Here is a 57,671-nt window from a genome sequence, read left to right as displayed (position 1 = left end):
GGGGGCATGGACCATTACTCCAGAATTGGCTGATGGCGAACACAGCCTGACCGTAGTGGCTAAGGATGCTGGCAAACATGAAAGCCCAGTCTCAGCGCCATTCATTGTGAAAGTTGAAGCGGGCGCAGTAGTGATGGCCGAAGGCCCAACTGCAGAGTCGCAGCCGTCTGAGGATGCGACTGCAAATACCAATAATTTTGGTACTCATGGTAATGCTATTGAAAAATATACCAATAAAAGCTTTATCGAGATATCACCTAAAGTCGAACCTTTCGCACAGGTTCAAATTACGCTGAACAATGAAGTGTATCTTGTTACCGCAGATAAGGATGGCAATTTACATTTCAAGTCTGATGAACTGCCAGATGGGACCTACTACTATCAAACGCGTGTTCGCGATAGCGCTAATAACTGGGGTCCCGCTACCTCAATCATTCTGCATGTCGAAGCAGGCGCTCCGGAAGCACCACAGATCCTGCGCGTCATTGACGACGAAGGTAATGTTGATCACTTAACTTCGGGTCAATACACCGATGATAAAAACCCAACGCTGTCAGGCGTGGCTAAACCGGGATCGCTGGTCTTCATTTACGGCGTTGATTCAGCACCGATCGGCAGCGTGACCGCTGGCGGTGATGGACGTTGGACCTTCACACCGGAACTGACCACGGATGATACCTATATCTTCAACGTAGCGTATCAGGATCGCTACGGTCGTATGAGTCCGAAATCAGACAACTTCATCCTGAAACTGGATGCTACTGCACCTGAAGCGCCTTCACTGGAAGGTGTTTATGATGACGTAGGCCGCGTAACCGGTCAGCTGAAATCAGGCGATACCACTGACGACACCACTCTGTCGCTGTCGGGTAAAGCGGATGCCGGCTCCATTGTACGTATCTGGGATGGCGAAAAATTAGTTGCAACCGTTATTGCCAACTCACGTGGTCAATGGTCTTACGAACTGGATGTGGCCGAAGGCAAACATGCGCTGCGCGTAGATTCAGCCTCCAAAGGTGGTGCAGCTTCAGAGAAATCAGAAGAATTCATCGTGATTGTTGATACAAAGACTCTGCCTCCGGCACAGATTGAAGAGATCGTCGCCAACAACGGTGCAGAAGAGCGTCCGCTGCTGAGCGGTGATGCTACCAACGATGACACCCCAGTGCTGCGCGGTTCAGGTGAAGAGGGTGAAATTGTTTATGTTTATGATAAAGACAAAGTCATTGGTTCTGCTGCCGTAGGCAAAGATGGCAAATGGGAAATCGAGCTTGATCCACTTAAAGAAGGTTCTCATGAGCTGAAGATCAAAGTCGAAGATCCAAAAACCGGCAAAAGTTCAGACTTCTCAGATCCGGTCACCATCGTGGTGGATTTAACTGCACCTGAAAAACCGGTCGCTCCGGGCATTATCGACAACACCGGTGATGAGCAGGGCGTCATCCAGCCAGGCACGCCAACTGACGAAACCCAGCCGGAGTTCACCGGTGGCGGTGCAACGCCGGGTGACGTTGTAGAAATCATCATCATTGATAAAGACGGCAAAGAGCAGGTCATTGGTAGCGGCGTCGTTGACGAGAAAGGTGATTGGACAGTCACCCCAACCGATCCAATCGGTGATGGTGATTACGACGTGGTGGTTGAAATTACCGATCCGGCGGGCAACACCTCCGATCGTTCCGATCCAATTGAACTGATTATCGATACCAAAGTGCCGGACGAAATCACGGACTTCGAATTGTGGGATGACGTGGGCGTCATCACTGGTCAGATCCTTGATGGCGGCATCACTGATGACAAATCACCAACCGTACGCGGTACCGGTGAAAACGGTTCTAAAGTCATTATCTATGATGGCGAAAAACAGATCGGTTCAGCAACCGTAGTTGATGGTAAATGGAGTATTGATCTGCCTGCCCTGACGGAAGGTGCGCATAATATCCGCGTTCAACCTGTCAGCGCTTCAGGTGTGAAAGGCCCTATCAATGACGGCATCAACTTTGATGTGGATCTGACCGCACCACAGGCTGGTACTTACACCGGTGGTTCATTCCTTGATGTAGAAGGTTTTACCCGCCCGATCGGGTCGGATATCAACGGTCGGGTCATGAAGCTGAACGGTACCGGTAAAGAAGATGGCACCGTGGTAGTGGTCTATGGCGATGCGGCGCGTACCGAAATCATCGGCAGCGCGGTGGTGACCAACGGTAAATGGACGCTGGATACCAATGAACTGGCTGAAGGCAGCTACCATATCTCCTTCGGTTTCCGTGATGCAGCGGGCAATGAAGTAGCCGGTGCAGAATCGTTCGACGTTAACGTTGACGTTACGCCACCAGAACCTATCGATCCAGGCGACCTGTTCCCAGACTCATTCAACGAAGCGCTGATGAGCATGTCACTGACGGATATTCTGTCCATGAGCGATGACTCGTTATTCATCGACAACGGTAAAACGCAGTTGATGATTTCGGATTCTGCGCAGGAAGTGACCTTGCAAGACATCCTGCCGGAAGGTGAAGACGTGAATAACTGGAGCCAGGCAAATGGCACCGTAACCGTGGCAGGCGTTGAATATAACGTTTACCAGAACAACGGTGGCGATGCTGAAGTGATGGTTCCACAGCACCTGCTGCAGGAACAACAGCACTAATTTCTGATTAGCTGCGAAACAAAAGCCCCGATCGAAAGACCGGGGCTTTTTTATGCATGATGATGAACGAGAAAAAATCGGCTTACTTAGCCGCTTCCAGCACCAGGATCTTCACATCGACCACTTCATCTTTAATCAACGCGCGATGCGCATCCATGTGTGGCATCTGCTGATGCTGCTCCAGATGACGCAGTGATTCCCACAGCTCCAGCATGAAAATGGAATCGGGTGAATTCTGTTTCCACGGCACTTGCGCCTGATGATCAACTAATGCGTCATATTGATGACAGCCATCTTCTTCCAGCACGGTAGGAATCAGCTGGTTAATCGCATCCAAAACCACCTGGCGACGGCCCGGTTTGACACAAATCTCTGCAACGACGGTTAACATAGTGCTTCCTCTTTTCCCTGGGTGCTTACAGTTAAGCAAAGATCTGGCTGAGATGAGTCCGATAACGTTCGATATCGCGCGGTACGTCCGGCATTTTAATCACATCGTTACAGATAAAGGTCGGCAAACCTTCCATACCGAGGAACTGGTTGGCCTTGTGGAAGTGCAGATACAAACCGTCCACGCCCACGCCTTCAAAGAATTGCTCAGGATCGTTAAAGGCTTCCAGCGGCGCGTTCCAGGTCAATGACAGCATGTATTTCTTACCCTGAATCAGGCCGCCGGAGCCGTATTTTTTACCGGCATCGCTGCGTGTGCGGCCATCGCTGGCATACAGTGAACCGTGACCTTCGGTGAAGACATCATCGATATACTTTTTTACTGTCCACGGCTCGCCCATCCACCAGCCGGGCATTTGATAGATCACCACATCGCTGTCGAGGTATTTCTGCACTTCTTCTGCCACGTTGTAGTCGCTGTCGGCAATCGTTACCTGTACCTGATGACCAAGATCGCGCAACTGGCTGGCTGCGACGTCAGTTAAGGTATGGTTCAGTTCGCCTTTCGAATGGGCGAAGGTTTTGCCACCATCGATAATTAAAAAGTTCATGTCATCCGCTCCGTTTCTCGTTGATGCCGCACACTCTACGCGCGCGCAGCAGCGAGAAAAATGCGTGATCGATCACAACACTTTTGCTAATAAAGCAATAATACGCAGGGTTATGAAACAATCCGTGAGCAAACCAACATCAACTCCCATAAAAGAAGAAAACATGAAAACCGCGATACTGAGTGCATTACTTATGGTGACGGGCGCTGTTCAGGCGCAATCCCACCTCGATGACATCCGCGCAAGCAAAACCTTAAAAGTCTGTACCACCGGTGATTACAAGCCATATAGCTATTTGCGCAGCGATGGCCAATACGAAGGATTGGATATCAGCATGGCGCAATCGCTGGCGGCAAGTCTGGGCGCAAAAGTGCAGTGGGTGCCAACCACATGGAAAACCCTGAGCGATGATTTTGTGGCCAAGCAGTGTGATATCGCATTGGGCGGCGTATCAGTCACCCTCAAGCGTCAGCAGATCGCCTGGTTTGCCCAGCCGCTCGGCATCGATGGAAAAATTCCACTGGTGCGCTGTGCTGATAAAGCGAAATATCAGACGGTTGAACAGATTAACAAGGCGAGCGTGAGCGTGATCGAACCGGCAGGCGGCACCAACGAAGCCTTCGTGCACAGCCATCTGCCGCAGGCAACGCTGCAACTGGCTGACAACGTGGGGATTTTCCAGCAGTTAGTGGATAACAAAGCGGACGTAATGATCACCGATGCGTCTGAAGCGCTGTTCCAGCAGCAGCATTATCCCACGCTGTGCGCCATCAATCCGGACAAACCGATGCAGTACGGCGAGAAGGCTTACATGATCCCGCGCGATGATATGAGCTGGAAGTTGTATGTCGATCAGTGGCTGCATCTCAGCACCGCCACCGGCGAATACGCCCAGATTACGAAGAAATGGTTAGGCGCGAAGTAGCGACGCCATTCCTGGCGATCTGAGTTTCTGGTGCGCCATAACGCGCACCAGATAACAGAACTCAACGATACAAACTCGCCTTACCCAACCCGCCAAACAGATTCATTTTGTAGCGAATGACTTCCTTCGCCGCCGCAATGGCATCGGGATAAATCACATTCGGATCCCACCAGGTTTCGCGTGCCAGAATCTCGCGCAGCTTAGCGAAATAGGCGAACTTCATGTCGCTGGAAATATTGATTTTGCCCACGCCCAGCGTCACCGCTTCCGCGATCTCGGCATCCGGATTTGCTGAACCGCCGTGCAGCACCAGCGGAATAGTGGTGCGCTGCGCAATGTCTCTGAGGATATGCATCTGCAGCTCAGGCTTCATATCTTTGGGGTAGATGCCGTGCGCGGTGCCAATCGCTACCGCCAGCGTATCCACACCGGTGCGCTGCACGAAATCCTCTGCCTGCGCCGGTTCGGTGTAGATCACTTTACTCACGCCGCCTTCCACTGAAGTGCCGGTATCGCCGATGGTGCCGAGTTCACCTTCCACCGAAACGCCCACCGCATGTGCCAGTTTCACCACTTCTTTGGTCAGCGTCACGTTCTCTTCATAAGGCAGCAATGAACCATCGATCATCACTGAGGTAAAGCCGCATTGAATAGCGCGCAGCACCTGAGCAATGGACGCACCGTGATCGAGGTGGATGGTGAACGGCACTTTGCTTTTCAGCGTGCGCTCGCGCACATAGCCAAAGAACTCATCAGTGACAAATTCCAGCTCGCTTGGATGGATGGAAATGATCGCCGGCGTATGGGTAGCTTCAGCTTCTTCAACTACCGCGCGGATAAAGCAGCTGTCGGCCACATTAAAAGCGCCAATCGCGTAACGGTGTTCACGAGTCGGTGCCAACATCTCTTTCATTGAAATCAACATGTTAATATTTCCTCAGCGTGATGTTTACCGGAGCCGACGCATGCGCCGACCCGATAGTGGATATGAATGTGAAATTGATAATGCGACCTTGTGTCGCCATTCATGGCGAACACCAACCAACCTGATGACTAAACCTTGCCCGCCGATCCCGACCAGCTTAGGTACTCAGCCACCACTTCGCGGCAGGCGGACTCCATCAGCCCAAGCACATCGGCTAACTCAGCGTGAGGATGCTGCTTCAAGGCCTGTTCCACCGCCATTTTTCCGGCATCAAACACCGCCGCGCCGACGTTGATCTTAGCAACGCCAAACTCACTGACGCGGCGAATATCCTCAGCGGGCGTGCCCGATCCGCCGTGCAGCGCCAGCGGTCGCGAAGAAACCGCCTGCAACTCCTGCAAGCGCTGAAAGTCGATCTTTGGCTTCACACCCGCCGGATAAAGCCCGTGCGCGGTGCCAACCGAGATCGCCAGCAGGTCGATATCGGTCTGTTCGATAAACGGCAGCACATCGGCCACCTGCGTCATCTTCACTGAGGCATCAGCCAGTTCGTAGGTTGGCGCATCGGCGATATGTCCTAGCTCGCCCTCGACGCACACGCCGGCGGTATGCGCCATTTTCACCACGGCGGCGGTCTGGCGAATGTTCTCGGCCAGCGGCTCCGAGGAGGCGTCAATCATTAAGCCGGTAAAACCGGCGCGAAACGCCTGACCAATCAGCGGAAAGGCTTTGCCGTGATCGAGTGCCAGCGCCACCGGCACGCTGGCGGTCTCGGCCAGCGCACGCACTAACGGCACCGCGACAGCGGGCGGGAAGTGCGCGCTGTGTCCCTGATAAACATTGAGGATCAGCGGAGCGCGCTGCTGCTCGGCGGCCTGAATGGCGGCGCGCGCGGTTTCAAGGTTGAAGCAGTTGATCGCTAACACCGCATAGCGCTGTTGGGCGGCGGCCTGAATCAGGTCGTTCATCATGGCAAACATGGTGGCTCCTTATTCCAGAGTGAATTTGATCTCTTCATCGCGGACGCCGGGGGCTTCCACGTCATCGAACTCTTCATCCGCCTGCGTCACCGGCTTTTTCAATACCGACAGCATCACGCCGCACACCGTGGTGCCGATGCCGAGTGCCAAACAGAACAGCCAGGGTTTAGTGAACAGCGGCACCACAAACATGCCGCCGTGCGGCACCGGTGCGCCGACGCCCCACATCATAATCAGCCCACCGGCGATGGCGGAGGCCACCACGCAGCTGCCGACCACGCGGAACAGGTCGCGCGCTGCAATCGGAATCACGCCTTCGGTAATCATGCAGATGCCCATCGGGAAGGCGGCTTTTAGCGCCTCTTTTTCCGCTTTGGTATATTTGTTGCGGCTCAGCAGATAAGAGAGCGTGATGCCGAACGGCGGAATCATTGAGCCGACAAACTTCACCGCTTCCGGTCCGTAAATGCCATCAACCAGCATGCCGTCGGCGAACAGCGACATGGTTTTATTCACCGGACCGCCGAAGTCGAAGGTGGCCATCGCGCCGAGGATCGCGCCCATCACAAATTTCGAACCGCCTTGCATCGACTCCAGCAGGGCAATCAGCGCCTTCTGCAGCCAGACAATCGGCTGGCCGATAAAGGTCATCATCAGCAGCCCGGCGATGATGGTGCTCAGCACCGGCAGCACCATAATCGGCATCAAGCCCTGCATCGATTTCGGCAACTTAATGGTGCGGCGCAGCAGCAGCACGGTGTAACCGACCAGAAAACCGCCGAAGATGCCGCCGATAAAGCCGGTACCGATCTGCCCGCAGATAAAACCGACGATCAGGCCAGGCGCGAAGCCGGGACGATCGGCAATCGAGTAAGCAATCGCCGCGCTGATCAACGGCACAATCAGCCCCATGCCCCAACCGCCGATCTGATTCAACATCCACGCGAGGGTGCCGGTCTGTTTACCGACATCTGGCCCGCCGATCACCTGGCCGAGCGCGATGCAGATCCCGGCGGCGACGATCAGCGGGATCATCCACGAGATCCCGGTAAGCAAATGCCCTTTGATCTCCTGGCCGTACTGACGTTTGTTGTCACTCATGATGGATCTCCTCAGGCGCGCGCCAGTGAATCCGCCACTTTTTCGAGGAATTTCACCGGTGATTTGATCACTACTTCGGTTTTCACTCGCACAATGGGTTTGCCCTGAAAGCGCTCCTCGCCTTTGATCTTCACGTCAACGGCGAGGATCACCACGTCCGCAGCGGCGATATCTTGCTGCGTCAGCGCCGTTTCGGTGCCGATGGTGCCCTGAGTTTCAACGTGGATGGTGTGGCCCAGCGCGTGGGCCCCTTTAATCAGTTTTTCGCGCGCAATGTAGGTATGCGCGATGCCTGCCGTGCAGGCCGCTACACAGACGATATTCATGTGTCACCTCAGAGAGTTAGGGTGTTAACAGAGGTCGGTTTCGGCGTACTGACTAAACAGCCGGATGATATTGCTGGCATCGTTTTCCACCAGCAGTTGGGCTATCACCTCATCATCGGCCAGCGCACTGGCCACCTGCGACAACAGGCGAATATGGGTGGTGTTCTGATCTTCCAGTCGCACCGCGAACAGGATGATGCAGCGCACCTGGCTGCCATCGAGCGTTTCCCACGGAATGTCGTGTTGGGTGCGGCCGATGGCGAGCGTGGTTTGTTTCACCGCGGCGGATTTACCGTGCGGGATGGCGATATGATTTTCGAAACCGGTGGAACCTTCAGCTTCCCGCAGCCAGACGTCTTCGATAAAGGCGGCGCGGTCGCTGATGGCGCCGTCGTGGTAGAGCAAATCGGTGAGCTCATGAATCGCTTGCTCTTTGGTGGTGGCGGTCAGCGCCAGGTTAACGCGGCGCGGCGTCAGAATGCGCGAAATATCCATGTTCAATCCTCATTCAATTAATGTTCAGCCAAAGCGCAGGAGGCGCCGTCGGGCAGCTGGCTGCCAATCATGGCGTCAGTCACCCGCCGAATATCGTCATCGTTAAAAAAGGCACTGACATACACCGCCGGAACCGCTCCGGCGTTGAGGTGAATAGTGGTAATCACCAAATCCACCGTTTCTCGCTGGCAAAACTCCGCGTGATTACTGGCGGAAACCACGCCGACAATCTCCCAATCCGGGAAGGCGCGCAGGATGCGACTCTTCAAAAGATGCGAGGTTCCCACGCCGCTGGAGCACACCACCAGAATGCGTTTGTGGGCGATTTGTCGCTCCAGCGCGGCCTGGAAATGCACGCACAGATAACCTATTTCGTCATCCGCCACCGATGAAAGTCCCTGGCTGCGCGCGGTTAATTGCATCGCCTGTTGCGTTAATGAAAATATTTCCTTCATCTCCTGCTGAATATCCTCCAGCAGCGGATTACGAATGTGAATATGATATTTGAGTCGATTTAATAATGGCTTTATATGAACTAATAACCCTTCAAATAATAATCGGTCCTGCGCTAAGTCCTGCTGAATAAATGACGCGAAGCGATCGATTAATTCACAGGTTATTTTCACTGATTCAGCGGTGGAAAATTGATTATGCAGCGGGGCATTATCTCCACGTTCTTCCACCACAATGCCGGACGAGACAATATATTGATAAATAAAACCCACTTCATCGGCGGGCAATGCGCAGCACATGCGCTGTTCAATCTGCACCACCATATTTTGGGCAATCTTCAGAATGCGCTGGTCAAGATCCTGCGCGCTGGTCAGGGTTTCCAGCGCCAGCGCGTTACCTTGCGCCATGCGATGCATCATGATCAGAATATGGGTGCAGAGATTGAGGTACCACGCGTCGCCCAACGGATAACTCAGTTGCTGCTCCATTTGCTGCAGCAGCGCCTGCACAAAAGCCACATCCTCGTCGCCAAAATAGTGCACCAGCGCTTGCTGGCTGCCGGGATCGAGGCGTGGTAGCAGCGGCGTGCCGGCGACGTTCTGCTGCATCACATCATTAATTAGCGACACCATCGCCTGGCGCAGCGTCTGCTCATTGCCTTCTATGTGGGTGCCGCCGGGGCCGCGCTGCAGCACCAAACCCAGCGGCTGCAGCCACTCTTCGATCACTTTCAGGTCATTCACGATCGACGCATGACTGATAAAGTAGCGTTCCGACAATTTACTGATTGAAGTCGCGCGTGGCGCATCACTCAGCAGCTGCGAGGCAATCTTCACCCGTCGGCTATTGTGGCTCAGCGCATCCGAACTGCTTTCGTCGCCGTTAAGCTGCTGCTCCAGTTGCAGACGCTGCTGCAGATCGTCCACCCGCAGACGTATGCCGCGTCCCGGCATTTTTTCCAGCTGCAGCGACCAGTCGCGAAGCCAACTCTCCAGCCACTGCAAATCGCGCTGGATGGTTTTCTCCGACACGCCAAGCTGTAAAGCTAATTCTTTTGTCGGCTGCGGTGCGGCATGATGCAGCAGCAATTTTACTAATCGGTGTTGTCGCGAAGTCAGTATTTGCATTCGTTCACCCTTATTTTGGCAAAACGTTTATGGCTAATTGGTGGTTATATTTATTCCATGCCAGAAATCAGACGCGCAAAAATGTGGGGCTTGTGGAGTATGAATTTAGGAGAGTAATCACTAAGCAACAATACTAAATGTTGTCCCGGCTTGCGGACACTATTAATACGCTAAATGCCTCGCGATATTAATTGCGAAGTTGCTCACAGATTATTGCCGATATTCACTGTGACATGGCTCCCATTCCGTTTTAATTTTCCAACCAATATCACGCTATTTAATGCAAGACGATTCTGTTTGCTGAACGGGCTTCTCTGTGACTAAACCGCACGAATAAGGTAATATCCTCGCCAAATGACCGCCGGATGTCCCGCCGTTGCGGGCCACGAAGTGAGGATGCGAGCTGAATGAGCGAATTGACGCAGGATGGTGCAGAGCGTCTTGCCCTGCACACGTTTACCGAAAACGCGTACCTGAACTACTCCATGTACGTGATCATGGACCGCGCGCTGCCGTACATCGGCGATGGCCTCAAGCCAGTGCAGCGCCGTATTGTGTATGCCATGTCGGAATTGGGTCTCAATTCCAATGCCAAATTCAAAAAATCGGCGCGTACCGTTGGTGACGTGCTGGGTAAATACCATCCGCACGGCGACAGCGCCTGCTATGAAGCGATGGTGTTGATGGCGCAGCCGTTCTCCTACCGCTATCCGCTGGTGGATGGCCAGGGAAACTGGGGTGCGCCGGACGATCCGAAATCCTTCGCCGCGATGCGTTACACCGAATCGCGCCTGTCTAAATACGCTGAAATCCTGCTGGGTGAACTCGGTCAGGGCACGTCCGATTACATCCCGAACTTCGACGGCACCCTGCAGGAGCCGAAGATGTTGCCGGCGCGTCTGCCCAACATTCTGCTCAACGGCACCACCGGCATCGCCGTGGGGATGGCGACCGACATTCCGCCGCATAACCTGCGCGAAGTAGCGGAAGCAGCGGTCAAGCTGATCGACAACCCGAAAACCACGCTGAATGAGCTGCTGGATATTGTGCAAGGTCCGGATTACCCGACCGAAGCGGAGATCATCACGCCACGCAGCGAAATCCGTAAGATTTATCAGAGCGGTCGCGGTTCGATTCGCCAGCGTGCGGTGTGGAAAAAAGAAGATGGGGATGTGGTGATCACCGCGTTGCCGCATCAGGTGTCGGGCGCACGCGTGCTGGAGCAGATCGCTAACCAGATGCGCAATAAAAAGCTGCCGATGGTGGAAGATCTGCGTGATGAGTCCAACCACGAAAACCCGACGCGTTTAGTGATTGTGCCGCGCTCCAATCGCGTGGATCTCGAGCAAGTGATGAATCACCTGTTTGCCACCACCGATCTGGAAAAAAGCTACCGCGTTAACCTGAATATGATCGGACTGGATAACCGTCCGGCGGTGAAAAACCTGCTGGAAATCCTCTCTGAATGGCTGGTGTATCGCCGCGATACCGTGACGCGCCGCCTCAACTATCGTTTAGATCGCGTGCTGCGTCGCCTGCATATTCTTGAAGGTATGCTGGTGGCGTTCCTCAATATTGATGAAGTGATCCACATCATCCGTACCGAGGATGAGCCGAAGCCGGTGCTGATGTCGCGTTTTGACATCAGCGAAACCCAGGCCGAAGCGATTCTCGAACTGAAACTGCGCCATCTCGCCAAACTGGAAGAGATGAAGATTCGCGGTGAGCAGGCGGAGCTGGAAAAAGAGCGCGATCAGCTGCAGGCGATTCTGGCGTCCGAGCGCAAGATGAGCAATTTGCTGAAGAAAGAGCTGCTGGCCGATAGCCAAACCTACGGCGACGATCGCCGTTCGCCGCTGCACGAGCGCGAAGAAGCCAAAGCGCTGAGCGAAACCGAGCTGGTGAGCGCTGAGCCGGTGACCATCGTGCTGTCGCAGATGGGCTGGGTGCGCAGCGCCAAAGGCCACGATATCGATCCGGCGGGCTTAAGCTACAAAGCGGGCGACAGCTATCTGGCCGCCGCACGCGGCAAGAGCAATCAGCCGGTGGCCTTTATCGACTCCACCGGACGCAGCTACACGCTGGATCCGACCTCATTGCCGTCCGCGCGCGGACAGGGCGAGCCGCTCACCGGCAAACTGACGCCACCGCCGGGCGCGGTGATTGAGCAGGTGCTGATGGAGCCCGACGATCAGAAGCTGTTGATGGCCTCTGACGCCGGTTACGGTTTCATCTGTACCTTTGCCGATCTGGTGTCGCGCAACCGTGCCGGTAAAGCGCTGCTGACGCTGCCGGAAAACGCCAAAGTGATGACGCCAATGGCGGTGCATTCCGGCGATGATATGCTGCTGGCAATTACCCAGGCCGGACGCATGTTGATGTTCCCGGTTGGCGATCTGCCGCAGATGTCGAAAGGCAAAGGCAACAAGATCATTTTGATTCCTGCAGCGGAAGCCGCGGCGGGCACCGACAAACTACAATGGTTGCTGATTCTGCCGCCGGGCGCGTCAATCACCGTATATGTCGGTAAACGTAAGCTGATCATGCGTGATGAAGATCTGCAGAAAGTGCGTGCCGAGCGCGGTCGTCGCGGCAGCGTGGCGCGTGGCCTGCAACGCATCGATAGCGTAGAAGTGAATGCACCAGCGCGTCCGAAAGCCGACGCGAGTGAAGAGTAACGCTGTAATTCAGGCGATGGAATGCCCCATTTGAGGAATCTATGTTACTAATTTTACGAGCAATTATTGTTATTGTTTATTCGATTCTGGTCAGTATTGTTGGCTGTATCTGGTGTCTGTTTTCACCGCGTAATCCGCGTCACGTCGCAACCTTCGGCCATCTGCTCGGTCGTCTGTCGACGGTGTTTGGTCTCAAAGTGGAACTGCGTAAACCGGCGGAAGCCGCGCATTACGGTAACGCGATCTATATCGCCAACCACCAGAACAACTACGACATGATCACGGCGGCCAAAATCGTGCAGCCGACCACGGTGACCGTGGGCAAGAAAAGCCTGCTGTGGATTCCGTTCTTTGGCCAGCTCTACTGGCTGACCGGTAACCTGCTGATTGACCGTGATAACCGCTCCAAAGCGCACGGCACCATCGGTGAGTTGGTGGAACAGTTCAACAAAAAGCGCATTTCGTTCTGGATGTTCCCGGAAGGGACGCGCAGCCGCGGTCGTGGTTTGCTGCCGTTCAAAACCGGTGCGTTTCATGCAGCGGTAGCAGCCGGTGTGCCAATCATCCCGATTGTGGTTTCCAACACCCACGACAAGATCAAGCTGAACCGCTGGAACAACGGTTTGGTGATTGTGGAGATGTTGCCGCCGGTCGATACCTCGCAGTTTGCCACCACCTCGGTGCGTAAGCTCGCCACGCACTGCCGTGAATTAATGTCGACTAAACTGGAAGAATTGAACGCCGAAGTCGCCGAACGCGAAAAAAACGGTAAACTCTGAGCAGCCAAAATGGGGCAGGTGATCATCTGCCCCGTTCTCAAGCCACACAGCAACTCATCATTAATTAGAACAACATGGACACGGCGTCCTCACGCCACGCTCAAAAGGTCTGAAGTTTTATGTCTTGCAGCAGACGTCAGTTTATTCAGCTCTCTGCCGGTGTCGCACTGGCTTCCGGTGCTATGCCTTTCGCCGCCCGCGCCGCCGCGCCATTGGGCGATACGCCACTTCCTATTCCACCGCTGATTGAATCCCGTCGCGGTCAGCCGCTGTTTCTCACCTTGCAGCGCAGCCATTGGTCGTTCAGCGGCAACAGCAACAAAGTGCCGGTGTGGGGCTTTAACGGCATGTATCTCGGCCCAACGGTGCGCGTTTATAGCGGCGACGATGTGAAGCTGATTTACAGCAACCGCCTCAACGAACCGGTATCGATGACCGTCAGCGGTTTGCAGGTGCCGGGCGCGTTAATGGGCGGTGCGCCGCGCATGATGTCGGCCGGAGCTGATTGGGCGCCGGTGCTGCCGATTCGTCAGGGCGCGGGCACATTGTGGTATCACGCCAATACGCCAAATCGCATGGCGCCGCACGTCTACAACGGACTCGCCGGCATGTGGCTGGTGGAAGATGACGTCAGTAAATCGCTGCCGCTGCCGAAGCATTATGGCGTCGATGATTTCCCGCTGATTATTCAGGACAAGCGCCTCGATAACTTCGCCACGCCGGTTTATAACCCGCCCTCCAGCGGCGGTTTTATGGGCGACGTGCTGCTGGTGAACGGCGTGCAAAATCCCTATGTCGAAGTGTCGCGCGGCTGGGTGCGTTTGCGTTTGCTGAACGGCTCGAACGCGCGCCGCTTCGATCTCACCTTCTCCGATAATCGTCCCTTTACGGTGATCGCCAGCGATCAGGGCTTCCTGCCTGCGCCGGTGGCGGTGCAGCTGCTGACGCTGGCTCCCGGCGAACGTCGTGAAGTGCTGGTGGATATGTCGCAGGGCGATGAAGTCTCGATCATGGCCGGAACGGCGGCGGGTTTGATGGATCGCCTGCGCGGATTGTTTGAGCCGTCATCGATTCTGACCAATACGCTGGTGCTGAGCTTACGCCCAACCGGCTTGTTGCCGCTGGTGACTGACAATCTGCCGATGCGTTTGCTGGCGGATCAGATTCTTGATGGCGTGGCGGTGCGTACGCGCGAATTCCGCATTGGTGACAGCGAGCCGGGCATTAACGGCGTGTTGTGGGACATGAACCGCATTGATACCACCGTGCAGCAGGGCACCTTTGAGCGCTGGATTATCCACGCCGATCGCCCGCAATCGCTGCATATTCAGGGCGTGATGTTCCTGATTAAGAACGTCAATGGCGCGCAGCCGATGGGCGAAGATCGCGGCTGGAAAGATACCGTTTGGGTGGATGGCAGCGTGGAACTGCTGGTGAGCTTCCCGCAGAGTTCGTCGGATCACTTCCCGTTTGTCTATTACAGCCAGACGTTAGAGATGGCGGATCGCGGGACGGCGGGGCAGTTATTGGTGAATTCAGCGTCTTAATGCCCTCACACCAGCCCTCTCCCGCAAGTGGGCGAGGGAGCAGATCGAGCAAAACGCACCTTACGGTTCCCTCTCCCGCCTGCGGGAGAGGGTTAGGGTGAGGGAAAAGCGCGCCATACTACCCGTTAAACGCCTCCGGATCCGGTCCCAAACGGTTACCGCTATCCAGCTTACTGATCTCACTCACTTCAGTTTTATCCAACCTAAAATCAAACACCTGGAAATTCTCACGAATGCGTTCCGGGGTAATCGACTTCGGAATCACCACCAGGCCGCTATCCAGATGCCAGCGAATTACGATTTGTGCCGGCGTCTTGCTATATTTTTTCGCCAACTCGCGGATAATCTCCTGATCAAACACGCCTTTACCGCCTTGCGCCAGCGGGCTCCAGGATTCGGTTTGAATCTGGTGCAGCGCATTCCACGCATGCAGCGTGCGCTGTTGCAGCATCGGATGAAGCTCGATCTGGTTCACCACCGGCGATACGCCGGTTTCATCGATCAAACGCTTCAGGTGTGCCTCGTGGAAGTTACAAACGCCGATACTCTTGGTTAAGCCCTGTTGCTGCAGCTCAATCAAACCTTTCCAGGCTTCAACGTAGTTATCTTTTTCCGGGCACGGCCAGTGCATGAGATACAAATCCACCTGCTCTAACTGCAACTTCTTCAGGCTGGTTTCCATTGCCTGTTGCCAGTTGGTCTGGTCGTCGTTCCACAGCTTGGTGGTGATAAAAATCTCATCGCGCGCCACGTCGGTCTCTTGCAGCGCTTGCCCAACCGCTTCCTCATTTTTGTAGATAGCGGCGGTATCTATGGAGCGATAGCCAACTTTCAGGGCTTCCAGGATGGCGTTGCGCGCATCCTCAATGCTCGCTTGCCACACGCCGAGGCCAAGCTGCGGCATCATGTTGCCGTCGCGCAATTTAATAATGGGTTGATCTGCCATAATTGCTCCTTATCTGTTGCAGGGACTTACCGTAGAAAAGATGTGCTTAAGTCTAGTCAACAAACCTCACCTCAGGATCATTGTGGCAAGCGGGCGGCACTTTTGCCTGATGGATTTCTGCAAGAATCTTGCCTGATTCTCCAGAATGATGGAGCTTTGCACAGCCTTACGGCAAACTGAATTTTTAGCTGCCTGAGAGAGATGCATGCCAAACGACGCCCTTTGCCGCCAGCTAGCGCAGCGCGTAGTTGCGCTGATGAGTGACCTGCATAAGCCGCTGTGCGCGGTAGAAAATGTCAAATTGATCTATGCCTGCGAAACCTTGCCGCGTACGCCGATGATGTATCAACCCGGCATCGTGATTCTGTTTCAGGGGCGTAAAACCGGCTATCTCGGCAGCACCGTTTTCCACTACGACGCCACCAAATATCTGATGCTCACCGTACCGCTGCCGGTGGAGTGCGAAACCGAAGCCACGCTGGCGGAGCCGCTGGCCGGCATGTGTTTGAGCGTGGATGTCGCCAGCCTGCAGGATTTGCTGATGGATATCGGCGATGACGAGCAGTTCCAGCCGCAGGCACAAACCTCCGGCATCCATTCGGCGTTCATGAGCGAAGAGATGCTGTGTGCGGCCGAACGCTTGCTGGATGTGATGAATAACCCGCGCGACGCCCGCGTGCTGGGGCCGCAGCTGGTGCGCGAGATCATCTATTACGTGTTAACCGGACCGATTGGCGGCGCGTTGCTGTCGCTGGTCAATCGTCAGACGCAGTTCAGCCAGATTGCGCGCGCGCTGCGTCGCATCGAAAACCACTTCGCGGAGAGTTTGAGCGTCGACATGCTGGCCGCTGAAGTGAACATGAGCGTTTCGGCGTTTCATCATAACTTCAAAGCGGTGACGCAAACCTCGCCGCTGCAATACCTTAAGCGCTATCGCCTGCATCAGGCGCGCCTGATGATGCTGCAGGATGGCATGAAAGCCAGCGCGGCGGCGGTGCGCGTCGGTTATGAAAGTCCATCGCAGTTTTCGCGTGAGTTTAAGCGCTATTTCGGCGTGACGCCGGGAGAAGAGGCGAGCCGCGTGCGTCAAACCTTACCGTTTGACGCCGCGTCGTAATCAGGAGAGTTTCTGGCGGCGTTTTTTCCAGATCACCACAATGCTGCCTGCCAGGCCGATAAACAGCAGCGCGATCGGCAGAATCATCAGGATCGCCATCACCTGATCTTCATGGCGCTTGATAAAGGGCACATGGCTGATGCCGTAGCCCAGCGTCACCACAATCCCAACCCACAACAAGCCGCTCAGCCAGTTAAACAGCTGGAATCGGCCATTGTTTAAGCCGGAAATCCCGGCCATGGTCGGCAGTAAGGTGCGCACAAAGGCCAGGAAGCGGCCAACCAGCAGCGCCATCAAACCGTGGCGGTTAAACATATTCCACGCGCGCTGATGATATTGCGCGGGCAGATGCAGCAACCAGCTTTTCACCAGTTTGGTGTTGCCGAGCCAGCGTCCTTGCAGATAGCTGAGCCAGCAGCCAAGGCTGGCCGCCGTGGTCAGAATCACAATGGTCGGCACGAAGTCCATCACACCTTTGGCGACCATCGCGCCCGCCAGTAACAGCAGGCTATCGCCCGGCAGGAATGACGCGGGCAGCAAACCGTTTTCCAGAAACAGCGTTAAAAACATCACGCCGTAGACAATCCAAACCACATCCGGATTGCCGAGCGCGGCAAAATCCTGATGCCAAAGCGCCTGGACAATCTCATGTAAAACACCCATCAGCTATTCCATCGAGTCACAAGGAGTCTAATTTTAACCTTCTGTGGCATTGCATACGTTGATCTCTCATCGCCGCCACAGCGTGGTTTATCTTCTGTTTAACTTCTTAAACGTGCAAAACCGGCTTTAAGATCATCCAGCAAGTCATCGACATGTTCGAGGCCGATATGCAGACGCACCAGCGTGCCGTCAAAATCCACGCCGCCCGCCGGACGAATCGCCGCCAGCTCTTCAGGCTGGTTCGCCAAAATCAGGGATTCATAGCCGCCCCACGAATACGCCATGCTGAAATGGTGGAAGTGATCGAGGTAATTTGCCAGCTGCTCACGGCTCAGTTTTTCATGCAGGATGAACGAGAACAAACCGCTGCTGCCGCTGAAATCGCGCTGCCAGAATGCGTGGCCTTTACACTGCGCCAGCGCCGGATGATTAACGCGCGCCACTTCCGGCTGCGTGGCCAGCCATTCCGCCACCTGCAATCCGCTCTCTTCGTGCTGACGCAGACGTGTGCCCAGCGTACGAATGCCGCGGCTCGCCATATAAGCGGTATCGGCATCGACCATTTGGCCCATCAGATAGGAGTTCTCGCGCAGCTGCGGCCAGCAACGCTCATTTGCTACCGCCGTGCCAATCATCGCGTCGCTGTGACCAATGATGTATTTGGTGCCGGCCTGAATCGAAATATCGATGCCATGCTCCAGCGCGTTAAACAACACGCCCGCCGCCCAGGTGTTATCGATCATGATGATCGCCTCCGGCGCTTTGGCGCGCACGGCGGCAACAATCGCGGGAATATCCTGCACTTCCATGGTGATCGACGCCGGTGATTCCAGGAACACCACGCGCGTATTCGGCTGCACCAGTTCGCCAATTTCGCTGCCGATGCAGTGATCGAAATAGGTGGTGGTGACGTTCAGCTTACTGAGAATTTTCGAGCAGAAATCCTGTGTCGGTTCATAGACCGCGCCGCTCACCAGAATATGGTCGCCGGCTTCGACAAAGGACAAAATGGCATTAGAGACCGCCGCCGCGCCGCACGGATAGAGCGCGCAACCTGCGCCGCCTTCCAGCTCGGTCATGGCGTCTTGCAGCGAGAAATGGGTGAGGGTGCCGCGACGACCATAAAACAGCTCGCCTGACGCGCGGCCAGCGGTAGCACGTTTCTTGTCGGCGACCGTGTCAAAAACCAGGGATGAAGCGCGCTGAATTACGCTGTTAACTGAGCCTTGCGTGTAACGTTTACTGCGTCCCGCGCTGACAAGCGTGGTGTCTATTTTTTTCGTTGCCATCACTGCCTTTCCTGACATTTCCCACAAAACATTCACGTTACCACGAATCAGTGTAGCGGGTTGAGCCTGATTGCGGATTATCAGAGTGAGGCCAGTATTGCGCATAACATCCGCTAACTTGCGGAAATGGCGGGCATCTTTGCTTTGTAAATAGTAATGAGAACCACTATCACTTCGGTGGTGTTTTTTGCTATGATCCGCGCTTCAATCGTGAACTGTGCAACAGAAGTTGGAGATGCAGCGTGGTAGCCAGTGATTTGATGCAAACGGATCTTTCCGTTTGGGGCATGTATCAGCATGCCGATATCGTGGTAAAGATTGTGATGATTGGCCTGTTACTGGCTTCGGTTGTCACCTGGGCAATTTTCTTCGGTAAGTTTGCTGAGCTGAGCGGGGCGAAACGTCGCCTGAAACGCGAGCAGCAAGCGCTGGGCGAAGCCCGCTCATTAAACGATGCTTACCGTGCTGCTGAAAACTTCAAAAGTAACAGCCACAGCGCTGTGCTGCTTAACGACGCGCAGAATGAGCTGGAGCTCTCCGCTGGTACTGAAGATCTGGATGGCATCAAAGAGCGCACCAGCTTCCGTCTCGAACGCCGCGTGGCTGCATTTAGCCGTCATGCCGGTCGCGGTAATGGATTCCTCGCCACCATCGGTTCCGTTGCGCCGTTTATCGGTCTGTTCGGTACCGTTTGGGGCATCATGAACAGCTTCATCGGCATAGCGAAAACGCAAACCACTAACCTCGCAGTCGTCGCGCCGGGCATCGCCGAAGCGCTGCTGGCTACCGCGATTGGTCTGGTGGCGGCAATCCCCGCCGTGGTTATCTACAACGTCTTCGCGCGTATGATTGCCAGCTACAAAGCGTCGCTGGGCGATGTCGCCGCGCAGGTGATGTTGCTGCAGAGCCGCGATCTGGATCTCGGCAACGTGGATACCGCGAAAGAAGCCAACCGTCCAGCGGCGGCACAGAAACTGCGCGTAGGATAAGTATTATGGCGATGCGTTTAAACGATGACTCCGTCGGCGATGGCGAAATGCACGAAATCAACGTGACGCCGTTTATCGACGTCATGTTAGTTCTGCTGATCATCTTTATGGTCGCCGCGCCATTAGCTACCGTCGATGTGCGCGTTAACCTGCCAGCATCGACCAGCGCGCCGCAGCCGCGTCCGGAAAAACCGGTTTATCTCTCCATCAAGGAAGATAAGCAGATCTTCATCGGAAACGATGCGGTCACCAAAGAGACGCTGGTGAATGCGCTGACGGCACAAACCGAAGGCAAGAAAGACACCACCATCTTCTTCCAGGCGGATAAATCGGTGGATTACGCCACCCTAATGGAAGTGATGGATCAGCTGCGTGAAGCCGGTTATCTGAAGATTGGTTTGATGGGCATGGAAACGGTGAAGAAGTAACGTCACTCCACTTAGCCTTGCCGTAAAGGTCGCTCCCGTAGCGGCCTTTTTTAATGCCTGCACGCAATTTGTTAATTTATTGTTACTATTGGTCGTATTTTTGTAAACTGCAATGGTGAAGAAGATCACGTTTATTCCTGGCCCGGCACGCTACAACGGAAGAAAAACCAGGAAGGACAATATGAGCGCGAGTCACTCTTTACAAAAGTCGCCGCAAAGCGGTGCCAAAACCATCTTTAGCGTTACCAGCGGTAACTTCCTTGAGATGTACGATTTCATGGTGTTTGGCTATTACGCCACGGCGATCGCCAAAACCTTTTTTCCCGGCGATGATCCCTTTGCCTCTCTCATGCTGACGCTGATGACCTTCGGTGCAGGCTTCCTGATGCGCCCGCTCGGCGCGATTATTCTTGGTGCTTACATCGACCATCATGGCCGTCGTAAAGGCTTGCTGTTAACGCTCGGCTTGATGGCGATTGGGACCTTAACCATCGCGCTGGTGCCCGGATACGCCACGCTCGGTGCCGCCGCACCGATCCTGATTTTGCTCGGTCGTTTATTACAGGGCTTCTCGGCGGGCGTTGAGCTGGGCGGCGTATCGGTGTATCTGGCGGAAGTGGCGCCGAAAGGGCGCAAAGGCTTCTATGTCAGCTGGCAATCGGGCAGCCAGCAGGTTGCGGTGATCTTCGCCGCGCTGCTCGGTTTGGGCCTGAACCATCTGCTGGCGAAAGACGCCGTCACCGAATGGGGCTGGCGTATTCCGTTTGTGGTGGGATGTATGATCGTGCCGTTCCTGTTCTATATCCGCCGCATGCTGGAAGAGACCGAAGCCTTCAGCCAGCGTAAACATCATCCCTCAATGCGTCAGATTATGCGTTCGGTCGGGCAGAACTGGGCGCTGGTGCTGGCAGGGATGTTGATGGTGGTTACCACCACCGTGATGTTCTACATGATCACCGCCTTTACCCCGACGTTCGGCAAAACCGTGCTGATGATGAGTGACAAACAGAGCTTCCTGGTGACGCTGTTTGTCGGCATCTCCAACCTGTTTTGGCTGCCGGTGATGGGTTCGCTGTCGGATCGCATCGGTCGTCGTCCGCTGCTGATTGTCTGCACCCTCTTGATGATTTTAACTACCTGGCCGGTGCTGCATTGGCTGGTGGGAGCGCCGACCTTCTCCCATCTGGTTGAGGCCGAGCTGTGGCTGTCGTTCCTTTATGCCAGTTATAACGGCGCGATGGTGGTGTATCTGGCTGAGATCATGCCGGCAGAAGTGCGCGCTTCGGGTTTCTCACTGGCCTACAGCCTGGCAACCGCGCTGTTTGGCGGCTTTACGCCAGCGGTGTCGAGCTATCTGATTCATGCGACAGGCGATAAAGCGATGCCGGGCGTGTGGCTCTCTTTTGCGGCGGTGTGCGGATTGGTCGGCACGCTGCTGATTGGCCGCATGGTGAAGCAGTATCAAGCGCAACATCGTTCCCCTCACCCTAACCCTCTCCCGCAAGCGGGAGAGGGAATGTTTAGGTAAAAACTTAACTCACAAACCTCTCGATCAGCCCCTTCTCCCGCCTGCGGGAGAAGGCTGGGATGAGGGACTGCGCGCACCCCGCTAAAACGACACATCCACCACCACGCTATCGGTATAATTCCCCGCCGCGGGCGTATTCTGCGTGGTCAAAATCTGCGCCGTATAGGTAAAGTTGCGCGTCACGGTATCCGCATTCAACGATGTCGAGGTGGTGCTGCTCCAGCGATCGGTGCCGGTCGGTCCCCAGCGCGATGTGGTGGTGGTGCCTTTGTAGATGTCATACGCCAGCCGGTTAGTTCCGCTCGCCATCTGCCGCGTGGTGCCGCTGTAGTAACTGCCGTTGCTCAAGCCCACGGTATAAGTGCTGCCCTTCGAACACACCACGTTAATCGTCTGCTGCACCGTTGAGAAACTGCCCACCAAAGGCGCGCTGCCAAAACTGACGTTGGGCGCAGTGATGGTGGTGCAATCGTTGGTCACCACCAGATTCACGGTAATCGGCATCGCCGTACCCGTGCTGCTCTGTACCGTTCCCACACACAATCCTCCCACGTTTAACCCGGCGCACACCGTATAACTCACGGTAATGGTAATGGTGGTGGTATAGGTGCCGGCGGCGATCACCTGGCCGGGTACGGTGCGGAAGTAGAGCGGAATATTGAAGTTAAGGGTGTTTCCCAACGCCAGCAGCGAGGCGGAACTCCAGCGATAGCTGCCGCCCTGCTGTAATTCGGTGGCGCAGGCGCTGTCGATACACAGCTGAATCGGAATGTTATCGGTGCCGCCGCTGGCGGTTTTCAACACGGCACGCGTGCCGCTGAGGTTTGAGGCGGTGGTAAAGGCATAGGTGATGTTATCGGAGCCCAGCAGCGAAAGCGTACCCGAACCGCAGTTGACGTTAGTGGTGCTTGAGGTGTTATTCACCGTTGAAGCGACGGAAAACGTGGTAACCGATCCGAACGTGGCGGTGGGGGCCGATAAGCTACACAACGCATAGCTGGTGCCCGGCAGTAAAAACAGCGCCAGCAGGAGCAGAAGCTTTCTCATGGTGAAATCCCTGACGGTGAATGATCCGCGCTGCTCACCGCAGAGCCTTGCGGTGGCGGTGGCAGCGGGCAGGTAAGCGGTCCGTAAGTTTCCAGCGCTTTTGGCTGCCCGTCGGCGATAGCCAGTTGCGTATCGCAGCTGCGTCCATCCGGCGTCACCACATGAATCGGGTTATTGGCATCGAGATCCTCCATCCACACAATGCCGTCCCAGCCGACATATTCGGTGGCCTGATTCGGACGCAGCACCTGGCTGGAAATCGGCAGCGGCTGATGATTGCTGTCATGCAGTACCACGCTGGCGGCGCGCAGACGCTCGACCGGGAAATTGAGCAGATAGCCGCTCTTACGCTTCACCGCAAAGCGTTGTTCAACCTTCGGCGCGGTGCGATCGGCGGGCAGGTCCAGCGTATCGATGTCGTATTTGGCGCCGTAATAGCTGCTGATCGATGGCACCAGCAGATAGCCTTGTTTATCGGTGCGGCCCATGGTCTGGTTCTCATAACGCACCGTTACGTCGGGATAATCAGTTTTCACCACCACAAAGGCATCGTTGATGTCATTGGCAGCGAACACGCGGTTATCCATCAATACCACCGAGCCGGTAAAATCGGCCCATTGCGTGGTGTTGTCGTTATCGCCGTAGAAACCGGCTGAGGTATCAATTTTGTTATTGCGATAACGCAGACTGGCCTGACGATAATCGCCACTGTCGCTGCCCTGATTAGCCCAGGCCGCATCCCAGGAGAAGCCACCGTCGGTTGGCATCGCGCGCGACACATACAGACGCTGGCTGTTATTGCCCTCCTGATCGCGTTCCGTGCTTACCGAGGCGCTGCTCTGTTCGCCGAAAGGGATGATCAGCGAAATGGCGCCGCTCCAGTTGCCCTGATCCTGATCGCGGCTGGCGGAGATATACAGGCTGCTGTTGCCCCACAGATTTTTACTCCACGACAGATTCAGTAAACGCGTGCGGTCACCGTTGCCGCCGGAGATATCAAAATAAGCCAGGCCAAGGCTGCCGTAGTCACTTAGCGACACGCTGGCGGTGTATTGCGCGCTGCGTCGCGCCAGCGAGTAACTGGTGTTCGCGCTGTCGCCACGGCTGCCGACCAGCGCGAGATTCCCGAAATCGACGCTGCGAATGATGTGCTGGGTTCCCAGGCTGAACCAACTATTGTTGTACTGATAGCCCCAGCTGTATTGCGTGCCGGGATTACCGTCCATCTGGCTCTGCGCCAGCGCGCCATTCACCACGCCTAAACTGCCGAGCTTCACCAATCCACCCGCGCCGCCCATCGCCACGCTGTCGCTGCCTTCCGCATGGCTCTCCAGCGTCAGCCAGTCGTTCAGCCCGTAGCGATAGGAGCCGCTGGCCGCCGCCGCACCGTAATCAAAATTGTTGATGCCGTAGTTTTCGCGAATGGCACCGGCGGAGAATGAATAATCGGATAACCCGGTTTTCAGCAAGCTGCTGGAGACGTAAAACGGCAGTGTGGTGGTGACTTGTCGGCCCACCGCATCGGTGGTGGTGATCACTGCATCGCCGGCGCCGTTAACGAAAGGGACATTGGTGAGCGACCACGGGCCCGGTTGCACGTCGGCCTGGGTGCTGCGATAGCCATTGATAAACAGATCGACCGAAGAGGGCACCGCCGCCTGGCCGGAAAAGGCGGGCAGCGGATAGGTCACCAGATCCGGCCGTACGCTGAAGTCGCGGCCAATCTGCACGCCACCCAGCCGCACGCTGTTGCTCCAGCTCAGCGCATCAGTAACCAAATCCCCGGCGCGCCAACTGATCGCTGCGTTCTCGTTTTCATTACTGAACCACGTATCGTAGCGGATATAGCCTTCCTGCTGACCGGCAACGCCACCTTCCAGTTGCTGCACGTAAACGCCGTTGGTAGAAAACTGGCCAGCCGGGCCAAACAAGCGCAGTTCGTTCCAGCTGGAGAGGCGCGAACCGGCGTTATCGGTACGGGTGGCGTAAAAGTCATAGTTGAGCAGCGCGCCATTGCTGGCGCGACCGGGAAAGCGCGGTGCATGCTGTAACTGGCCAATGGTTTGACCCGGCAGCCAGGCGGGTGGCACCGTCAATAACAGGCGCTGGCGTCGTTCGTCATACTCCACTTTCGCTCCGCTGAGTTGATTGACATCGATCTGCTGGCCTTGCAGTTTCTCGGCCGGAATACCGGCGCGTTGCAAATCGCCGCGTCGCAACCAGAAATCACCATTCTTACGTTCAACCGGCACGATGTCGCCACGTTCGCCCTGATTCACCACCAGTTCCAGCATGTATTGCTGACCGCTGGCGTTATTCTCCAGCGCAGGCGGCGGTGGCAGTTCGGAGAAGGTCTCCGCGCTGCTACTCATCGGACTGATACAAAGCACGCTGGCGACGGCCAGCGCGCAGGGATGCGGCGTAAACTTCATCAACGCGCGGCCGCGCTGCTCCAGTGACCTTTATTCATTTCGGCCGACAGCTCACCGCTCACGCTGCGGGTTAACGGCCAGCGATGGCTGCTGTTGGCCAGCACATAGCCAAACAAGCCGTTGCCCATTTTGCGTCCGCCAATGGTGACGTTACTTAAGCGCGCGTGGCCATTACCGCGATTAGTCAGCTCCAGCCAGCGTTTGCCGCCGCTGTTCACTTCCTGCCAGCTCAGCTGCGGTTTTGCCGTGTCGCGCGTCACGCCGCTGCCGTAGATGAACAGCGGCACCGAATAGCGCATCTGGAAAGTGAGTCCGGCCTGATTTTCGCCTGGCGTGCGCGGTGTAGGGATCTCATCCAGCACCACGCGAAAGGCCACTTCACGTCCGGCTTCAGGTGGCGTTTGCTTAATTAAACGCACCAGTTGCTTCTGTCCTGGCTCGAGGCGCACCATCGGCGGGCTCGCCACCACTTGCTGCTGGGTTTGATACTGCTCCTGGCCGTTAACCTGCTGCCAACTGAAGATGCGCACCTGCATCATGGTGGTGGCATTGCCGCGATTCTCCAGCCACAGCTCGCTGGCTTTATCTTCCGGATCAATCGCCGGATCGATCGGCCACACCATCAGCGAATTGGCGGCATGCACCGCAGGCGTTAGGGCCAAAGATAACAACAGGATCAGGGCGCGCAGGTTAATCATCATTCCTCCTTTTAAGTGACGCCATCACCAACTCAGCGTGACGGTTAAAGTGTCGGTATAGGTCCCGGCGCGCGTGGGGCCGGGCAGCGTTAATAAGCCGTAAATCGGCAACGTGATGTTGTTGGCATTGCTGTAGCTCAGCGCCATCGGGCTATTCACCGGAATTGCCGTGGTGTGTGCCGCATTGGTATACAGGCTGTACGCCACGGTATTGGTGTTACTGGTGTGTTTGAGATTGCGCGTGGAGGTGTAATGACTGCCGCCGTTGATGCTCATACTCACGGCGGTGCCTGGCGTGCAGGCGAGCGTGATAGTGGTGCTTTGCACATAGCTGGCGCTGACGCTGCTTGCGGCCACACCAGATTGGGTACCAAAATTAAGCGTGCCAAATACCCCGGTATTGGTTCCGGAGACAACACAGCCTGCCACTACTGATGCTGAAACCTGAAACGTTGCGGTCGGCAACCCCCAGGCGGAGACGCTCCCTATCAGCAGGGCAAGGCCGCCTGCACTGTGCACCCACCGTTGCACCACGGCCTCCCTGATTATCCTTTCCCTCAGTAATTCACCGCCACGTTGATGGTGTCGGTGTAGGTCCCTGCCGGAATCAAGGGGTTAAACCCGCCGCCCACAACCTGACCATAAATGGCGTAGTTGGTCCCGAGTGTAGGATCGGTGGTACCACTGGCAGCGATATTGGTGTTGTTGGCGATGGCGGTAGTGAATGCGGCGTCGCTATACAGCGTATAGGCAATGCCTTGCGTATTGTTGGAGCCGAGGATCAGGTAGCGTGGCTGGCCACTCACCGTGCCGTAAACGGTCGCCGGTGCAGCGTTGCTGCTGGTGACCTGCACGTTGAAAGTTTGTCCGGTGGTGCAGCGAACAAAGATGCCGTTACCTGCTGCGCCAACCAGGGTGGCATTGAGCGTATCAAAAGTGGCTGCGCTGCTACCAAAGTTCAGGGTACCGAAGTTCACTCCCGTCGTGGCCGATTGACCGTTCACCAAACAACCGGTGGTCAGCGTCAACGTCGCATTGATGGTTCCCGTTGTGGTGGCGGCAAAAACAGCATGAGGTGCCAGTGCGGCGCTTAGGCTAGACGCCACAAGAAAAAGCTTGAGTTTCATAATCATTCCTTACTGATTATCCAAGGTCAGTGCTTTTTCACCTGGTCATACATTTATGGAAATACATCCGAAATCAAACAAGAGCCGCAATGGACTCGACAGCGTAAGCGCCTGCCGCCTAAGAAAATTCCTGGATGGCGGATTAATGATTTATATCAGTTTTCTTTACTATAGATCAGCAAATTGGCCCCTGTATGCAGATGGTTCAATTTTTCCCTAATCAATTCACACTTTTCGCCGATAACTCAGTAATCACAAGGGGTAGCGAGCGGTTAAAAAAACTAAATAGACGATGATTTCACCCTCTACCGCGCGCTTCGGTTCAATGTTATGTTCGTGCATTAATCAGATATTATTAATTTTTCGCTTAACGACTGACGATGAAAATAAAAAAAATCCGCACGACAACTCCAGATTTTTCTGGACCAGTTCTGTATTGAACTGCGCCGCAGGGGGACATTAATCGCCCTTGATCGGCGCTTTATCATTCTTGTTTTGTTTTGACGACACCGCACCCGCTCCGCAGCGGGTAGAGTTTAGGAGCGCACATGCTGCTGGTTACCTGGGATAGCGTTCTGGTTACCGTTTCACTGATCGTGGCCTTCATTGCCGCGTTCACCGCCTTAGATACCGCCGGGCGCGTGGCCGTTTCACGCGGTTATCTGGCAACACTGTGGTTGATCGGCGGGGGCACCGCGATGGGCATCGGCGTGTGGGCAATGCACTTTATTGGCATGCTGGCGATGATGATGCCAATGACCATGCGCTACAACGTCGAGCTGACCGCCATCTCATTGCTGGTGGCGATTATCAGCGCCATCTTCGCCTTTGCGCAGGGCGTGCAGGGCAGTCATCTCACCCGACGCCGCTTAATTCGCGGCACCTTAATCATGGGAAGCGGCATCATTGTCATGCACTACCTCGGCATGAACGCGTTGATGATTGCCACCCCGATTTACTGGAATCTGCCGCTGGTGACGCTTTCGGTGCTGATTGCCTACGCAGCATCAGGTGCGGCGTTATGGCTGGCGTTTCATCTGCGCCAGGGCGAAAGCCTGCTGCTGCTGCGCGCCTGTGCAGCACTGGTGATGGGCATTGCGATTGCCGGCATGCATTACACCGGCATGGCGGCAGCAGAATTCGTTATGCCGGTGAGCATGCAACACCACGGCGCCAGCGAAGAGGGAATGGCGGTGTGGGTCACGATTATCACGCTGAGCATTCTGGGGCTGATGTTACTGATCTCGATGCTGGATGCGCAACTGCGTGCCGCGCGTCTCGCTGCCAAACTCAAGCGCGCCAACAGCGAGCTGCGCCAGCTGGCGATGCATGACAACCTCACCGCGCTGCCAAATCGCGTGATGCTGGAGCAGCAACTCACCACGGCGATCAAGCAGGCGACGCTGCAGGATGAAAACTTCGCGCTGATGTTCATGGATCTCGATGGTTTCAAAGCCATTAACGACACATGGGGCCATCACGTTGGCGACCGCTTGCTGATCGCGGTAGCCGATCGTTTGCGCGATGAACTGAGTGAGGAGATTCTTTTGGCGCGTCTGGGCGGCGATGAATTCGTCATACTGTGCCCGCAATTTCATCTGCATCAGGCCACCAAACTGGCGCAGCGTTTGGTTCAAATCATTGATGCGCCTTTCGAACTTGATCGCTATTCGCTGCGCGTCTCGCTCAGCGTCGGTATCGTTATCTTCCCGCTGCATGGTCGCAGCCAGCAGGAGCTGATGTTCAACGCCGACTCCGCCATGTATCACACCAAACACAGCGGGCGTAACGGCTGGTGCCTGTTTGAACCGGCGATGAGCGCGGTGGCGCAGCATCAGTTGGCGCTGGCTAACGATCTGTGGAACGCGCTGGAGTATCAGGAGATGCGCCTGTTCTATCAGCCAAAATTCCGCGCGGGTGGCACCGTATTGATGGGCTTCGAGGCGCTGCTGCGCTGGCAGCATCCGCGTCGTGGCCTGCTGATGCCCGATATGTTCCTGGCGCGCGCCGAGAAAACCGGGCAAATTGTCGCGCTGGGTAACTGGGTGATCAATGAAGCCTGCCGCCAGCTGAAGCAGTGGCACGATGAAGGTAACGGCGACTGGACGGTATCGGTCAACCTCTCGGCTCTGCAGTTCCAGCAGCGTGATTTGATTGAGAGCGTGCGCCAGGCATTGCAGCGCCATCAAATCCCTGACGGGGCGTTGATGCTGGAAATTACCGAGAATATCGCGATGCGCGATCCGCAGTTCAGCCAGCAGCGCATTGCCGAACTGCATTGTCTTGGGGTGAAAGTGGCGATTGATAACTTCGGCATCGGCTACGCCAACTTGCTGCACTTGAAACACCTTGAAGCCAGCGAGTTGAAAATCGACCGCGCCTTTATCAACAGTTTGCGCGCCGGCAGCGAAGACGCCACGGTGGTCACTGCGATGTTGACGCTGGCACAAACGCTTAACCTGCGCATGGTGGCGGAAGGGGTCGAAACCGAGGAGCAGCAGCGTTTGCTCACCGGGTTAGGCTTCGACACGCTGCAAGGTTATCTGCTCGGCAAGCCCACGCCAGCCGATCGCATCGGTGAATTTACCGCTGCGCTTGCGGTGCCGCTGGCCTTTAGCGATAACGTGGTGCCGCTGGCGGGCGCGCAATAAACAATTTTTAGTTTCTTCCCCATCGGAAGGTTTCATCGTTCAAAAACTCATATCGGCAGTTACGCTGCCGATAATTCCTACAATAAAACCAATAGACCGCACTTTTTTAACAACAACACCACAGCTGACTTACACCGGCTTTTACTTGGGAAATCACTATGTTAGTGACTTCGTACGATTCGTTTACCGTCATCGTCTCGATTCTGGTAGCGATGCTGGCCTCGTTTACTGCGCTTGATATGGCAGGGCGCGTGGCTTCCTCAACTGGCAAGGTGGCGCTGGTTTGGTTATTCGGCGGTGGATTCGCTATGGGCGTGGGCATCTGGGCGATGCACTTCATTGGCATGCTGTCGATGAGCCTCGATATGGTCATGAGCTATGATCCTACGCTCACCGTCACCTCCATGGTGGTGGCGGTATTAGCCTCGGTTTTTGCGCTGTGGCTGGTGTGCTCAACGCCGACCTTGCCGTGGCTGCGATTGTGTGGCGGTGCTGTGGTGCTGGGTTCCGGCGTTGTAGCAATGCACTACACCGGCATGGCGGCGCTGATGTTTACGCCCGGCATCACCTGGAATTGGGGTTGGGTGGCGGCATCGGTGGCGATTGCGCTGGTGGCCTCAGGCGCCGCGCTCTGGCTGGCGTTTAACCTGCGCGAAGGTCACGGCCGCGTCACCGCGTTGCGTTTAGGCGCATCGGTGGTGATGGGCTGTGCGATTGCCGGCATGCACTACACCGGCATGGCGGCGGCCAATTTCCCGATGCACAGCCATGCAACGCACATGGGCGTAAACAGCAACTGGCTGGCGGTGGTGGTGACGGTGGTGACGCTAGCGATCCTCGGCATTACTTTGCTGGTCTCAATGCTCGATGCACGTCTGCAAGCGCGCACCTCGATCCTCGCCCACTCGCTGGCGGAAGCCAACCGTGAGCTGGCACAGCTGGCGCTACACGATAACCTGACGCGTCTGCCTAACCGTATTTTGTTGGAAGATCGTCTGGAGCAAGCCCTCAATAAAGCCAACCGTGAAAAAACGCAGTTTGCGCTGATGTTTATGGATCTGGATGGCTTTAAAGCGGTAAATGACGCTTTTGGCCATCACGTGGGCGACAACCTGCTGATTGGCGTGACCGAGCGCATGACCGAACAGATGAAAGGGCATTACACGCTGGCGCGCATGGGCGGCGACGAGTTTGTGCTGCTGCTGGAAATTGATGAACCCAATGATGCCGCAGCGGTTGCTGATACGCTGGTGAAAGCGGTGGATCGCCCATTCGATATCTCGCGCTATGAGCTGGTGGTGTCGCTGAGTATTGGAATTGCGGTTTACCCCGGTGACGGCAAAGATGATCGCGAGCTGATGTTCAACGCCGATGCCGCCATGTATCACACCAAGAACAACGGCCGCAACGGTTACACCTTCTTCCAGCCGTCAATGAACACGCTGGCGCAGTCGCAATTGCAGCTGAACAACGATCTGTGGCAAGCGCTGGATAACGAAGAGTTACGCCTGTTCTATCAGCCAAAATACTGCGCGCCGAGCGGCCCGATCCTTGGCTTTGAAGCGCTGCTGCGCTGGCAGCATCCTTCACGCGGTCTGCTGGCGCCGGACGCCTTTCTGCCGATGGCGGAAAAGACCGGCATGATCATTAACATCGGCAACTGGGTGATCAACGAAGCCTGTCGCCAGCTGCGTGCCTGGCATCTGCAGGGCCACCCGCACTGGTCGGTGGCGGTCAATTTGTCGGCTGTACAATTTGAGCAAAGCAATCTGGTGGAAACCGTCACCGAGGCGCTGACGCAGCACCAGATTCCGGCTGAACTTTTGACGCTGGAAGTGACCGAAACCACGGCGATGCGCGATCCGGAAGAGAGCGTGCGTATTCTTACCGAGCTCACCAATATGGGCGTGAAGGCTTCGATTGATGATTTCGGCACCGGCTACTCCAGCTTGTTGTATCTCAAGCGGTTACCGGCCAGCGAGCTGAAAATCGATCGCGCTTTTGTTAATGAACTGCAGGCGCATTCGGAAGATGCCACCATCGTCTCCGCCATTGTGGCGCTGGCGCAGTCGTTGCATCTGAAAGTGGTCGCCGAAGGGGTAGAAACCCAGGATCAACAGGCGTTCCTCACCGGTTTAGGCTGCGATACGTTGCAGGGCTATTTGCTGGGTAAACCGGTGCCGCCGGAACGCATTGGCGAGCTGCCGAATTTTTATCAAGAAGAGTTAGCGCTGGAGCAGGTGCCTTAACGCCTTCATTCCCTCTCCCGCTTGCGGGAGAGGGTTAGGGTGAGGGAAACTAGCCGCCAAATCCTCTACATCGGAGTTCGGGTGGCGAAATATCAGCAGTTGGTCGAGCAGCTTCGCACACAAATCGAGGCGCGCATCTGGCCGCCGGGCGAAAAACTGCCGTCGCTTCGTCAGCAGGCGGAGCAGAGCGGGTTGAGCCTGATGACGGTGATGCACGCCTATGAAGTGCTGGAGAGTCAGGGCTGGATCGTCTCAAAGCCGCAATCCGGCTATTACGTGGCGCCGCGCGCCGCCGAAAGCCGTCCGCGACTGCCCACGCAAGAGATCGGCAAAACCGATCAGGCGGATACCAACAGCTTCGTGTTCGACGTGCTGCAAGCCACGCGCAATCCCGCCATCATGCCGTTTGGCTCAGCCTTTCCCGATCCCGAACTCTTCCCGCAGCGCCAGCTGATGCGCTCGCTGGTAAAAGTCTCACACAACTTAAAGCCCACCGATGCGCTCAACAATCTGCCGCCAGGCAATGAAGCGCTGCGCAAAATTCTCGCCCAGCGCTACGCACAGCAGGGCATCACGCTGTCGCCGGATGACATCGTCATCACCAATGGCGCAATGGAAGCGCTCAACCTCAGCCTGCAAGCCGTCACCGAACCCGGTGATTGGGTGATCCTCGAAAACCCATCGTTTTATGGTGCGCTACAGGCGATTGAACGCCTGAAGCTGAACGCGATTGCCATCGCCAGCGATGTCGAACACGGCATGGATCTGGATGAGCTGGAGCAGGCCTTGCAGCGCTGGCCGGTGAAAGCCTGCTGGCTGATGACCAACCGGCAAAATCCGCTCGGCTTTACCCTGAGCGCCGAGCGCAAGCAGCAGTTGGTGGAACTGCTGGCGCGCTTCAACGTGGCGATGATTGAAGACGATGTGTACGGCGATCTGTATGAAGGCCATGACAAACCGCTGCCGGCTAAAGCTTTTGATCTTGATGGCAACGTGCTGCACTGCGGCAGTTTCTCGAAGAATCTGGTGGCGGGATTTCGTGTCGGTTGGGTCGCGGCCGGACGTCATGCGCAGCGCGTGCAGCGTATTCAGTTGATGAGCACGCTGTCGACCAGCGCGCCGATGCAGCTGGCCCTCGCCGATTTCCTCAGCACGCGCAGCTACGATACGCATTTAAAGAAGCTAAGGCAGACGCTGGCTAAACGTAAGCAGCTGGCGCAACAGGCGCTGCGCCGGGTATTACCTGCTGAGGCCAACATCAGCGATACGCCGGGCGGTTACTTTCTCTGGGTTGCGCTGCCAGTGCAGATCAATACCACTGAGCTGTATCATTTGGCCTTGCAGCAGGGCATCAGCATCGCGCCCGGCCAGCTGTTTTCCAGCAGCGAAGGCTTCAGCCACTGTTTCCGCTTCAACACCGCCTGGCCGTGGGATGCACGGGCCGAGGCGGCGGTAGAGACGTTGGGAAAACTGATTGGCACGCTAAACGGTTAAACCTGGGCCGCCTGCTGGTGGCCCCAGGTGAGATAGTAAACGTCGTAGAAATCCACTTCACCTTTCTGCTTCATCAGGCGATCAATGCCGCTGCGTACGCGCTCCGGCGTGTGGGGGTTATCGAGGATCTTATCCAGCGCTTGTTGAGAAACCGGCTGCACGTAATACCATTCGCCGTTGTAACAAACGCGCAAATCCAGCGTGTCGATATCTTCGAAGCGATATTTCGGGTTGATATCCATCAGCATCAGCACGCTCATCACCACCACAAACACTGTGGCAAACCAGAACGCTGGCCAGCCGAGCATGTCGGTTGAAAAGATCAGCGCCACGCACAGCGCGTAGCACAGATACATAATGGCCCAGAGCCCCGGATGGGTTTTGAGGAAGGAAAAGCTAAAGCGCGGCAAATTATCACGCTGTCCTTCGCGGTTCAGCGTGGCGATTTCGTCGAGCAGGATTTGTTTGATCGCGTCCATTGTTCACCTCTAATTATCACTGCCTGCCAGTAAAGCACATAACAGTGAAGCGAATTAGAGACAGATTCGCTGTGTTTTTTTATAACAGTTGCGATGTGTTGCTCAAGATTGCACTGCATGCGTTGAGATTGAGCCATTGCGGAAACAAGATGCGCTTTTTCAGGATGAATAACATGCGACATCATGTGCTGCGCGCGAAGGAACTGAGAAATAACATGACGCCAGCAGAGCGAAAGCTATGGTCTGTGCTGCGTGCCAGACAATGTGGCGGTATGCGATTTCGCCGACAGTACCCTTTCGGCCCGTATATTTTGGATTTCGCCTGCCTGGAGAAGCGGCTAACGATTGAACTCGATGGATCGCAACATGGTGAAACTATCAGATATGACGATGAACGTACGCAACGGTTAAATAGACATGGCTGGCGGGTGCTGAGATTTTGGAATCATGAGGTGATGCTGCAGCCGGACGCGGTTTTTGCGGTGATTATGGCGGCGCGAGAGGGTTAGTGCTGGTGGTGGGTGCTCGCTGTTAGATTTCGCTCGTGCTCGCTGTCCCCCTCCTCGGTAGGTGCACGCTGTCCCCCTCCTCGGTCCTCCCCCATTAATGGGGGAGGAAGATGCTGCCACATGCAGCTTCAGCACTGGCATGTGGCAGCGTCTCCTTCCCCCGCTGGCGGGGGAAGGCCGGGATGGGGGACAGCCAGCACAATCTGGGGACAGCCCGCACGATCTCCATACAGCCAGCACGATCCGGAGACAGCCCGCACGATCTAACTCACCTGACCCACAATCTGCAAATTCGCATCATCTGGAACTTCGTTGTACGACAACACATTCAATCCATTGGCAAACAGACGGGCGTAGCGCGCAATCAGCGGGCGCAGTTGCGGCGTTACCAGCAGCACCTGCGTCAGGTTCTGCGCTTTCAACTGCTCCACCATCACCGGCAGCGTGCTCTGCAGCTGCGTCAGGATATTCGGATCAACCGGGAAGCTATCCAGCGCCACTTTGCCGGCTTGCTGTGCCTGATTCAGCGCCGCCAGCAGCAGATTCTCCAGGCTGTTTTCCAGCGTATAAGCCGACAGCGGTTTGTTGTCCGGCGCAATCGCCGCCACCATGGCGCGACGCAGGGCATAGCGTACATCGGAAGTCAGCAGGATCGGATCTTTGGTGATCGCCGCGCTCTCCAGCAACGTCGTCGCGATGGTGGTGATGTCTTTCAGCGACACCTGATCGTTCAGCAGCAGACGATACACTTTCAGCTGCAAGCTGTAGTTCACCGCCGCATTCACATCTTCCGACAGCTTAGGCGCCACATTCGCCAGACGCTGATGCAGCTGGGTAATGTCATCGTAGTTAAACAGCTCCGGCAGATTCTCGCGCACCACTTTATTCACATGGGTGGCCACCACGCTGGCGCAATCCACCACTTGATAACCCAGGTTCAGCGCTTTGGCTTTCTGCTCGGGCAGAATCCACGTCACCGCCATGCCGTAGGCCGGATCGGTATCCAATACGCCATCGATTTCGCCGTACTGTTCCGGCGTCGGGATCGCCATCAGACGATCGGCATGCACTTCGCCGACGGCGGTGCGCACGCCATTGATCTTGATCGCGTACTGCGCCGGCTTGAGGTGGAAATCCTCGCGCAGCGCAATCTCCGGCAGCAGCACGCCGCTGGTTTCCGACACCACTTGCCGTACGCCACGCATACGCAGCGTCAGCGGCGCACCTTTGCCTTTATCCACCAGCGTCACCAGCTTGTAGCCGAGATTCAGCCCGATCGGCTCAACCATCGGGATAGTGTCCCAACCGATGGCGGGCTGATCGTCCGGCTGCGTCAGCGCCTGGCTGATCGCTTCCATAGCGTGATGATCTTGCGTCGGCGCTTTGATTTTCTGGCTTTGACGCCACGCAGCGAACAGCAGCAGGCCGGTAAATACCAGGAACACCAGATGCGGCATGCCCGGCACCACCGCCAGCACAAACATCACGGCCGCAGCGGTATACAGCGTACCTGGCTTAGCCAGCAGCTGAGACTTGATGTCATCGCCCATGTCCGCACCATCGCTGATGCGCGTCACGATAATCGCCGCCGCCGTTGAGAGCAGCAGTGAAGGAATTTGTCCGACTAAGCCATCACCGATGGTCAGCAGGACATATTGTTCAAACGCTTGTCCTGCCGGTAAACCGTATTTGAATACGCCAATCAAAATACCGCCAACCACGTTAATCAGCAGGATCATGATGCCGGCGATGGCGTCGCCGCGTACGAATTTGGACGCGCCATCCATTGCACCGTAGAAGTCGGCTTCGTTTGCCACATCCTGGCGACGCGTGCGCGCCTGTTCCTGATTGATTAACCCGGCATTGAGATCGGCATCGATCGCCATCTGTTTGCCTGGCAACGCATCAAGCGTAAAGCGCGCCGAGACTTCAGATATACGTTCGGCACCTTTGGTGACTACCACAAAGTTGATCATCAAACGCGGCGGCAAAAAGGCACACCATGCGCATCATGGCGGCGCGTGGAAAGTGGCCTTTGCGGACTTCACGTTGGCGATGATGGCGCTGTTTATGGTGCTGTGGATCATGGGCGCGGTGAGTGAAGAGGAGCGTAAAGAGATCGTCGCGCAATTGAACGGCACGTCGGTTTTTGATGGCACCAATTTCAATCCTTTTGACGTTGAGAACTCCGGCGGATCGGCGATTATCGGCGAAACCATGGCAATTTCCCCGCCGACGCAAACAGCGACTGTCAGCCCAGGTAAGGCTGACATCAGTTTGAACGCCGGCAGCAAGCCACAGGAAGATTTAGACAGCGTGCTGTCACGCTCGGATGCGGAGTTGGTGTTGTTACACAACCAGCTGCAACGGATGATCAACAGCTATAACGCGCAAAATTACCTGATGCTGGAAACCTTGCCACAAGGGCTGCGCATTCTGATTCAGGACGATCAGGATCGCATGATGTTCCCACGCGGTAGCGCTGTACTAACGCCATTCTTCCAGAAACTGCTTACCGAGCTCGGCCCGGTGTTTAACCGCATCGACAACAAAATCATGATCAGCGGCCACACCGATGCCGCGCAGTACAGCGGCAACGCCGCCTACAACAACTGGAATCTGTCTGGCGATCGTGCGCTGGCGGCACGCCGCGCGCTGGAGCGTGGCGGGCTGGAGAGTGCGCGCGTATTGCAGGTTAATGCCATGGCGTCACGCATGCCGCGCGATCTTGACGATCCCATGAGTGCGCGTAATCGCCGCATCGAAATTCTGGTGTTAACCGATGCCGCTGCAGAAACCCTGTTCCAGTTTTATGGCCGCGAAGGGGAGAACGTTGTGAAACCTATCGCTGAGCGCCTGCGATAACCTGTCAGTGCCTTTGAATCGCTTTTTTTGATTCGGCCGGTGGCGAAATCCACCGGTTTTTTTTGCATTAAATTCATGCCGCTTTGCGGCCAGGTGCGCATAAATGCGCGCCAGTTATGGCGACCCTCATTCACCCGCACGAGATGTTAATTATGTTGCTAATAAATTTGGCTTTAGTTAGCTAAATCATTCTTTTTTGTGAATTTTGTTGGTGGGCGCACATTGCAATGCCACTTTGGTAAGCCACAATTAAGCATTGTGATTAACCGGAGAAAGAGTATGACTGCCAACCACTCCAGCCTGCTGTTACTGATGTCTTTCGCCGCCGGCACCTTTTCCGCTGGATCCTCCAGCAATCCGCAACATCTGATGTTGTCGCTGCCGTCGGGTGGCGTGCCCAACAGCCCGCTGCCGCTGATCATCTGGCCCGGAATTGTGCCGTATGACGATGAAAACCCTACGGAAGACAGCGCCGCTTGGTTTGAAAAAACCTTTACCCGCAACGGCTGGCCCGCCGCATGGCGTGCGCCGATCTTTCCTTATACGCATTACCATCCGAACACCCATGAAGTGCTGGGTGTTGCGGCTGGCTGGGCGGAAGTGCTGTTCGGCGGCGACAGCGGTCGCATGGTGACGCTGCGTGAAGGCGATGCGGTACTGATCCCGGCGGGCGTCGGCCACAAACAGGTATTTGCCTCAGAGGATTTTTTCACCGTTGGCGCCTATCCTGAAGGCATGTCCCCGGAAACCGTGCGTGATGAGCCGTCGCGTTTACGTGCGTCGAAGGAGAAGATCCAGCAGGTGCCGCTGCCATCCCGCGATCCTTTTACCGGTGGCGAAGGCGCGATGACGGAGATCTGGCTGCCAATCGCGCAGCAGCTAATGCACCAGTAAAGTGCAAAACAGCCATTTCCGTTGACGCGGCGCGTGTGCCTTACCGGGGCAAGCCTCTGGCACAGTTTGTGCAGGAGAGAGTGAGGTCCTCTGACAAGCGCCGGGTAAATCATGAAAGAAAGCTACCAGATAGCATCACAATTCTATGATGAGATGTGGCTGAGCGATGGCCAACACCGCGCTCACTACCAGCAATACTGGGAATGGTTACAACAGGCGGACAAAGAGGCCGTGGCGCGCAAACGTGAAGAAGCGGAACTGCTGTTTCATCGCGTCGGCATCACCTTCAACGTCTACGGTGATGACGGTGGCGCGGAACGTTTAATTCCTTTCGACAGCGTGCCGCGCATCATACCTGCCAGCGAGTGGGCGATGCTCGATCGCGGCATTCGCCAACGGGTACAAGCCCTTAACGCCTTCCTGCACGACATCTACCATCAGCAACTGATCCTCAAAGCCGGCATCGTGCCCGCTGAACAGGTGCTGGTGAACGATCAATATCAGCCCTGTATGCAAGGCGTCGATCTGCATCGCCACATCTACGCGCACATTGTTGGGGTAGACATGGTGCGCAATAACGACGGCGAATATTACGTTCTTGAGGACAATCTGCGCACGCCGTCTGGCGTCTCCTACATGCTGGAGAACCGCAAGATGATGATGCGCCTCTATCCGGAACTGTTCGCCGGGCAGCACATCGCGCCGGTAGAGCGTTATCCTTCGCATCTGCTGCAAACCCTGCGGGAAAGCTCGCCGGTCAACGATCCGGTGGTGGTGGTGCTGACGCCGGGCCGCTTTAACAGCGCCTACTTCGAGCACAGCTTCCTTGCGCAGCAGATGGGCGTTGAGCTGGTGGAGAGCGCCGATCTGTTCGTCAAAGATGGCGCGGTGATGATGCGTACCACCGCCGGGCCGTGCAAAGTCGATGTGATCTATCGTCGCGTTGATGATGCCTTCCTCGATCCACTGGCGTTCCGCCCGGATTCGATGCTCGGCGTGCCGGGCTTGTTGTCGGTGTATCGATCCGGCAACGTGGTGCTGGCGAACGCGATCGGCACCGGCGTCGCCGATGACAAATCGATCTATCCGTACGTACCGGACATGATCCGTTTCTATCTCGATGAGGATCCGATCCTCAATAACGTACCCACCTGGCAATGCCGCAAACCGCAGGATCTCACCTACGTGCTGGCCAACCTGGCGAAAATGGTGGTGAAAGAGGTGCACGGCGCGGGCGGTTACGGCATGTTGATTGGCCCGGTGGCGAGCCAGCAGGAGCTGAGTGATTTCCGCGATCGCCTCAAAGCGCGCCCGGAAAACTACATCGCGCAGGACACGCTATCGCTCTCCACGTGTCCAACCTTTATCGATAACGGCCTCGCGCCGCGCCACATTGATCTGCGCCCGTTTGCGCTGTGCGGCGCGGATATTCGTCTGGTGCCCGGCGGCTTAACCCGCGTGGCGCTGAACGAAGGTTCGCTGGTGGTGAACTCGTCGCAGGGCGGTGGCACCAAGGACACGTGGGTTCTGGAGGATGACGCATCATGCTAAGCCGCACGGCCAGTGGCCTCTATTGGATGGCGCGCTATCTTGAGCGCGCAGAACAACTCGCTCGCGTATTGGACGTGACCAACCGTTTGTCGTTAATGCCGGTGCGCGGTGACCAGGGCGACGATCTGCTGCTGCCGCTTAATCTCACCGGCACGCGTGAACTGTTTGAAACCCTCAACGGCCGCTTCACCATGCCGCAGCTGTTCAACTTTTTCGCCCTCGACGATCGCAATCCGTGCAGCATTTTCAGCTGCTGGCAGGAGGCGTGGAACAACGCGCATGCGGTGCGCGGCAGTTTGTCGTCGGAAGTGTGGGAGAGCATCAACTCGACGTGGATTGAGATGCGCAATACGCGGCGGCGCGGTATTACCAGCGCCAACGCCGATAGCTTTTTCGATTGGGTGAAAGAGCGCTCGCACCTGTTTCGTGGCGCGATGTTCGGCACCTTGCTGCGCGGTGATGCCATGAGTTTTATCCGCATCGGCACGCTAATGGAGCGCAGCGACGGCACCGCGCGTTTGCTGAGCGTCAATCAGCAACTACTGGAACAACAGTCCGATTCGGTGCGCGAATATTATCGCCTCGACACCTTGCTGCGCGCGGTGTCGGCGCGTGAAGCCTACAACGCCATCTTTAAGCAGCAGCTGTTACCGGATCTGGTGAATGAGATGCTGATCCTGCGCAGTGAAAGTCCGCGATCGCTGCACTCCTGTATTGATGAGATCGCTACCCAGCTCGAGCAGATCGGCAGCAGCGGCGAAGATCGTCCGCGTTATCTGATCACCGTGCTGCTGGCGGAAATCAGGTTTAGTACCTGGGAAAGCCTGACCCAGGAAGGGTTAACGCACTGGCTCAATGCATTCCTGACGCGCCTGAACGCGCTGGCAGACAGCATCAATCACACCTATCTGGAGGCGAAATGAAACTGAACATCGAGCACAAAACCCGTTACGCCTACGAGCAGCAGGTGACACTCAGCACCCAGTATCTGCGTTTGACGCCGCAAAATTCGGTGCATCAGCAAATTATCTCGTGGGATTTGGAGCTGCCCTGCGCAGCCACCTGCACGCAGGATGCTTACGGCAACGTGATGCATGTGCTAACGCTGGATACACCGCATCAGCAACTCGATATCGCCGCGCGCGGTGTGGTGGAGATCCTTGATGCCGGCGAGTGGGCACCCGATCCGGAGTGCGCCTTGTCGCCGCTGGTGTTTCTGCGCGCCACGCCGCTGACGCTGCCCAATCCCGAGATCCGCGAGTTTGCCCAGCGCTACTGGCGGCCGGAAAAGCCGCTCGCCAGCCTGGAAAAGTTGATGGATGAATTGCTGCTGAAGATGCCGTATCGTCCCGGCAGCACCCAGGTAACTGATACCGCCGCGAAAGTATTTGCCGCAGGCAGCGGCGTTTGCCAGGATCACAGCCACGTGTTTCTCGCCTGCTGTCGCACTCTGGGAATTCCGGCGCGCTATGTAAGCGGCTATCTCTATACTGAAAACGTTGAGCACGTCGCCACTCACGCCTGGGTTGAAGCCTGGCTGGATGGCAGTTGGCACAGCTTTGATATCACCAATAATACCCGCAGCACACGCCAGCATTTACGTCTGGCGGTTGGTGTGGATTATCTCGATGCCTGTCCGGTGCGCGGTATGCGGCTGGGCGGCGGCGGTGAAGATATGCTGGCAGTGGCTGCGGTGCTTCAGGTGCATGCGCAGCAGTAATCAGAACAGGCGTAACTATGACTTATTGTGTGGCAATGCGTTTATCTTCAGGGATGATTTTTGTCTCTGATTCGCGGACCAATGCGGGCGTCGATCATATTTCCTCATTCCGTAAATTGCATGTGTTTCAGGTCGATGATGAACGCACGCTGGTGCTGCAAAGCGCTGGCAATCTGGCTACCACGCAGAGCGTGCTGAGCCTGCTGCGACGGCATAACGGCGATAACGATCAACCCAATTTGCTGAATGGACGATCGCTGTATGACATTGCGTTGATGGTAGGTGAAACGCTGCGCGAGGTGATCAAGCGCGATGGCGAGGAGTTTGGCGGCACGCTGCTGCTGGGGGGACAGATTCGTGGCGAGGAGCCGCGTCTGTTCCAGATCTATCCGCAGGGCAACTTCATCGAAGCCAGCGTTGATACGCCTTATTTCCAGATTGGTGAGAGCAAGTACGGCAAACCGATTATCGATCGCGTGCTGCGCTATGAAACGCCGCTCAGTCAGGCGATGCAGTGTGCTTTGATTTCAATGGATTCCACGTTAGCGAGTAATATTTCGGTGGGATTACCGCTGGATGTGATGGTCTATCGCACCGACAGTTTCAGCGATAGCGAGCAATATCACATCACCGAACAGCATCCCTATTTTTCACAAATTCGTCAGCTGTGGAGCAAAGGATTGTTGAGCGTGTTTTCGCAGCTGCCACCGTTAAAACTCTAATTGAGTGGGGTCGCCATGAATGGCGACCAGGTTTTTCACACTAACTCATTCAATTTTGCTGTCATATTAATGCCACTAATCCCTTTTAAACCTAATTTACGCAGGATTTTTATTTTATAGGTACTCACTGTTTTACTGCTGAGTTGCAATTGTGAGGCGATCTCTTTATTTGTCATTCCCGACGCCAGTTTCACCAATACCATCAGTTCCCGGCGCGTCAGGCTCATCAATTTTTCACTCTCAATTAACTCGTTTACCTCGGCCGCTTCCTCCGTTACCGGATAAAAACGCTTACCACATTCCACCTCTTTTATTGCGGTAAGGAGAGTGTCTAAATTGCCGCGTTTACACACATAGCCTTCCACGCCTAATTGTAAGCAACATCGTTGATAAAAAAGGCTTTCTGAAGCGGTATAAACAATGATTTTGAGGTCTGGCAACGCGCGCTTGATGTCCGTAATCAACGGAATGCCAGCGCGCCCAGGCATGGTGAGATCGAGCAGCAAAACGTCCGGACGTGTCCTATGCAGCTCGGTAATTAACAGATCGCTTTTATTAGCTGTGCCAGCAATGGCGTAGTGATATGACTGCAGTAATGCCTGAATGCCCGTACAGATTAACGGATGGTCATCAACAATAAATACCGAATGAATCATATGTGTAGCCCAGAGGAAAAAATAAAAAATAAACGCAAAGTTAAAACACCCTTTAACAAACAATTTAACTGGTGTGACCAGATTAATTCACGCTGCTTAACAATAAGCTTTAAGTCATGTCTTGAATTTGGGGTTTTAAGGTGAGTTTTTGTTTTTTATGCGCAAGAACAATGCAAGTGGCTGCTTTTTAGGCTTTCACGACGCAGCAGTCATAAATCTGAAAACAAGCCGTTTTAACGTCGAAGCGATAAACCGCTGCATGTAAAAGGTGAATGATGTTTTCCGTTGATCAGCTTCTCGATACCTACTGGCCAGGTCATCAACCGGCAAACTGGCAGAAAAGCGCCCTGAAATGGGCCGTTCGCGAACATGAATTCCAGGCGTTTGCCGCCCGCTATCGTCATCTGAAAGGCGTGGATATGGTGGAGCAGGTACTGGAGCATCTTGATGTGCGCTGTGAACTGAGCGAGCGCGATTTGGAGCAGATTCCCACGCGTGGCCCGGTGGTGATTGTTGCCAACCATCCGCTCGGTGCGCTGGATGGTTTAGCATTGCTGGCGGCGGTTTCGCAGGTGCGACGCGATGTGAAAATTGTCGCCAACCGCATGTTGATGATGCTGGAGCCGATCAACAACATGATGTTGCCGGTGGATAACATGGGCAACCGTACCAGCCGCGAACAGCTAACGCGCATGCAGCAGCATCTCGATAATCAGGGCGTGCTGATTATCTTCCCAGCGGGTGAAGTGTCGCGCCTTTCCAGCCGAGGCGTGCGCGATCGTCACTGGCATCACAGCTTCTTACGCCTCGCGGCCCGCGCTCGCGCGCCCATCGTGCCAGTGCACGTGGTGGGGCGCAACAGCCTGGCATTTTACGCCGCCGCAAAAATTGCCTCGCCGCTCGCGTTACTGATGCTGGTACGCGAAATGTTTCGTCAGCGCGGTTCGCGCATTAAGTTACACATCGGCGAACAGATCCCGTTTGCCAACTGGCATGATGGCCACACGCCGGGCAAAGAGCTGGCGAAGCGGCTGCGCAAACATCTGTATCGCATTGGTCAGGGACGACGCGGCTTGTTTCAGACCGAAGCGGCGATTGCGCGGCCGGAAGATCGCGCCGAACTGAAAAAAGCGTTGATGGAGAGCGAGCGACTCGGCACGCTGCCGGATGGCAAGCAGATCTACCTGTGGCGACGCAACGGTGCCAGCTGGGTGCCGCTGCTGCGTGAGCTCGGGCGCTTACGGGAAGTGGCATTCCGCGCGGTGGGTGAGGGCAGCGGGCGTCGTCGCGACCTCGATAAATACGATGACGATTACTATCACCTGATTCTGTGGGACGACGATGCGCTGGAGATCGTCGGCGCCTATCGCTTTATTCCGGGCGCCGAGCAGCTGGAGCGTCGTGGGCTGGAAGGCATCTACAGCGACAGCCTGTTCCACTACGACGAGCGCATGTTGCCGATCATCAATCAGGGGCTGGAGCTGGGCCGCAGTTTTATTCAGCCCGCCTATTGGGGCAAACGCGGCCTCGATTATCTGTGGATGGGCATTGGTGCCTACATCGCTAAATATCCCGAAACCCGCTACTTATTTGGTCCGGTCTCGATCTCGGGCGGCATGCCGCTGGCGGCGCGCGATCTGCTGGTGGCGTTCTATCGTCTCTATTTCCCTACCGAACTGCCGCTGGCGACTTCACGCCGCCCTTATCCTGCCTCGTTACCGGAAGTGCTGGCGCAGTTCACCGGCGATAACTACAGCGAAGATTTACGCCGGTTGAAACATCTGCTGGCGAATCTCGGCACCGCCATTCCCACGCTCTACAAGCAATATTCCGAGGTGTGCGAGCCGGGCGGCGTGCAGTTTATCGATTTCGGCAGCGATCCCGATTTCAATAACTGTATTGATGGCTTAGTGCTGGTGGATCTCACGCGGGTGAAGCCCGCACGTTATGAGCGCTATATCGGCATGCATCTGTGAATCGCGTCATGCCGCTTAGTTAAGCACGGAGCGGCTTTCGTTCGCCTTGAACCTGGGCAGTTGCAGCACTTCGGTGCGGCGACCGAGCAGAGGACGCCTGGCCGCGCCCTCTGCACTCCCGGGCCTTGCGCCAGCCCAACCCGCCGCTTCGCGGTGCCTTCACTCATTTACGATTCCTGACGGACCGGCGGCGATTCGCTCCTGCTCAGCGCCGCCTCTCGCCGCATCCCTGCGGCTCGCCCTGGAATCTCTCATTCGTTCAGCGGGTTAGGATGTCGCCCCAACACCCGCGCTGCAGCAGTGGTGCGTATCCTTAACTCAAAATCGCTATCCATCCCCTGGGATTGCCATTCATGGCAACCAGATGCGCATAAATGCAGACTCTCGAAAAACCAAGCCAGGCATTCTGAGACTGCTGGATGCTTAGCGGGCGGTACCCCTGCGATGTCAGCGCGCTGCTTATCAGACAAGCATTACGCCATTTAGGGCGACCAGCTTCAATGTCATGGAATCGTCATCACAGTGTCGTAGGGTCTTAGCCGGACGGTTAGCGAAAGGCCAGAAACATGGCATCAATCACACTGCGCGGGCTGCGCAAATCCTTTGCGGCGCAGCCGGTATTACAAGACATCTCGCTGCAGATTGCGCAGGGGGAATTTATCGCCGTATTAGGCCCGTCGGGCTGTGGCAAAACCACCTTGCTGCGCCTGCTGGCCGGTTTTGAAACCGCCGATGCCGGAGAGATCCACGTGGGCGAACGCTGCTTCGCTGCGCCGGGCGTGCATCTGCCGCCGGAAGATCGTCAGCTTGGCGTGGTGTTCCAGAGCTACGCACTGTGGCCGCATATGACGGTGGCGGAAAATGTTTCCTACAGCCTGAAAGTGAACGGCGTCGCGCGTGCCGAGCGCGAGCGCCGCACGCAGCAGGCGCTGGAGCTGGTGGGATTGGAAATGTTCGCCGCCCGTCGTCCCGCCGATCTCTCCGGCGGTCAGCGTCAGCGCGTGGCGCTGGCGCGCTGTTTAGTGGCGCAACCGACCTTAGTTCTGCTCGATGAGCCGCTCGCCAACCTCGATGTCCACCTGCGCGCCACCATGGAAGAGGAGTTCCGCCACTTCCATCATCACAGTCACGCCACCTTGCTCTACATTACCCACGATCAGCATGAAGCGATGGCGCTGGCCGATCGCATCGTGGTGATGGATGCCGGCCGTGTGATGCAGTTCGCCACGCCGCAAACGCTGTGGCGCGAACCGGCGAACGCCATGGTCGCGCGCTTTATTGACGACGGCAAAGTGCTGCCGATCAGCGATATCGAACCGCTCGGCGAGGGCCGCGCTTATGCCACGCTGTGCGGCCTGCGCGTGTCGTTACGCTGCGCGCCGCATCAGCGCCCGCAGCCGCAGGCGCAAGCCAGTTTTCACGCAGTCGATTTCCACTTAGCCGCGCCGGGCGAACCGCAGTTTGCTGCACGCGTGCAGCGGGTGATCTATCGCGGCGGCCACCATCAGCTCAACGTGACGCCGCTGGCCGCGCCCGAATGCAGCATCACGCTGCTGCTGGCCGATCAGCCTTTACCCGTTGTCGACGCCACTGTGGGGGTGGCGCTGCGTGACGGCTGGATTCTTCCTTATTAACCTCTTCAACCTTCAGGGAAATGCTATGCGTACGACGTTAAACGTGTTGATGTTAGCCAGTGGATTCGTGATCTCTGCCGCCAGCTTTGCCGACGAGGCGCCAGCAGGGAAATTGGTGGTTTATACCTCGCAGGCACCCGAAATTGCCCAGCAAACCATGGATGCGTTTAAAGCCGCCTATCCCAATGTGCAGGTCGAGTGGACGCGCAACGGCACCACGCAGTTAATGAACGTGCTGCGCACCGAAATGATGAGCGGCGAAGCCAAGCCGGATGTGCTGCTGATTGCCGACGCCATCAACCTCGGCGCGCTGAAAAACGAAAACCATCTCTACAGCTACAGCGATGCGCCGCTTAGCCACATCAATCCATCGTTTTACGACAAAGACAAAACCTTCTTCGGCACCAAAATCATCGCCACGGTAATTGCCTACAACACCCAGCATGCGCAGCCGATTGATAGCTGGAACGCGCTGGCGGTGGAAGCCAACAAAGGGCAGATTGCGGTACCAAGCCCGCTTTACTCCGGCGCGGCGCTCTACAAGCTGCACACCGATATCAACACGCCGTCGATTGGCTGGAGCTTCTACCAAAAGTTGGCGGCCATCGGCATCGCGCCGCAGGGCGGCAACGGTCCGGCGCTGAAGGCGGTCGCCAGCGGGCTGGATAAATACGGCATAATCACCGACGCCGACGTGATTCTGGCGAAGAAAAAGGGTTCACCGGTGGATCTGGTCTATCCCAAAGAGGGCGTGTCGTATGTCACCGAACCGGTTGCCATCATGAAAACCGCGCACAACCTGCCGGCCGCCAAAGCCTTCGTTAACTTTATGCTTTCCGAGCCAGGCCAGAAGCTGGTGGTCGAGCAGGGCAACCGTCCGGTGGATGATCGCGTCTCAGCACCGGCAGGCTTCACGCCGATCAATAAAATCAAGCTGCTGTCGCCGGACGTGGCGAAAGCGATCAAAGAAGATGCGGCAGTGCGCGATCGGTTCAGCGCGCTGTTTGGTGGCTAAGCATGAGCGTGTTGAGCAACGAATGGCGCAATGTGGCGCGCAAAGCGCCGCACGTTAACAGCGAACGGCTGATTCTGGCGCTGCTGGTGCTGCTGATTGGTTTGCTGTCGGTGGCGCCGCTGATGCGGTTGGTGTGGACCGCCATTGCGCCCAGCGGTGTGCCGGATATCGCACGCTTAACGCGCCTGCTGGCGAGCGATCGCGTGTTGATCGCCAGCGGCAATACGTTGCTCATCGCGCTCAGTTCTACTCTGATTTCCGTGGTGCTCGGCACCGCCGCTGCGTGGCTGGTGGCGCTTAGCGATCTGCGCGCCAAAACCGCGTGGGTGTTTGCGTTTATCCTGCCGCTGATGATTCCGCCGCAGGTGACGGCGCTGGCCTGGCTGCAGGCGCTGGCTCCGGGCAGTCCGCTGGCGCTGCTGTTCGCCACGCTTGAGTTGCCGTGGTTTGCGCCCGGCGAGCAGCCGCTCTACTCCTTAACCGGCATTGTGCTGCTGCTTGGCACGCACAATGCGCCGTTGGTGTTCCTCACCGTGCGCGCCGGTTTGCGCCGTTTGCCCGCCGATTTGGTGGAAGCGGCGCAGGCCAGCGGTGCGTCACGCGCGCGTATCCTGTTCACCATTGTGCTGCCGCTGGCGCGACCGGCGATTTTTGCCGGTGCCGCGCTGACCTTCGTTGCGGCGGCGGGCAACTTCGGTATTCAGGCGATGCTGGGGATTCCGGCGCGCGTGCCAACGCTGATCACGCTGGTGTATCAGCAGTTGAATGGCATTGGTCCGAGCGCGCTGCCAAACACCGCGGTGTATGCGTTATTGATTGCGGTGATTACGCTGGCGGGCATGGCGGCCAGCGCCTGGTTGGGCGGACGCCATGATGTGCGCATCAACGGTGCGCCGCGCCTGTGGCAGCAATCGTTGGGGCGCGGGCGTATGGCGGTTGAGGGCGTCGCCTGGCTGTGGATGGCGCTGACCTTGCTGTTGCCGCTCAGCGCGCTGTTGATCACCGCGCTCACCAGCGGTTTTGGCCAGGCGCTGAGCTGGCAAACGCTGACGCTGGAGAACTTCCGCGTCGCGTTGTGGGGTTATCCGGCGGTGCGACAGGCGTTTCTCACCAGCCTCGGATTGACCACGCTGGCGGCGCTGATTTTAACGGTTTGCGCGCTGTTTCTCGCCTATTTCCTCAGCTGGCGGCGAACTCAATTAGTGCGCGGATTGTGGCTGGCGAGTGAACTGACCTACGCGCTGCCGGGCATTGTCACCGGCGTGGCGGCGATGCTGTTTTTCCTGCGTCCGCTGCCGATCGTTAATGTCTCGCTGTATGGCACGGTGTGGATCATCCTTGCCGCCTATCTGGCGAACTTCCTCGCGCTGGTGCTGCGCCCAACGCTGGCCGGATTCGCCCAGTTGGAACCGGCATTAGATGAAGCGGCACGTTTGTGCGGCGCCGGTTTTCTGCGCCGCATGCGCGACATCTTATTGCCACTGGCGGCACCGTCGGCGCTGGCGGGCAGCGTGCTGGTGTTTCTCACCGCGCTGAATGAAATCCAGGTTTCGGTGCTGCTGGTCACCTCGCAAACGCAAACCATCGGACCGACCATCGTATTCCTTGATGAAGGCGGATCCGCGTCGCTGGCGGCGGCGGTGGGCTGCCTGATGATTGTGGTGGTTTGCTTATTAATGGCGGTTGCCACACGCCTGACGCGACGCTTGCCGCACGGCATTTTACCGTGGCAAGCGTAACGCCAGCCTGCCGTCAACGTATGATGATTTGTGAAGTATCCTACTGAACATTTTCTCGCCACTGCCGATAACTTACCTACCAACATTTGTCTGCGGATGAATAGCGCTTGTCAGCGCTGCGTATTTGCGCTTAAGTCTGCTTGATAATTAAGAATTTTCTTAAGTTTCGACGATACCAGCCCAGCAATAGGCGAATAACAATGAATAATAACTCTGACGTCATGTACCGACTTTTGGTACAGAGCGTGGTGGATTACGCCATTTACATGCTCAAACCCGATGGCACGGTGGCGAACTGGAATAGCGGCGCGCAGCGCGCCAAAGGTTACACGCCCGATGAAATCGTAGGGAAGAATTTTGCGCTGTTCTACAGCGAAGACGATCGTAAAAACGGCGCGCCGCAGCGCGGACTGGCGACCGCAACAGCAACCGGGCGCTTTGAAACCGAAGGCTGGCGTTACCGTAAAGATGGCAGCGCGTTTTGGGCGCATGTGGTGATCGACGCCATCCGCGATGAGTTTGGTGAGCTGCTGGGTTTTGCCAAAATCACCCGCGACTGTACCGAGCAGCAAGAGCAGCAGCGTAAACAGCGCGAGCAGGAACAGCGCTTTCGCATGCTGGTGGAAGGCGTCAGTGATTACGCCATCTATATGCTCGACTTGGACGGCAACGTGGAAAACTGGAACGTAGGCGCACAGCGCGCGAAAGGCTACGTTGCCGAAGAGATTGTTGGACAGCACTTCTCACGCTTCTACAGCGCCCAGGATCGTAAAAACCATATCCCGGAAAAAAATCTCACCACCGCCTTCAAAACCGGTCGTTTCGAAGACGAAGGCTACCGGTACCGCAAAGATGGCAGCGCATTTTGGGCACATGTCATCATTGACGCGATTCGTGATGATGCCGGCAAGCTGATTGGCTACGCCAAAATCACCCGCGACTGCACCGAACAACAGGCGCTGCTGCGTAAACAACACGAGCAGGAGAAGAACTTCCGTCTGCTGGTGGAAGGCGTGCGCGATTACGCCATCTATATGCTGGATGTGCAGGGCCGCGTGGTGAACTGGAACAACGGTGCACAGCGCGCTAAAGGTTATCTGGCTGACGAGATTGTCGGTCAGCACTTCTCGGTGTTTTACAGTTCAGCGGAACGTCATGCCAATGCGCCCGAAGCTAACCTCGGCATTGCGTTGAAAACCGGGCGTTTTGAAGATGAAGGCTGGCGCTACCGCAAAGATGGCTCGGCATTTTGGGCCCACGTTGTTATCGAAGCGATTCATGATGAAAGCGGCAAACTGATCGGTTTCGCCAAAATTACCCGCGATATCACCGAACGGCGTGAGAACGAGCAGCAGCTGCTGCGCGCACGGGATCTGGCCCAGTCGCAGAGCGCGAAAATGTCGGAGCTGTCGGGTTTTCTCGACACCATCATCAGCAATATTCCCTCGTGCGTGATTGTTGAAGACGCCATCAGCCGTGAAATCCTGATGGTGAATGACAAAGCCGAGCAGCTGTTTGGCATTAATAAAGCGCTGATCATGCATAAGCGCCCGCACGAATGTATGTCGGCGGAGCTGGGGGATTACTTCAACAGCCTGGCGGATGTGGCGCTGCGCAGCGAAGGCATTCACTCGCGCGAACAGCTGCTGCTGACGGCGGGCGGCGAGCGCATTCTGCATACGCGCGCCACCACCATTAGCGGCAAAGATATGCGTCAGAACTACGTGATGCTGATTGTTGAGGATGTGACCGACCAGCGTGAAGCCGATGCGCGCATTCGTCACATGGCACATCACGACAATCTCACCAGCCTGCCGAACCGCGTGCTGTTCCGCCAGAAGCTGAGTGAAGCGCTGCGCGTCGACAGTCAGAACCACCAGGTCAGCGCCACGCTGTGTCTCGATCTTGATAACTTCAAAAACGTCAACGATGCACTCGGCCACCAGATTGGTGATGACCTGCTGCGCGTGGTCGCAAAACGCCTGCGCAGCGCGCTGCGCGATCACGATACGCTGGCGCGCATTGGCGGCGATGAGTTTGCCATTGTGTTACCCAATGTTCGTGCTGCCGATGAAGCGGCGGTGGTGGCGCAGCGGCTGATCGAGGCGATTCGTCCGCCGATCAACGTTGAAGGGCATAATCTGTCGGTGGGCTTGAGCGTTGGCATCGCGCTCACCTCGCAGGCCACCAACACGCCGGAGCATATGCTGCGCTGCGCCGATATGGCGCTGTACGAAGCCAAACGTAATGGCCGCAATCGCTTCGAACACTTCACCATTGAGATGGACAATCAGGCGCGCAGCCGTCGCGTGATTGAGAACGATCTGCGTGATGCGATTTCTGGTCGTCAGCTTAAGCTTTACTATCAGCCGATTACCAACGAGCAGGGCATCATCGGCTATGAAGCGCTGATGCGCTGGCATCACCCGATCAAAGGGCTGATCATGCCGAACGATTTCATCCCGATCGCTGAAGAGACCGGTTTGATTCACATGCTCGGCGCCTATGCGCTGTATGAAGCCTGCCGCGAAGCGCAGAGCTGGAACACCGAACAATCGGTGTCGGTGAACCTGTCGCCGCTGCAGTTTAAAAACAGCTCGCTGGTGTCGGTGGTGGAAGGTGCGCTGCGGGAATCCGGGCTGGCGCCGCATCGGCTGGAAGTGGAGATCACCGAATCAGTGCTGCTGGACGACACGCTCGGTAATATCCGCACCTTGCAGAGTTTGAAAACGCTTGGCGTGCAGATTGCGCTGGATGATTTCGGCACCGGCTACTCATCGCTCAGTTATCTGCGTTCATTCCCGTTCGACAAAATCAAAATCGATAAGTCGTTTATCAACGATATGGGCGACAGCCGCGAGGCGCTGGCGATTATCCGCGCCATTACCGGCATGAGCCGCAGCCTCGATATTCAAATTACCGCTGAAGGCGTGGAGAACGGCGAGCAGTTTGCGAAGCTGCGCGAAGAGGGGTGTACGCTATTCCAGGGCTATTTCTTTGGCCGTCCGCAGCCGTCGGAGTTGCGGTTGAAAGAGTTGGAATAGGCATAAAAAAACGCCCGACATGTCGGGCGTTCTCAATTTTTGCTGTGTGTAATCTTTATTATTATGCGCCGTGGCCGTCGACGGACATGTGGCCGAGATCTTTGTCCACCAGGAACAGGCCTTCGCCTTTGTTGCCGACCATCGCCAGTTTATCCAGCACGGTTTTGAACAGCTTCTCTTCTTCATGCTGCTCGGCAACGTACCACTGCAGGAAGTTGAAGGTTGAGTAATCCTGGGTGGTTAAGGCGGTGTGCACCAGCTCGTTGATTTTTTTGGTAATCAGCTGCTCATGCTTCAGCGCTTCTTCCAGCACGTCGTTCAGTGAAGTCCAGCTAATCGCTGGCGCCGCAATGCTGCCCAGCACCGGCAAAGCGCCGGCATCGCTGACGTAATCGAACAGCTTCTGCATGTGCTGCATCTCTTCGCGAGAATGCATTTTCAGGAATGAAGCGGCACCTTCATAGCCTTTATCGCTGCACCAGGCGCTCATCTGCAGATAGAGGTTGGCAGAGAAGAATTCGAGGTTCAGTTGGTCGTTTAAACGCGAGGTCATTTCAGCAGTTAACATGGCTGAGTCCTTTTTAATTTGTCAGGTGAAGTACGGCGAATTATGCATCAATCTATACTTTTTTGTGAAGGGTTTTTCGCAAAAAGGTTGAATTTATCTTATTGATTGTAAATGGAATTATTCCACATGTTGAATGCGAGGAGTTCTCATTTTTGACTAATTTTCATTCACGCTGGATTGATTATAGCTGCGCATCGGGCGATGCTGAGGCTTGCCTTTACTTGTCAGGAGCTTAGCGGTGTCGAACGTCTTAGAGCATTACCATTTTCTGCATGAAATTCCCGAACTGGGTTTTCAGGAATTCAAAACCTCTGCTTATATTGCCGATCAGCTGGAGAGCGCCGGAATTAAGGTGACGCGCGGCATCAATAACACCACCGGCATGGTGGCGGAAATCGACAGCGGCGTGCCCGGTCCGGTGCTGGCGCTGCGTGCGGATATGGATGCGCTCGGCCATATCATTGATGGCGTAGCCTGTGCGCGTCACACCTGCGGCCACGATGGCCATTCGTCGGTGGTGCTGACGGCAGCGCAAGAGCTGATGAAAGAGGGCGCGATCAAGAAAGGGCGGCTCAAGCTGCTGTTCCAGCCGGCGGAAGAGCTCGGTGCGGGTGCGCTGGCGATGATTGAGGGCGGCGCGCTGGAGGATGTGGAGATGATTCTCGGCTTCCATGTGCGTCCGCTGGAAGAGTGTCATGTGGGACAGGCGACGCCAGCGGTGATTTACTCTGCCTGCAGCACGCTGGAAGCTACCATCAAAGGTGCACCGGCGCATGCGGCGCGTCCGCATCTGGGCGTCAACGCGCTGGATGCGGCGGTGCAAGCGGTACAGGCCGTCAACGCCATCCATCTGCCGCCGGGTTTGACCTGGAGCGTGAAAGCTACACGCTTTCTGTGCGATGCGGGCGTGACCAACTCGGTGCCGGATGAGGCGCGCGTGGTGTGGGATCTGCGTTCGCAGGAAAACGCGCCAATGGCGGTGCTGAAAGAGAAAGTCACGCTGGCGATTCAGCACAGCGTGGCGGCGCTGGGTGCCACGGCGGACGTGGTGGTGCTAAAAGAGATGCCGGCGGCAGAAATTCATGAGGAAGCTACGGCGGTGATTCGCGCGGCGATTGTCGACGTGCTGGGCGAAGCCGGTTTGCTGGATACCAAAACCACGCCGGGCAGCGAAGATTTCTTCTATTACCCGGTGAAAAACCCGCAGGTTAAAGCCGGTTTCTGGGGATTGGGAACCAATCTGGTGCCGGGTTTACATCATCCTGAGATGCGCTTTGAGCTGAGCTCGCTGGAGATTGGCGTGAAGATCTTCAAGGCGGCAGTGGTGCGGGTGTTGGGGTGATTAGAGGGTTAGGGTGAGGGCCATTAAGGGCACCGATTCCCCCTTTCTGCGAAATATTGTATGCTATGCCGCCTCAATGCTGACGGGATTCAGGACTGCCGCCAATGTAGATCGCGCACCTCTTGCTGTGAACCGACGCCACTGCGTCGCCATTGGCCGCGTTATCCTGCGGAATGACCCCGAAACGATTTATTCGCAGCGCGCTGTCCGCGTGTTGCCCTTGAAGAAGAATTCACTCAATGTCTAATGCCTCCTTTTTAGAAGAAGTGGCGCGCCGCCGTACCTTTGCGATCATCTCGCATCCGGACGCCGGTAAAACCACAATCACCGAAAAAGTGCTGCTGTTCGGACAGGCGATTCAAACCGCCGGTACCGTCAAAGGCCGCGGCTCCAACCAGCACGCGAAATCGGACTGGATGGAGATGGAGAAACAACGTGGTATCTCCATCACCACCTCGGTGATGCAGTTCCCGTATCGCGACAGCCTCGTGAACCTGCTGGATACGCCAGGACACGAAGACTTCTCTGAAGATACTTACCGTACGCTGACGGCGGTTGACTGCTGTTTGATGGTGATCGACGCCGCGAAAGGTGTTGAAGATCGCACCCGCAAGCTGATGGAAGTGACGCGCCTGCGCGATACGCCAATCATCACCTTTATGAACAAACTCGACCGTGACATCCGCGATCCCATGGAGCTGCTGGATGAAGTGGAGAGTGAGCTGAAGATCGCCTGCGCACCTATTACCTGGCCGATTGGCTGCGGCAAGTTGTTCAAAGGGGTTTATCACCTCTACAACGACGAAACTTACCTGTATCAAACCGGTAAAGGCCACACCATTCAGGAAGTGCGCATTGTTAAGGGGCTGGCGAATCCAGAACTGGATGTCGCAGTAGGCGAAGATCTGGCACAGCAGCTGCGCGATGAGCTGGAGCTGGTGCAGGGCGCTTCGCACGAGTTCGATCAGGAGCTGTTCCTGAGTGGCGAAATCACGCCGGTGTTCTTCGGCACCGCGCTGGGTAACTTCGGCGTTGATCATATGCTGGATGGCCTGGTTAGCTGGGCGCCGCGTCCAATGCCGCGCAACACCGACGCGCGTTTGGTGGAAGCAAAGGAAGAGAAATTCAGCGGCTTCGTGTTTAAGATCCAGGCAAACATGGACCCGAAGCACCGCGACCGCGTCGCCTTTATGCGTGTGGTATCCGGCAAGTACGAAAAAGGCATGAAGCTGCGTCAGGTGCGTACCGGTAAAGATGTGGTGATTTCCGATGCACTGACCTTTATGGCCGGCGACCGTTCGCACGTAGAAGAAGCCTATCCGGGCGACATCATTGGTCTGCACAACCACGGCACCATTCAGATTGGCGACACCTTTACGCAGGGTGAAAACATGAAGTTCACCGGCATTCCGAACTTCGCGCCAGAGCTGTTCCGCCGTATCCGTCTGCGCGATCCGCTGAAGCAGAAACAGCTGCTGAAAGGGCTGGTTCAGCTGTCGGAAGAGGGCGCGGTGCAGGTGTTCCGCCCGGTACACAACAACGATCTGATTGTGGGCGCGGTCGGTGTGCTGCAGTTCGAAGTGGTGGTGGCACGCCTGAAAAGCGAATACAACGTTGAAGCGATCTACGAAGCCATCAACGTCTCAACCGCTCGCTGGGTTGAGTGTGATGATGCGAAGAAATTCGACGATTTCCAGCGTAAAAACGAAGTAAACCTGGCGCTCGACGGCGGTGATAACCTCACGTATATCGCGCCAACCATGGTGAACCTCAACATCACTCAGGAACGCTATCCTGACGTGAGATTCCGCAAAACGCGCGAGCACTAATCGCCGTTGCCAGCAGGGCCTGTGATTTTCACTGGCCCTGTTTTGTTTGTTACAGACTCCTCCTAATTCCGCTGTTTTTTTCTCTTTTTGGCGATATATCAACCACAAGAGCCAGCAAAAGCTGTAATCCCTACTACTATTATCCTGTCGGACGAGAAAAGAGCCCTTTCGGGTTTCATTACGTCCAGTAACTCAGCAACGCCGTTCGTTGCTGGCGCATCCGCGATAACGGATGAGTTAACTGATAGAAGGATGATATCGATGAATAAGACTAAGATTGCTAAAACCCTGATTGCTGCCCTGGCCGGTTCTGCTCTGCTGAGCGGTGCGGCGTTTGCAGATGAATCACTGTCGCAGAAAGCACAGCAAACCTCCGACAGCGCGGGTGCGAAGATCGATAGCTCTATGAAAAAAGTCGATGGCTATATGGATGACAGCGGCATCACGGCTAAAGCCAAAGCGGCGCTGGTGGATGATGACGCAATTAAAAGCACGGATATCTCCGTCAAAACGCACGATGGCGTGGTGACACTGAGCGGCTTCGTGGCTTCTCAGGATCAGGCTGAAAAAGCCGTCGCGCTGGTGCAGAAAGTCGAAGGTGTGAAATCCGTCAGCGACAAACTACACGTTAAAGACAGCAAAAATGCTTCTCTGAAAGGTTATGCGGGCGATACCGCAACCACCAGCGAAATTAAAGCTAAGCTTTTAGCAGATGATATCGTGCCATCACGCAACGTTAAGGTGGAAACCACCGACGGTGTTGTGCAGTTATCAGGGGAAGTGGCGAATCAGGCACAGTCCGACCGTGCTGAGAAGATCGCCAAAGCCATTGAAGGCGTGAAAAGCGTGAAGAATGACCTGAAGGTGAAATCTTAACGCGAGCGACTCGGCACCAGCAGGTGCCGTTTCGTAATAAAAACAAAGGTGTAAATAAGCAGTTCGATTTTCACAATGGTAAAGGAGAGGCTTATGTTTCGTTGGGGTATTATCTTTCTGGTCATCGCTCTGATTGCTGCGGCATTAGGCTTCGGCGGTCTGGCGGGTACGGCAGCATGGGCAGCTAAAATTGTCTTCATTGTCGGTATTATTCTGTTCCTCGTGAGCCTGTTTACCGGGCGCAAACGACCCTGACTACTTGCGTCTCAATAGACGCTAACCCGCGAGTCACCTAAAGCGGAGACCGGTCTTGTGCGGCATACTACGAAGCCGCAACGATTGCAGAAGCAATTGGTCAGGGAACGACAATGACTGGTTCTCCGGGATGCTGCTTCGGCGACTCCCTCAGAGCAAGCAACACTGAGGGACATCCATTGGGCACACGTATTCCGTTGACATTAGGTTCATTCGAACCGCTGGCTTTAACTCCTTTTAAATCGAATAAAATCGCCTTGGTGTGCGAAGGCGGCGGTCAGCGCGGCATCTTTACCGCAGGCGTGCTGGACGAATTTCAACGCGCAGGCTTCAATCCTTTTCAACTGTT

The 57,671-nt window shown here is 56.0% G+C and carries 49 protein-coding genes (2 of these 49 only partly in view); 29 read left to right on the top strand and 20 right to left on the bottom strand.

Annotated features, from left to right (window positions below):
* Positions 1-2,653, top strand: the 3' portion of a protein-coding gene (locus tag P6287_RS16515) for an Ig-like domain-containing protein (protein ID WP_277974118.1). The gene continues 476 nt to the left of window position 1, outside the view; only the last 2,653 of its 3,129 coding nucleotides appear in the window; the start codon falls outside the window, past its left edge; the stop codon is at positions 2,651-2,653.
* A gap of 82 nt (positions 2,654-2,735) precedes the next feature.
* On the opposite strand, the gene P6287_RS16510 is transcribed toward P6287_RS16515, so the two are convergent.
* Together P6287_RS16510 and P6287_RS16505 are read right to left on the bottom strand one after the other, a co-directional pair.
* Positions 2,736-3,044, bottom strand: a complete 309-nt coding sequence (locus tag P6287_RS16510) for a putative quinol monooxygenase (protein ID WP_008103384.1) — start codon at positions 3,042-3,044, stop codon at positions 2,736-2,738.
* A gap of 31 nt (positions 3,045-3,075) precedes the next feature.
* Positions 3,076-3,654, bottom strand: coding sequence for an NAD(P)H-dependent oxidoreductase (locus P6287_RS16505; protein WP_008103382.1), 579 nt, complete (start codon positions 3,652-3,654; stop codon positions 3,076-3,078).
* A gap of 163 nt (positions 3,655-3,817) precedes the next feature.
* Here P6287_RS16505 and P6287_RS16500 point away from each other — a divergent pair, with 163 nt between their 5' ends.
* The gene (locus P6287_RS16500; protein ID WP_277974117.1) at positions 3,818-4,579 is read left to right on the top strand and encodes a transporter substrate-binding domain-containing protein; all 762 of its coding nucleotides are present in this window, start codon (positions 3,818-3,820) and stop codon (positions 4,577-4,579) included.
* Positions 4,580-4,640: 61 nt separating this feature from the next.
* Here the strand turns inward: P6287_RS16500 and P6287_RS16495 are convergent, their stop codons facing one another.
* The 6 genes from P6287_RS16495 to P6287_RS16470 form a co-directional block, all read right to left on the bottom strand.
* Positions 4,641-5,504: a ketose-bisphosphate aldolase gene (locus tag P6287_RS16495; RefSeq protein ID WP_277974116.1), complete on the bottom strand. Its 864-nt coding sequence runs from the start codon at positions 5,502-5,504 to the stop codon at positions 4,641-4,643.
* 128 nt (positions 5,505-5,632) lie between these two features.
* Positions 5,633-6,484 (bottom strand): class II fructose-bisphosphate aldolase, encoded by an 852-nt coding sequence (locus P6287_RS16490; protein WP_101763007.1) that lies wholly within the window; start codon positions 6,482-6,484, stop codon positions 5,633-5,635.
* Between the two features lie 9 nt (positions 6,485-6,493).
* On the bottom strand, positions 6,494-7,585 hold the full coding sequence (locus tag P6287_RS16485) for a PTS fructose transporter subunit IIC (RefSeq protein ID WP_277974115.1): 1,092 nt from the start codon (positions 7,583-7,585) through the stop codon (positions 6,494-6,496).
* An 11-nt stretch (positions 7,586-7,596) separates the two neighbouring features.
* The gene (locus P6287_RS16480) at positions 7,597-7,911 is read right to left on the bottom strand and encodes a fructose PTS transporter subunit IIB (RefSeq protein ID WP_101763009.1); all 315 of its coding nucleotides are present in this window, start codon (positions 7,909-7,911) and stop codon (positions 7,597-7,599) included.
* Between the two features lie 24 nt (positions 7,912-7,935).
* Positions 7,936-8,406 (bottom strand): fructose PTS transporter subunit IIA, encoded by a 471-nt coding sequence (locus P6287_RS16475; RefSeq protein WP_061720482.1) that lies wholly within the window; start codon positions 8,404-8,406, stop codon positions 7,936-7,938.
* A 17-nt stretch (positions 8,407-8,423) separates the two neighbouring features.
* Positions 8,424-9,986 carry a transcription antiterminator gene (locus P6287_RS16470; protein ID WP_101763010.1) on the bottom strand — a complete coding sequence of 521 codons (1,563 nt, stop codon included), beginning with the start codon at positions 9,984-9,986 and terminating at the stop codon, positions 8,424-8,426.
* A 407-nt stretch (positions 9,987-10,393) separates the two neighbouring features.
* Between P6287_RS16470 and parC the strand changes: the two genes are divergently transcribed.
* The 3 genes from parC (at position 10,394) to ftsP (ending at position 14,990) form a co-directional block, all read left to right on the top strand.
* Positions 10,394-12,664, top strand: a complete 2,271-nt coding sequence (parC, locus tag P6287_RS16465) for a DNA topoisomerase IV subunit A (protein ID WP_277974114.1) — start codon at positions 10,394-10,396, stop codon at positions 12,662-12,664.
* A 41-nt stretch (positions 12,665-12,705) separates the two neighbouring features.
* Entirely contained in the window at positions 12,706-13,443 is a 738-nt protein-coding gene (locus P6287_RS16460; protein WP_101763012.1) for a 1-acylglycerol-3-phosphate O-acyltransferase, read from the top strand.
* Between the two features lie 119 nt (positions 13,444-13,562).
* Positions 13,563-14,990 (top strand): cell division protein FtsP, encoded by a 1,428-nt coding sequence (gene ftsP / locus P6287_RS16455; protein WP_101763013.1) that lies wholly within the window; start codon positions 13,563-13,565, stop codon positions 14,988-14,990.
* 118 nt (positions 14,991-15,108) lie between these two features.
* Here the strand turns inward: ftsP and dkgA are convergent, their stop codons facing one another.
* Entirely contained in the window at positions 15,109-15,936 is an 828-nt protein-coding gene (gene dkgA / locus P6287_RS16450; RefSeq protein WP_210081114.1) for a 2,5-didehydrogluconate reductase DkgA, read from the bottom strand.
* Positions 15,937-16,141: 205 nt separating this feature from the next.
* Here dkgA and P6287_RS16445 point away from each other — a divergent pair, with 205 nt between their 5' ends.
* Entirely contained in the window at positions 16,142-17,053 is a 912-nt protein-coding gene (locus tag P6287_RS16445; RefSeq protein ID WP_101761795.1) for an AraC family transcriptional regulator, read from the top strand.
* Here P6287_RS16445 and P6287_RS16440 read toward each other — a convergent pair whose 3' ends face one another.
* Both P6287_RS16440 and metC read right to left on the bottom strand, forming a co-directional pair.
* A complete protein-coding gene (locus tag P6287_RS16440; protein ID WP_101761796.1) occupies positions 17,054-17,716 on the bottom strand; it encodes a DedA family protein in 663 nt (220 codons plus the stop codon). It lies immediately after the preceding gene.
* Positions 17,717-17,814: 98 nt separating this feature from the next.
* Positions 17,815-19,005, bottom strand: a complete 1,191-nt coding sequence (metC, locus tag P6287_RS16435; RefSeq protein ID WP_192412117.1) for a cystathionine beta-lyase — start codon at positions 19,003-19,005, stop codon at positions 17,815-17,817.
* A 260-nt stretch (positions 19,006-19,265) separates the two neighbouring features.
* Here metC and exbB point away from each other — a divergent pair, with 260 nt between their 5' ends.
* From exbB to P6287_RS16420, 3 genes are all read left to right on the top strand, one after another.
* The gene (gene exbB, locus P6287_RS16430) at positions 19,266-19,994 is read left to right on the top strand and encodes a tol-pal system-associated acyl-CoA thioesterase (RefSeq protein WP_192236537.1); all 729 of its coding nucleotides are present in this window, start codon (positions 19,266-19,268) and stop codon (positions 19,992-19,994) included.
* Positions 19,995-19,999: 5 nt separating this feature from the next.
* Positions 20,000-20,422 (top strand): TonB system transport protein ExbD, encoded by a 423-nt coding sequence (gene exbD, locus P6287_RS16425; protein ID WP_008103349.1) that lies wholly within the window; start codon positions 20,000-20,002, stop codon positions 20,420-20,422.
* Positions 20,423-20,603: 181 nt separating this feature from the next.
* A complete protein-coding gene (locus P6287_RS16420) occupies positions 20,604-21,950 on the top strand; it encodes an MFS transporter (RefSeq protein ID WP_110867293.1) in 1,347 nt (448 codons plus the stop codon).
* Between the two features lie 81 nt (positions 21,951-22,031).
* On the opposite strand, the gene P6287_RS16415 is transcribed toward P6287_RS16420, so the two are convergent.
* Genes P6287_RS16415 through P6287_RS16395 form a run of 5 tightly spaced genes read right to left on the bottom strand, consistent with a single transcriptional unit; the run spans position 22,032 to position 27,254 of the window.
* Positions 22,032-22,997 carry a spore coat U domain-containing protein gene (locus P6287_RS16415; protein WP_277974113.1) on the bottom strand — a complete coding sequence of 322 codons (966 nt, stop codon included), beginning with the start codon at positions 22,995-22,997 and terminating at the stop codon, positions 22,032-22,034.
* A complete protein-coding gene (locus P6287_RS16410; RefSeq protein WP_277974112.1) occupies positions 22,994-25,429 on the bottom strand; it encodes a fimbria/pilus outer membrane usher protein in 2,436 nt (811 codons plus the stop codon). The genes P6287_RS16415 and P6287_RS16410 overlap by 4 nt, the downstream gene beginning before the upstream one ends.
* Positions 25,429-26,127: a molecular chaperone gene (locus P6287_RS16405; RefSeq protein WP_277974943.1), complete on the bottom strand. Its 699-nt coding sequence runs from the start codon at positions 26,125-26,127 to the stop codon at positions 25,429-25,431. Before P6287_RS16405 ends, P6287_RS16410 begins: the two co-directional genes overlap by 1 nt.
* 24 nt (positions 26,128-26,151) lie before the next feature.
* Positions 26,152-26,646: a spore coat U domain-containing protein gene (locus tag P6287_RS16400; RefSeq protein WP_277974942.1), complete on the bottom strand. Its 495-nt coding sequence runs from the start codon at positions 26,644-26,646 to the stop codon at positions 26,152-26,154.
* A gap of 38 nt (positions 26,647-26,684) precedes the next feature.
* The gene (locus tag P6287_RS16395; RefSeq protein ID WP_277974111.1) at positions 26,685-27,254 is read right to left on the bottom strand and encodes a spore coat protein U domain-containing protein; all 570 of its coding nucleotides are present in this window, start codon (positions 27,252-27,254) and stop codon (positions 26,685-26,687) included.
* 548 nt (positions 27,255-27,802) lie between these two features.
* Between P6287_RS16395 and P6287_RS16390 the strand changes: the two genes are divergently transcribed.
* From P6287_RS16390 to P6287_RS16380, 3 genes are all read left to right on the top strand, one after another.
* Positions 27,803-29,905, top strand: a complete 2,103-nt coding sequence (locus tag P6287_RS16390) for a bifunctional diguanylate cyclase/phosphodiesterase (RefSeq protein ID WP_192412113.1) — start codon at positions 27,803-27,805, stop codon at positions 29,903-29,905.
* Between the two features lie 158 nt (positions 29,906-30,063).
* Positions 30,064-32,154, top strand: coding sequence for a bifunctional diguanylate cyclase/phosphodiesterase (locus P6287_RS16385; RefSeq protein ID WP_192412112.1), 2,091 nt, complete (start codon positions 30,064-30,066; stop codon positions 32,152-32,154).
* A gap of 81 nt (positions 32,155-32,235) precedes the next feature.
* Positions 32,236-33,648, top strand: a complete 1,413-nt coding sequence (locus P6287_RS16380) for a PLP-dependent aminotransferase family protein (protein WP_192412111.1) — start codon at positions 32,236-32,238, stop codon at positions 33,646-33,648.
* On the opposite strand, the gene P6287_RS16375 is transcribed toward P6287_RS16380, so the two are convergent.
* The gene (locus P6287_RS16375; RefSeq protein ID WP_101761807.1) at positions 33,645-34,127 is read right to left on the bottom strand and encodes a YlaC family protein; all 483 of its coding nucleotides are present in this window, start codon (positions 34,125-34,127) and stop codon (positions 33,645-33,647) included. The genes P6287_RS16380 and P6287_RS16375 overlap by 4 nt on opposite strands.
* A gap of 71 nt (positions 34,128-34,198) precedes the next feature.
* Between P6287_RS16375 and P6287_RS16370 the strand changes: the two genes are divergently transcribed.
* Entirely contained in the window at positions 34,199-34,636 is a 438-nt protein-coding gene (locus P6287_RS16370) for a DUF559 domain-containing protein (RefSeq protein ID WP_233501762.1), read from the top strand.
* 263 nt (positions 34,637-34,899) lie between these two features.
* On the opposite strand, the gene P6287_RS16365 is transcribed toward P6287_RS16370, so the two are convergent.
* Positions 34,900-36,612: an FHIPEP family type III secretion protein gene (locus P6287_RS16365; RefSeq protein WP_225614435.1), complete on the bottom strand. Its 1,713-nt coding sequence runs from the start codon at positions 36,610-36,612 to the stop codon at positions 34,900-34,902.
* Between P6287_RS16365 and P6287_RS16360 the strand changes: the two genes are divergently transcribed.
* From P6287_RS16360 to P6287_RS16335, 6 genes are all read left to right on the top strand, one after another.
* The gene (locus P6287_RS16360; RefSeq protein ID WP_277974110.1) at positions 36,590-37,501 is read left to right on the top strand and encodes a flagellar motor protein MotB; all 912 of its coding nucleotides are present in this window, start codon (positions 36,590-36,592) and stop codon (positions 37,499-37,501) included. The two genes, P6287_RS16365 and P6287_RS16360, sit on opposite strands and share 23 nt — an antisense overlap.
* A 279-nt stretch (positions 37,502-37,780) precedes the next feature.
* Complete coding sequence (locus P6287_RS16355) at positions 37,781-38,395, top strand: cupin domain-containing protein (protein WP_101761810.1); 615 nt, start codon at positions 37,781-37,783, stop codon at positions 38,393-38,395.
* Positions 38,396-38,506: 111 nt separating this feature from the next.
* Positions 38,507-39,946, top strand: coding sequence for a circularly permuted type 2 ATP-grasp protein (locus tag P6287_RS16350; protein WP_101761811.1), 1,440 nt, complete (start codon positions 38,507-38,509; stop codon positions 39,944-39,946).
* Positions 39,940-40,869, top strand: coding sequence for an alpha-E domain-containing protein (locus P6287_RS16345; RefSeq protein WP_101761812.1), 930 nt, complete (start codon positions 39,940-39,942; stop codon positions 40,867-40,869). The genes P6287_RS16350 and P6287_RS16345 overlap by 7 nt, the downstream gene beginning before the upstream one ends.
* Entirely contained in the window at positions 40,866-41,666 is an 801-nt protein-coding gene (locus P6287_RS16340; protein WP_277974109.1) for a transglutaminase family protein, read from the top strand. Before P6287_RS16345 ends, P6287_RS16340 begins: the two co-directional genes overlap by 4 nt.
* Before the next feature lie 17 nt (positions 41,667-41,683).
* A complete protein-coding gene (locus P6287_RS16335; protein WP_101761814.1) occupies positions 41,684-42,388 on the top strand; it encodes a proteasome-type protease in 705 nt (234 codons plus the stop codon).
* A gap of 35 nt (positions 42,389-42,423) precedes the next feature.
* Here the strand turns inward: P6287_RS16335 and P6287_RS16330 are convergent, their stop codons facing one another.
* Positions 42,424-43,044 carry a response regulator transcription factor gene (locus P6287_RS16330; RefSeq protein ID WP_101761815.1) on the bottom strand — a complete coding sequence of 207 codons (621 nt, stop codon included), beginning with the start codon at positions 43,042-43,044 and terminating at the stop codon, positions 42,424-42,426.
* Positions 43,045-43,319: 275 nt separating this feature from the next.
* Here P6287_RS16330 and P6287_RS16325 point away from each other — a divergent pair, with 275 nt between their 5' ends.
* The 5 genes from P6287_RS16325 (at position 43,320) to P6287_RS16305 (ending at position 52,452) form a co-directional block, all read left to right on the top strand.
* Positions 43,320-45,020 carry a lysophospholipid acyltransferase family protein gene (locus tag P6287_RS16325; RefSeq protein WP_101761816.1) on the top strand — a complete coding sequence of 567 codons (1,701 nt, stop codon included), beginning with the start codon at positions 43,320-43,322 and terminating at the stop codon, positions 45,018-45,020.
* 566 nt (positions 45,021-45,586) lie between these two features.
* Positions 45,587-46,654, top strand: a complete 1,068-nt coding sequence (locus tag P6287_RS16320; protein WP_277974108.1) for an ABC transporter ATP-binding protein — start codon at positions 45,587-45,589, stop codon at positions 46,652-46,654.
* Positions 46,655-46,703: 49 nt separating this feature from the next.
* The gene (locus tag P6287_RS16315; RefSeq protein WP_277974941.1) at positions 46,704-47,669 is read left to right on the top strand and encodes an ABC transporter substrate-binding protein; all 966 of its coding nucleotides are present in this window, start codon (positions 46,704-46,706) and stop codon (positions 47,667-47,669) included.
* A gap of 2 nt (positions 47,670-47,671) precedes the next feature.
* Complete coding sequence (locus P6287_RS16310; RefSeq protein ID WP_277974107.1) at positions 47,672-49,408, top strand: iron ABC transporter permease; 1,737 nt, start codon at positions 47,672-47,674, stop codon at positions 49,406-49,408.
* A gap of 200 nt (positions 49,409-49,608) precedes the next feature.
* Entirely contained in the window at positions 49,609-52,452 is a 2,844-nt protein-coding gene (locus P6287_RS16305; RefSeq protein ID WP_192412104.1) for a bifunctional diguanylate cyclase/phosphodiesterase, read from the top strand.
* Between the two features lie 61 nt (positions 52,453-52,513).
* Here P6287_RS16305 and ftnA read toward each other — a convergent pair whose 3' ends face one another.
* The gene (gene ftnA, locus P6287_RS16300) at positions 52,514-53,020 is read right to left on the bottom strand and encodes a non-heme ferritin (RefSeq protein WP_101761821.1); all 507 of its coding nucleotides are present in this window, start codon (positions 53,018-53,020) and stop codon (positions 52,514-52,516) included.
* 238 nt (positions 53,021-53,258) lie between these two features.
* Here ftnA and P6287_RS16295 point away from each other — a divergent pair, with 238 nt between their 5' ends.
* The 5 genes from P6287_RS16295 to P6287_RS16275 form a co-directional block, all read left to right on the top strand.
* Positions 53,259-54,362: an amidohydrolase gene (locus P6287_RS16295; RefSeq protein ID WP_210081135.1), complete on the top strand. Its 1,104-nt coding sequence runs from the start codon at positions 53,259-53,261 to the stop codon at positions 54,360-54,362.
* Positions 54,363-54,601: 239 nt separating this feature from the next.
* Positions 54,602-56,191 carry a peptide chain release factor 3 gene (gene prfC, locus P6287_RS16290; RefSeq protein ID WP_277974106.1) on the top strand — a complete coding sequence of 530 codons (1,590 nt, stop codon included), beginning with the start codon at positions 54,602-54,604 and terminating at the stop codon, positions 56,189-56,191.
* Positions 56,192-56,452: 261 nt separating this feature from the next.
* Complete coding sequence (gene osmY / locus P6287_RS16285; RefSeq protein ID WP_101761824.1) at positions 56,453-57,067, top strand: molecular chaperone OsmY; 615 nt, start codon at positions 56,453-56,455, stop codon at positions 57,065-57,067.
* 93 nt (positions 57,068-57,160) lie between these two features.
* Positions 57,161-57,322, top strand: a complete 162-nt coding sequence (locus P6287_RS16280; RefSeq protein ID WP_007893192.1) for a DUF1328 domain-containing protein — start codon at positions 57,161-57,163, stop codon at positions 57,320-57,322.
* Positions 57,323-57,501: 179 nt separating this feature from the next.
* Positions 57,502-57,671 carry the beginning of a DUF6363 domain-containing protein gene (locus tag P6287_RS16275; RefSeq protein ID WP_110867276.1) on the top strand. The gene runs 883 nt beyond the window's last position, so the window shows 170 of its 1,053 coding nt (coding positions 1-170); it begins with the start codon at positions 57,502-57,504; the stop codon falls past the right edge of the window.

Origin of the sequence: Pantoea sp. X85, from assembly GCF_029623675.1 — a bacterium.
Classification (GTDB): domain Bacteria; phylum Pseudomonadota; class Gammaproteobacteria; order Enterobacterales; family Enterobacteriaceae; genus Pantoea; species Pantoea leporis.
Note: the sequence above shows the minus strand (reverse complement) of the source record. Positions and strands in the feature narration are given on the sequence as shown.

What these genes read in the sequence shown, in the direction of transcription:
- P6287_RS16510 (WP_008103384.1), bottom strand. Translation starts at nt 3,044, where the DNA reads ATGTTAACCGTCGTTGCAGAGATTTGTGTCAAACCGGGCCGTCGCCAG.
- P6287_RS16505 (WP_008103382.1), bottom strand. Translation starts at nt 3,654, where the DNA reads ATGAACTTTTTAATTATCGATGGTGGCAAAACCTTCGCCCATTCGAAA.
- P6287_RS16500 (WP_277974117.1), top strand. Translation starts at nt 3,818, where the DNA reads ATGAAAACCGCGATACTGAGTGCATTACTTATGGTGACGGGCGCTGTT.
- P6287_RS16495 (WP_277974116.1), bottom strand. Translation starts at nt 5,504, where the DNA reads ATGTTGATTTCAATGAAAGAGATGTTGGCACCGACTCGTGAACACCGT.
- P6287_RS16490 (WP_101763007.1), bottom strand. Translation starts at nt 6,484, where the DNA reads ATGTTTGCCATGATGAACGACCTGATTCAGGCCGCCGCCCAACAGCGC.
- P6287_RS16485 (WP_277974115.1), bottom strand. Translation starts at nt 7,585, where the DNA reads ATGAGTGACAACAAACGTCAGTACGGCCAGGAGATCAAAGGGCATTTG.
- P6287_RS16480 (WP_101763009.1), bottom strand. Translation starts at nt 7,911, where the DNA reads ATGAATATCGTCTGTGTAGCGGCCTGCACGGCAGGCATCGCGCATACC.
- P6287_RS16475 (WP_061720482.1), bottom strand. Translation starts at nt 8,406, where the DNA reads ATGGATATTTCGCGCATTCTGACGCCGCGCCGCGTTAACCTGGCGCTG.
- P6287_RS16470 (WP_101763010.1), bottom strand. Translation starts at nt 9,986, where the DNA reads ATGCAAATACTGACTTCGCGACAACACCGATTAGTAAAATTGCTGCTG.
- parC (WP_277974114.1), top strand. Translation starts at nt 10,394, where the DNA reads ATGAGCGAATTGACGCAGGATGGTGCAGAGCGTCTTGCCCTGCACACG.
- P6287_RS16460 (WP_101763012.1), top strand. Translation starts at nt 12,706, where the DNA reads ATGTTACTAATTTTACGAGCAATTATTGTTATTGTTTATTCGATTCTG.
- ftsP (WP_101763013.1), top strand. Translation starts at nt 13,563, where the DNA reads ATGTCTTGCAGCAGACGTCAGTTTATTCAGCTCTCTGCCGGTGTCGCA.
- dkgA (WP_210081114.1), bottom strand. Translation starts at nt 15,936, where the DNA reads ATGGCAGATCAACCCATTATTAAATTGCGCGACGGCAACATGATGCCG.
- P6287_RS16445 (WP_101761795.1), top strand. Translation starts at nt 16,142, where the DNA reads ATGCCAAACGACGCCCTTTGCCGCCAGCTAGCGCAGCGCGTAGTTGCG.
- P6287_RS16440 (WP_101761796.1), bottom strand. Translation starts at nt 17,716, where the DNA reads ATGGGTGTTTTACATGAGATTGTCCAGGCGCTTTGGCATCAGGATTTT.
- metC (WP_192412117.1), bottom strand. Translation starts at nt 19,005, where the DNA reads ATGGCAACGAAAAAAATAGACACCACGCTTGTCAGCGCGGGACGCAGT.
- exbB (WP_192236537.1), top strand. Translation starts at nt 19,266, where the DNA reads ATGCAAACGGATCTTTCCGTTTGGGGCATGTATCAGCATGCCGATATC.
- exbD (WP_008103349.1), top strand. Translation starts at nt 20,000, where the DNA reads ATGGCGATGCGTTTAAACGATGACTCCGTCGGCGATGGCGAAATGCAC.
- P6287_RS16420 (WP_110867293.1), top strand. Translation starts at nt 20,604, where the DNA reads ATGAGCGCGAGTCACTCTTTACAAAAGTCGCCGCAAAGCGGTGCCAAA.
- P6287_RS16415 (WP_277974113.1), bottom strand. Translation starts at nt 22,997, where the DNA reads ATGAGAAAGCTTCTGCTCCTGCTGGCGCTGTTTTTACTGCCGGGCACC.
- P6287_RS16410 (WP_277974112.1), bottom strand. Translation starts at nt 25,429, where the DNA reads ATGAAGTTTACGCCGCATCCCTGCGCGCTGGCCGTCGCCAGCGTGCTT.
- P6287_RS16405 (WP_277974943.1), bottom strand. Translation starts at nt 26,127, where the DNA reads ATGATTAACCTGCGCGCCCTGATCCTGTTGTTATCTTTGGCCCTAACG.
- P6287_RS16395 (WP_277974111.1), bottom strand. Translation starts at nt 27,254, where the DNA reads ATGAAACTCAAGCTTTTTCTTGTGGCGTCTAGCCTAAGCGCCGCACTG.
- P6287_RS16390 (WP_192412113.1), top strand. Translation starts at nt 27,803, where the DNA reads ATGCTGCTGGTTACCTGGGATAGCGTTCTGGTTACCGTTTCACTGATC.
- P6287_RS16385 (WP_192412112.1), top strand. Translation starts at nt 30,064, where the DNA reads ATGTTAGTGACTTCGTACGATTCGTTTACCGTCATCGTCTCGATTCTG.
- P6287_RS16375 (WP_101761807.1), bottom strand. Translation starts at nt 34,127, where the DNA reads ATGGACGCGATCAAACAAATCCTGCTCGACGAAATCGCCACGCTGAAC.
- P6287_RS16365 (WP_225614435.1), bottom strand. Translation starts at nt 36,612, where the DNA reads ATGATCAACTTTGTGGTAGTCACCAAAGGTGCCGAACGTATATCTGAA.
- P6287_RS16355 (WP_101761810.1), top strand. Translation starts at nt 37,781, where the DNA reads ATGACTGCCAACCACTCCAGCCTGCTGTTACTGATGTCTTTCGCCGCC.
- P6287_RS16350 (WP_101761811.1), top strand. Translation starts at nt 38,507, where the DNA reads ATGAAAGAAAGCTACCAGATAGCATCACAATTCTATGATGAGATGTGG.
- P6287_RS16345 (WP_101761812.1), top strand. Translation starts at nt 39,940, where the DNA reads ATGCTAAGCCGCACGGCCAGTGGCCTCTATTGGATGGCGCGCTATCTT.
- P6287_RS16340 (WP_277974109.1), top strand. Translation starts at nt 40,866, where the DNA reads ATGAAACTGAACATCGAGCACAAAACCCGTTACGCCTACGAGCAGCAG.
- P6287_RS16335 (WP_101761814.1), top strand. Translation starts at nt 41,684, where the DNA reads ATGACTTATTGTGTGGCAATGCGTTTATCTTCAGGGATGATTTTTGTC.
- P6287_RS16330 (WP_101761815.1), bottom strand. Translation starts at nt 43,044, where the DNA reads ATGATTCATTCGGTATTTATTGTTGATGACCATCCGTTAATCTGTACG.
- P6287_RS16325 (WP_101761816.1), top strand. Translation starts at nt 43,320, where the DNA reads ATGTTTTCCGTTGATCAGCTTCTCGATACCTACTGGCCAGGTCATCAA.
- P6287_RS16320 (WP_277974108.1), top strand. Translation starts at nt 45,587, where the DNA reads ATGGCATCAATCACACTGCGCGGGCTGCGCAAATCCTTTGCGGCGCAG.
- P6287_RS16315 (WP_277974941.1), top strand. Translation starts at nt 46,704, where the DNA reads ATGTTAGCCAGTGGATTCGTGATCTCTGCCGCCAGCTTTGCCGACGAG.
- P6287_RS16310 (WP_277974107.1), top strand. Translation starts at nt 47,672, where the DNA reads ATGAGCGTGTTGAGCAACGAATGGCGCAATGTGGCGCGCAAAGCGCCG.
- P6287_RS16305 (WP_192412104.1), top strand. Translation starts at nt 49,609, where the DNA reads ATGAATAATAACTCTGACGTCATGTACCGACTTTTGGTACAGAGCGTG.
- ftnA (WP_101761821.1), bottom strand. Translation starts at nt 53,020, where the DNA reads ATGTTAACTGCTGAAATGACCTCGCGTTTAAACGACCAACTGAACCTC.
- prfC (WP_277974106.1), top strand. Translation starts at nt 54,602, where the DNA reads ATGTCTAATGCCTCCTTTTTAGAAGAAGTGGCGCGCCGCCGTACCTTT.
- osmY (WP_101761824.1), top strand. Translation starts at nt 56,453, where the DNA reads ATGAATAAGACTAAGATTGCTAAAACCCTGATTGCTGCCCTGGCCGGT.
- P6287_RS16280 (WP_007893192.1), top strand. Translation starts at nt 57,161, where the DNA reads ATGTTTCGTTGGGGTATTATCTTTCTGGTCATCGCTCTGATTGCTGCG.